This is a genomic window from Pseudomonas sp. HS6, assembly GCF_023375815.1.
GTDB lineage: Bacteria > Pseudomonadota > Gammaproteobacteria > Pseudomonadales > Pseudomonadaceae > Aquipseudomonas.
In genome coordinates this window covers 167,094-224,646 of sequence record NZ_CP067412.1, presented here as the reverse complement: position 1 = coordinate 224,646, position 57,553 = coordinate 167,094, and the positions used below count along the sequence as shown (strand labels likewise).

At 61.0% G+C, this 57,553-nt stretch carries 51 protein-coding genes; 26 read left to right on the top strand and 25 right to left on the bottom strand.

Annotated features, from left to right (window positions below):
- Positions 1–96: 96 nt before the first annotated feature.
- The 5 genes from JJN09_RS01085 to JJN09_RS01065 all read right to left on the bottom strand — a co-directional run bounded on the left by JJN09_RS01085 (position 97) and on the right by JJN09_RS01065 (position 5,098).
- Positions 97–798, bottom strand: coding sequence for an ABC transporter ATP-binding protein (locus JJN09_RS01085; protein WP_096819507.1), 702 nt, complete (start codon positions 796–798; stop codon positions 97–99).
- A complete protein-coding gene (livG, locus tag JJN09_RS01080) occupies positions 799–1,566 on the bottom strand; it encodes a high-affinity branched-chain amino acid ABC transporter ATP-binding protein LivG (RefSeq protein WP_249485095.1) in 768 nt (255 codons plus the stop codon).
- Positions 1,563–2,819 (bottom strand): high-affinity branched-chain amino acid ABC transporter permease LivM, encoded by a 1,257-nt coding sequence (locus tag JJN09_RS01075; protein WP_249485094.1) that lies wholly within the window; start codon positions 2,817–2,819, stop codon positions 1,563–1,565. Before JJN09_RS01075 ends, livG begins: the two co-directional genes overlap by 4 nt.
- Positions 2,816–3,739, bottom strand: a complete 924-nt coding sequence (gene livH / locus JJN09_RS01070; RefSeq protein WP_249485093.1) for a high-affinity branched-chain amino acid ABC transporter permease LivH — start codon at positions 3,737–3,739, stop codon at positions 2,816–2,818. The genes JJN09_RS01075 and livH overlap by 4 nt, the downstream gene beginning before the upstream one ends.
- 231 nt (positions 3,740–3,970) lie before the next feature.
- Positions 3,971–5,098, bottom strand: a complete 1,128-nt coding sequence (locus tag JJN09_RS01065) for a branched-chain amino acid ABC transporter substrate-binding protein (protein ID WP_249485092.1) — start codon at positions 5,096–5,098, stop codon at positions 3,971–3,973.
- Positions 5,099–5,450: 352 nt separating this feature from the next.
- Between JJN09_RS01065 and JJN09_RS01060 the strand changes: the two genes are divergently transcribed.
- Positions 5,451–5,756 (top strand): DUF2288 domain-containing protein, encoded by a 306-nt coding sequence (locus JJN09_RS01060; protein WP_249485091.1) that lies wholly within the window; start codon positions 5,451–5,453, stop codon positions 5,754–5,756.
- A 319-nt stretch (positions 5,757–6,075) separates the two neighbouring features.
- Here JJN09_RS01060 and JJN09_RS01055 read toward each other — a convergent pair whose 3' ends face one another.
- Positions 6,076–8,277: a hypothetical protein gene (locus tag JJN09_RS01055; RefSeq protein ID WP_249485090.1), complete on the bottom strand. Its 2,202-nt coding sequence runs from the start codon at positions 8,275–8,277 to the stop codon at positions 6,076–6,078.
- Between the two features lie 197 nt (positions 8,278–8,474).
- On the opposite strand from JJN09_RS01055, the gene JJN09_RS01050 reads away from it, so the two are divergent.
- Entirely contained in the window at positions 8,475–9,371 is an 897-nt protein-coding gene (locus tag JJN09_RS01050) for an NAD(P)-dependent oxidoreductase (RefSeq protein ID WP_249485089.1), read from the top strand.
- Here JJN09_RS01050 and JJN09_RS01045 read toward each other — a convergent pair.
- The gene (locus JJN09_RS01045; RefSeq protein WP_249485088.1) at positions 9,262–11,544 is read right to left on the bottom strand and encodes a bifunctional diguanylate cyclase/phosphodiesterase; all 2,283 of its coding nucleotides are present in this window, start codon (positions 11,542–11,544) and stop codon (positions 9,262–9,264) included. The two genes, JJN09_RS01050 and JJN09_RS01045, sit on opposite strands and share 110 nt — an antisense overlap.
- A 164-nt stretch (positions 11,545–11,708) precedes the next feature.
- Complete coding sequence (locus tag JJN09_RS01040) at positions 11,709–12,062, bottom strand: YkgJ family cysteine cluster protein (RefSeq protein ID WP_007959180.1); 354 nt, start codon at positions 12,060–12,062, stop codon at positions 11,709–11,711.
- Between the two features lie 302 nt (positions 12,063–12,364).
- On the opposite strand from JJN09_RS01040, the gene JJN09_RS01035 reads away from it, so the two are divergent.
- A complete protein-coding gene (locus JJN09_RS01035) occupies positions 12,365–13,714 on the top strand; it encodes an MFS transporter (protein ID WP_249485087.1) in 1,350 nt (449 codons plus the stop codon).
- A 186-nt stretch (positions 13,715–13,900) separates the two neighbouring features.
- Here the strand turns inward: JJN09_RS01035 and rapA are convergent, their stop codons facing one another.
- Positions 13,901–16,747 (bottom strand): RNA polymerase-associated protein RapA, encoded by a 2,847-nt coding sequence (gene rapA, locus JJN09_RS01030; protein ID WP_249485086.1) that lies wholly within the window; start codon positions 16,745–16,747, stop codon positions 13,901–13,903.
- Positions 16,748–16,988: 241 nt separating this feature from the next.
- On the opposite strand from rapA, the gene JJN09_RS01025 reads away from it, so the two are divergent.
- Positions 16,989–17,330 carry a hypothetical protein gene (locus tag JJN09_RS01025; protein WP_007959194.1) on the top strand — a complete coding sequence of 114 codons (342 nt, stop codon included), beginning with the start codon at positions 16,989–16,991 and terminating at the stop codon, positions 17,328–17,330.
- Here the strand turns inward: JJN09_RS01025 and JJN09_RS01020 are convergent.
- The 3 genes from JJN09_RS01020 to JJN09_RS01010 all read right to left on the bottom strand — a co-directional run bounded on the left by JJN09_RS01020 (position 17,300) and on the right by JJN09_RS01010 (position 19,934).
- Entirely contained in the window at positions 17,300–18,511 is a 1,212-nt protein-coding gene (locus JJN09_RS01020) for an aminotransferase class V-fold PLP-dependent enzyme (protein ID WP_249485085.1), read from the bottom strand. The two genes, JJN09_RS01025 and JJN09_RS01020, sit on opposite strands and share 31 nt — an antisense overlap.
- A complete protein-coding gene (locus JJN09_RS01015) occupies positions 18,508–18,978 on the bottom strand; it encodes a RidA family protein (RefSeq protein ID WP_249485084.1) in 471 nt (156 codons plus the stop codon). The genes JJN09_RS01020 and JJN09_RS01015 overlap by 4 nt, the downstream gene beginning before the upstream one ends.
- A gap of 89 nt (positions 18,979–19,067) precedes the next feature.
- Complete coding sequence (locus JJN09_RS01010; RefSeq protein WP_249485083.1) at positions 19,068–19,934, bottom strand: LysR substrate-binding domain-containing protein; 867 nt, start codon at positions 19,932–19,934, stop codon at positions 19,068–19,070.
- 185 nt (positions 19,935–20,119) lie between these two features.
- Here JJN09_RS01010 and JJN09_RS01005 point away from each other — a divergent pair, with 185 nt between their 5' ends.
- A complete protein-coding gene (locus JJN09_RS01005; protein ID WP_096819493.1) occupies positions 20,120–20,281 on the top strand; it encodes a hypothetical protein in 162 nt (53 codons plus the stop codon).
- Between the two features lie 145 nt (positions 20,282–20,426).
- Entirely contained in the window at positions 20,427–20,543 is a 117-nt protein-coding gene (gene ccoM, locus JJN09_RS29650; protein ID WP_007959205.1) for a cytochrome c oxidase subunit CcoM, read from the top strand.
- Positions 20,544–21,206: 663 nt separating this feature from the next.
- Here ccoM and JJN09_RS01000 read toward each other — a convergent pair.
- Together JJN09_RS01000 and JJN09_RS00995 are read right to left on the bottom strand one after the other, a co-directional pair.
- Positions 21,207–22,682, bottom strand: coding sequence for an inorganic phosphate transporter (locus JJN09_RS01000; RefSeq protein ID WP_249485082.1), 1,476 nt, complete (start codon positions 22,680–22,682; stop codon positions 21,207–21,209).
- A gap of 375 nt (positions 22,683–23,057) precedes the next feature.
- Positions 23,058–23,258, bottom strand: a complete 201-nt coding sequence (locus tag JJN09_RS00995) for a hypothetical protein (protein WP_249485081.1) — start codon at positions 23,256–23,258, stop codon at positions 23,058–23,060.
- A gap of 644 nt (positions 23,259–23,902) precedes the next feature.
- On the opposite strand from JJN09_RS00995, the gene pcaR reads away from it, so the two are divergent.
- The 11 genes from pcaR to pcaC all read left to right on the top strand — a co-directional run bounded on the left by pcaR (position 23,903) and on the right by pcaC (position 34,809).
- Entirely contained in the window at positions 23,903–24,745 is an 843-nt protein-coding gene (gene pcaR / locus JJN09_RS00990; protein WP_249485080.1) for a pca regulon transcriptional regulator PcaR, read from the top strand.
- Between the two features lie 292 nt (positions 24,746–25,037).
- Complete coding sequence (locus tag JJN09_RS00985; protein WP_249485079.1) at positions 25,038–26,384, top strand: MFS transporter; 1,347 nt, start codon at positions 25,038–25,040, stop codon at positions 26,382–26,384.
- A 170-nt stretch (positions 26,385–26,554) separates the two neighbouring features.
- Entirely contained in the window at positions 26,555–27,412 is an 858-nt protein-coding gene (locus JJN09_RS00980) for a CoA transferase subunit A (RefSeq protein ID WP_003222404.1), read from the top strand.
- On the top strand, positions 27,412–28,191 hold the full coding sequence (locus JJN09_RS00975) for a CoA-transferase subunit beta (protein ID WP_096819489.1): 780 nt from the start codon (positions 27,412–27,414) through the stop codon (positions 28,189–28,191). Before JJN09_RS00980 ends, JJN09_RS00975 begins: the two co-directional genes overlap by 1 nt.
- On the top strand, positions 28,188–29,393 hold the full coding sequence (gene pcaF / locus JJN09_RS00970; RefSeq protein ID WP_249485078.1) for a 3-oxoadipyl-CoA thiolase: 1,206 nt from the start codon (positions 28,188–28,190) through the stop codon (positions 29,391–29,393). Before JJN09_RS00975 ends, pcaF begins: the two co-directional genes overlap by 4 nt.
- 36 nt (positions 29,394–29,429) lie before the next feature.
- The gene (gene pcaH / locus JJN09_RS00965; RefSeq protein WP_249485077.1) at positions 29,430–30,134 is read left to right on the top strand and encodes a protocatechuate 3,4-dioxygenase subunit beta; all 705 of its coding nucleotides are present in this window, start codon (positions 29,430–29,432) and stop codon (positions 30,132–30,134) included.
- A 1-nt stretch (position 30,135) separates the two neighbouring features.
- On the top strand, positions 30,136–30,702 hold the full coding sequence (gene pcaG, locus JJN09_RS00960; protein WP_064593979.1) for a protocatechuate 3,4-dioxygenase subunit alpha: 567 nt from the start codon (positions 30,136–30,138) through the stop codon (positions 30,700–30,702).
- 193 nt (positions 30,703–30,895) lie between these two features.
- A complete protein-coding gene (locus JJN09_RS00955; protein ID WP_249485076.1) occupies positions 30,896–32,191 on the top strand; it encodes an MFS family transporter in 1,296 nt (431 codons plus the stop codon).
- 46 nt (positions 32,192–32,237) lie between these two features.
- Complete coding sequence (locus tag JJN09_RS00950) at positions 32,238–33,602, top strand: 3-carboxy-cis,cis-muconate cycloisomerase (protein WP_249485075.1); 1,365 nt, start codon at positions 32,238–32,240, stop codon at positions 33,600–33,602.
- Between the two features lie 12 nt (positions 33,603–33,614).
- On the top strand, positions 33,615–34,406 hold the full coding sequence (gene pcaD / locus JJN09_RS00945) for a 3-oxoadipate enol-lactonase (protein ID WP_249485073.1): 792 nt from the start codon (positions 33,615–33,617) through the stop codon (positions 34,404–34,406).
- A 10-nt stretch (positions 34,407–34,416) separates the two neighbouring features.
- The gene (gene pcaC / locus JJN09_RS00940; protein WP_011332825.1) at positions 34,417–34,809 is read left to right on the top strand and encodes a 4-carboxymuconolactone decarboxylase; all 393 of its coding nucleotides are present in this window, start codon (positions 34,417–34,419) and stop codon (positions 34,807–34,809) included.
- A 51-nt stretch (positions 34,810–34,860) separates the two neighbouring features.
- Here pcaC and JJN09_RS00935 read toward each other — a convergent pair whose 3' ends face one another.
- The 5 genes from JJN09_RS00935 to emhA all read right to left on the bottom strand — a co-directional run bounded on the left by JJN09_RS00935 (position 34,861) and on the right by emhA (position 43,150).
- The gene (locus JJN09_RS00935; protein WP_249485071.1) at positions 34,861–35,661 is read right to left on the bottom strand and encodes a methyltransferase domain-containing protein; all 801 of its coding nucleotides are present in this window, start codon (positions 35,659–35,661) and stop codon (positions 34,861–34,863) included.
- A gap of 175 nt (positions 35,662–35,836) precedes the next feature.
- Positions 35,837–37,096 carry an OprD family porin gene (locus tag JJN09_RS00930; RefSeq protein WP_249485070.1) on the bottom strand — a complete coding sequence of 420 codons (1,260 nt, stop codon included), beginning with the start codon at positions 37,094–37,096 and terminating at the stop codon, positions 35,837–35,839.
- A gap of 289 nt (positions 37,097–37,385) precedes the next feature.
- Entirely contained in the window at positions 37,386–38,846 is a 1,461-nt protein-coding gene (emhC, locus tag JJN09_RS00925; RefSeq protein ID WP_249485069.1) for an efflux RND transporter outer membrane subunit EmhC, read from the bottom strand.
- A complete protein-coding gene (emhB, locus tag JJN09_RS00920; protein ID WP_249485068.1) occupies positions 38,843–41,992 on the bottom strand; it encodes an efflux RND transporter permease subunit EmhB in 3,150 nt (1,049 codons plus the stop codon). The genes emhC and emhB overlap by 4 nt, the downstream gene beginning before the upstream one ends.
- A gap of 3 nt (positions 41,993–41,995) precedes the next feature.
- Complete coding sequence (gene emhA, locus JJN09_RS00915) at positions 41,996–43,150, bottom strand: efflux RND transporter periplasmic adaptor subunit EmhA (RefSeq protein WP_249485066.1); 1,155 nt, start codon at positions 43,148–43,150, stop codon at positions 41,996–41,998.
- A 267-nt stretch (positions 43,151–43,417) separates the two neighbouring features.
- Between emhA and emhR the strand changes: the two genes are divergently transcribed.
- Positions 43,418–44,050, top strand: coding sequence for an efflux system transcriptional repressor EmhR (gene emhR, locus JJN09_RS00910; protein WP_249485064.1), 633 nt, complete (start codon positions 43,418–43,420; stop codon positions 44,048–44,050).
- A gap of 200 nt (positions 44,051–44,250) precedes the next feature.
- Here emhR and JJN09_RS00905 read toward each other — a convergent pair whose 3' ends face one another.
- The 4 genes from JJN09_RS00905 to JJN09_RS00890 form a co-directional block, all read right to left on the bottom strand.
- Positions 44,251–44,874: a hypothetical protein gene (locus JJN09_RS00905; protein WP_249485062.1), complete on the bottom strand. Its 624-nt coding sequence runs from the start codon at positions 44,872–44,874 to the stop codon at positions 44,251–44,253.
- A 175-nt stretch (positions 44,875–45,049) separates the two neighbouring features.
- Positions 45,050–46,099 (bottom strand): alkene reductase, encoded by a 1,050-nt coding sequence (locus JJN09_RS00900; RefSeq protein ID WP_249485060.1) that lies wholly within the window; start codon positions 46,097–46,099, stop codon positions 45,050–45,052.
- 32 nt (positions 46,100–46,131) lie between these two features.
- On the bottom strand, positions 46,132–47,295 hold the full coding sequence (locus JJN09_RS00895; protein ID WP_249485059.1) for an MFS transporter: 1,164 nt from the start codon (positions 47,293–47,295) through the stop codon (positions 46,132–46,134).
- 34 nt (positions 47,296–47,329) lie between these two features.
- Positions 47,330–47,632, bottom strand: coding sequence for a helix-turn-helix transcriptional regulator (locus JJN09_RS00890; protein ID WP_007957866.1), 303 nt, complete (start codon positions 47,630–47,632; stop codon positions 47,330–47,332).
- Positions 47,633–47,803: 171 nt separating this feature from the next.
- Between JJN09_RS00890 and JJN09_RS00885 the strand changes: the two genes are divergently transcribed.
- The gene (locus tag JJN09_RS00885; RefSeq protein ID WP_249485058.1) at positions 47,804–48,376 is read left to right on the top strand and encodes an ACP phosphodiesterase; all 573 of its coding nucleotides are present in this window, start codon (positions 47,804–47,806) and stop codon (positions 48,374–48,376) included.
- Positions 48,377–48,390: 14 nt separating this feature from the next.
- On the opposite strand, the gene JJN09_RS00880 is transcribed toward JJN09_RS00885, so the two are convergent.
- Complete coding sequence (locus JJN09_RS00880; protein WP_249485057.1) at positions 48,391–49,185, bottom strand: 1-acyl-sn-glycerol-3-phosphate acyltransferase; 795 nt, start codon at positions 49,183–49,185, stop codon at positions 48,391–48,393.
- Positions 49,185–49,940, bottom strand: coding sequence for an L-ornithine N(alpha)-acyltransferase (gene olsB / locus JJN09_RS00875; protein WP_096819470.1), 756 nt, complete (start codon positions 49,938–49,940; stop codon positions 49,185–49,187). Before olsB ends, JJN09_RS00880 begins: the two co-directional genes overlap by 1 nt.
- A gap of 153 nt (positions 49,941–50,093) precedes the next feature.
- Between olsB and JJN09_RS00870 the strand changes: the two genes are divergently transcribed.
- The 7 genes from JJN09_RS00870 to JJN09_RS00840 all read left to right on the top strand — a co-directional run bounded on the left by JJN09_RS00870 (position 50,094) and on the right by JJN09_RS00840 (position 57,524).
- Positions 50,094–50,972 (top strand): acyl-CoA dehydrogenase family protein, encoded by an 879-nt coding sequence (locus JJN09_RS00870; protein WP_249485056.1) that lies wholly within the window; start codon positions 50,094–50,096, stop codon positions 50,970–50,972.
- A gap of 180 nt (positions 50,973–51,152) precedes the next feature.
- Positions 51,153–52,232 (top strand): serine hydrolase, encoded by a 1,080-nt coding sequence (locus JJN09_RS00865; protein WP_249485055.1) that lies wholly within the window; start codon positions 51,153–51,155, stop codon positions 52,230–52,232.
- On the top strand, positions 52,229–52,531 hold the full coding sequence (locus JJN09_RS00860; RefSeq protein WP_249485054.1) for an amidase: 303 nt from the start codon (positions 52,229–52,231) through the stop codon (positions 52,529–52,531). The genes JJN09_RS00865 and JJN09_RS00860 overlap by 4 nt, the downstream gene beginning before the upstream one ends.
- A 143-nt stretch (positions 52,532–52,674) precedes the next feature.
- Positions 52,675–53,850, top strand: coding sequence for a M20 aminoacylase family protein (locus tag JJN09_RS00855; RefSeq protein ID WP_249485053.1), 1,176 nt, complete (start codon positions 52,675–52,677; stop codon positions 53,848–53,850).
- A gap of 79 nt (positions 53,851–53,929) precedes the next feature.
- Complete coding sequence (locus JJN09_RS00850) at positions 53,930–55,240, top strand: citrate-proton symporter (protein WP_249485052.1); 1,311 nt, start codon at positions 53,930–53,932, stop codon at positions 55,238–55,240.
- Positions 55,237–56,694: an amidase gene (locus JJN09_RS00845; RefSeq protein ID WP_249485051.1), complete on the top strand. Its 1,458-nt coding sequence runs from the start codon at positions 55,237–55,239 to the stop codon at positions 56,692–56,694. The genes JJN09_RS00850 and JJN09_RS00845 overlap by 4 nt, the downstream gene beginning before the upstream one ends.
- 59 nt (positions 56,695–56,753) lie before the next feature.
- Positions 56,754–57,524, top strand: coding sequence for an IclR family transcriptional regulator (locus tag JJN09_RS00840; RefSeq protein WP_249485050.1), 771 nt, complete (start codon positions 56,754–56,756; stop codon positions 57,522–57,524).
- Positions 57,525–57,553 lie beyond the last annotated feature (29 nt).

Genomic DNA, 57,553 nt, shown 5'->3' with positions numbered 1-57,553 from the left:
GAGAAACGACCTGGCGATGCGTTACAGCAATCGATGAAATAATTTCCAAACGTAAAAAAACGGCCCGAAGGCCGTTTTTTTGTTTGAAGCGATCAATCAACCGCCGAGGTACGCCTCGCGCACTTTCGGGTCGGTCAGCAGCGCTTCACCGGTGCCTTGCATCACCACCCGGCCGTTCTCCAGCACGTAGGCACGGTCAGCGATTTTCAGCGCCTGGTTGGCGTTCTGCTCGACCAGGAACACCGTCACCCCGTCCTTGCGCAGCTGTTCGATGATGTCGAAGATCTGCTGGATGATGATCGGTGCCAGGCCCAGCGACGGTTCGTCGAGCAGCAGCAATTTCGGCTTGCTCATCAGCGCCCGGCCGATGGCGAGCATTTGCTGTTCGCCGCCGGACATGGTGCCGCCGCGCTGGTTGAAGCGTTCTTTCAGGCGTGGGAAAAGTCCGAGAACCTTGTCCATCTGTTCCTGATAGTCGCCCTTGTCAGTGAAGAATCCGCCCATGGACAGGTTCTCTTCGACGGTCAGGCGGGCAAACACCCGACGGCCTTCCGGCACCACGGCGATGCTCTTGCGCATGATCTGCGACGATTCCTGGCCGACCAGTTCCTCACCCATGTAGCGGATGCTGCCGCTGTGCGCCTGCGGCGAACCGCACAGCGTCATCAGCAGGGTGGACTTGCCGGCACCGTTGGCGCCGATCAGGGTCACGATCTCGCCCTGGCGGACTTCGACGTTGACGCTGTGCAGGGCCTGGATCTTGCCGTAGAAGGTGGAAACGTTTTCGAACTGCAGCATTTACGCTTCCCCCAGGTAGGCTTTGATCACTTCAGGATTGTCGCGGATCTGTTCCGGCGTGCCGTTGGCCAGAGGCGTGCCCTGGTTGATCACGACGATGTGGTCGGAAATGCTCATGACCAGTTTCATGTCGTGCTCGATCAGCAGCACCGTCACGTTGTGCTCTTCACGCAGCACGCTGATCAGCGCCTTGAGGTCTTCGGTTTCCTTCGGGTTCAGACCGGCGGCCGGTTCGTCGAGCATGAGGATCCGCGGACGGGTCATCATGCAGCGCGCAATTTCCAGACGACGTTGCTGACCGTAGGCCAGAGTGCCGGCCGGACGGTTGGCGAACTCCTTGAGGTTGACCTTTTCCAGCCAGTATTCGGCGTATTCCATGGCCTCGCGCTCGCTTTTGCGAAACGCCGGGGTCTTGAACAGACCGGCCAGGAAATTGGTGTTCAGGTGACGGTGCTGGGCGATCAACAGGTTCTCGACCGCCGTCATGTCCTTGAACAACCGCACGTTCTGGAAGGTACGCACAACGCCTTTGAGGGCGATCTTGTGGCCCGGCAGGCCTTCGATCGACTCGCCGTCGAGGACGATGCTGCCGCCGCTCGGCTTGTAGAAACCAGTCAGGCAGTTGAACACGGTGGTCTTGCCCGCGCCGTTCGGCCCGATCAGTGCAACCACCTGTTTTTCCTTCACGGTCAGGGCCACGCCGTTGACCGCCAGCAGGCCGCCGAAGCGCATGCTCAGATTTTCGACTTTCAGGATCTCGCGGCTCATTTGCGCAGCTCCATGTGAGGACGTTGCATGGGCAGCAGACCTTGAGGTCGCCAGATCATCATCAGCACCATCAGGGCGCCGAACATCAGCATGCGGTACTCACTGAACTCACGCATCATTTCCGGCAGCAGGATCATCACGACCGCGGCCAGTACCACGCCCAGCTGCGAGCCCATGCCGCCCAGCACCACGATGGCGAGAATGGTCGCCGACTCGATGAAGGTGAAGGACTCCGGCGTCACCAGACCCTGACGGGCGGCGAAGAAACTGCCGGCGAAACCGGCGAAGCAGGCACCCAGGGTAAACGCCGAGAGCTTGATGATCGTCGGATTCAGACCCAGCGCGCGGCAAGCGATCTCGTCTTCGCGCAACGCTTCCCAGGCACGGCCCAGGGGCATGCGCAGCAAGCGGTTGATGACGAACAGCGCGAACAGCGACAGCAACACCGCGATCAGGTAAAGGAAGATCACCTTGTTCACCGGGTTGTAGGTCAGCCCGAAGTACTCGTGAAAGGTCTGCATCCCCTCTGCAGCCGTCTTGTCGAAGGTCAATCCGAAAAGCGATGGCTTGGGAATGTTACTAATGCCGTTCGGGCCGCCGGTGATGTCGGTGAGGTTACGCAGGAACAGACGGATGATTTCACCGAAGCCCAGCGTCACGATCGCCAGATAGTCACCGCGCAGACGCAGTACCGGGAAACCGAGCAGGAAGCCGAAGGTGGCCGCCATCAGTCCGGCGATCGGCAGGCAGATCCAGAAGCTCAGGCCGTAGTAATGCGACAGCAGCGCATAACTGTAGGCGCCGACGGCATAGAAGCCGACGTAACCCAGGTCGAGCAGGCCTGCCAGGCCGACCACGATGTTCAGGCCCAGGCCCAGCATCACGTAGATCAGCACCAGCGTGGCGATATCCACCGCGCCGCGAGAGCCGAAGAACGGCCAGACCAGCGCACCGATAATCAACGCAATGATGATCCAGCGCTGGGTGGTCGGCAGGGTCAGGAAGCTGCTGGCCTTGGCCGGCATCTTGGGCAGGTTCGGCGAGGATTTCCAAGCCGCGCCGATCTGCCGGTCGAACAACACGCGCAGGAACATCAGTACCGAGCAGACGGCAATGGTGATCAAGGTCGAGGTACTGGTGCCATGCACTTCGAGGTTGATGCCGACGATGGTCAGCTTCAGACCGAGTACCGGGTAGGCCACAGCCCACACCAGCAGGGCGCTGAACAGCGCCTGTTTAAGATTCCTAGTCATACTTTCTCAACCTCCGGACGACCCAACAGGCCGGTTGGCCGGAACAACAGCACCAGAACCAGCAGGCCGAACGCCACGACGTCCTTGTACTGGTCGCCGAAGATATCGGCACCAAAGGCTTCCGCCACACCGAGCACCAGCCCGCCGAGCATGGCGCCGGGGATGCTGCCGATCCCGCCCAGTACCGCGGCGGTGAAGGCCTTGAGGCCGACGAGGAAACCGGCGTTCGGGTTGATCACGCCGTATTGCATGCTCAGCAGCACGGCCGCGATGGCCGCCAGCGCAGCACCGATGACGAAGGTCAGGGCGATGATGTTGTTGGTGTTGATGCCCAGCAGGTTGGCCATCTTGATGTCTTCGGCACAGGCACGGCAGGCGCGACCCAGGCGAGAGCGGGAGATGAACAGCGTCAGGCCGAGCATGGCGACCAGGGTCACCACGAACACCACGATTTGCATGTAGGAAATCAGCACTTCATGTGCGCCACCTGGCCCGATGGAAATGTTGCCGGGGATCAGGTTGGGGATGGATTTGTCCTTGGAGTCTTGCGCCAGCAGAACCGTGTTCTGCAGGAAGATCGACATACCGATGGCGGAAATCAGCGGGATCAGACGGTTGCTGCCGCGCAAGGGGCGGTAGGCGACGCGTTCGATGCTGTAACCGTAGGCACTGGTCACGACGATGGTTGCGAGAAAAGCGGCGGTCATCAACAGCGGAACGCTGTCGAGTCCCATCATGGACAGCCCGGCGATGGCGATGAACGCCACGTAGGAGCCGATCATGTAGACCTCGCCGTGGGCGAAGTTGATCATTCCAATGATGCCGTAGACCATCGTATAGCCGATGGCGATCAGGGCATACGTGCTGCCAATGGTCATGCCATTAACCAGCTGTTGGAAGAAGTGATAGAGGTCAGGCATTACTGCGCTCCTAAAAACCTGATACGCATTTCACTGGTGGAGTCATTTTCCCGCCCGGCCCCGTGGATCTTTATCCACTTCGAATCCGGGTTTTGCCAGCGAACCGCTGATGACGGTTTTGAGATTTTCAGGTGGGGAGACTGGCGGATCACGCCAGCGCGGCCCAATACATTCGTAAAACAAAGCCCACGGCACGCCGTGGGCTTTATTGGCAGTCAGTCAGGCAGCGCCTTACTGAGGCGAAACTTCGGTTTTAGGTTTGCCGAAGTGCCACTCGTAGACCACGAATTTGAAGTCCTTCAGGTCGCCCTTGGCGTCGAAGCTCAGGTCGCCGGTAGGGGTCTTGAAGGTGCCGGCGTGAATGGCAGCCGCCACTTTGGCAGGGTCTTCGGATTTGGCAGCGGCGATACCGCCGGCAATCACTTCAACCGCCGAGTAGGAAGGGAACACGAACGGACCGCTCGGGTCTTCTTTCTTCGCCTTGAATGCATCAGCCAGAGCAACGTTGGCCGGATCCTGGTCGAAGGACTTCGGCAGGGTCACCAGCAGGCCTTCGGACGCGTCCTTGGCGATCTGCGAAATGGAGTCGTTACCCACGCCTTCCGGACCCATGAACTTGGCTTTCAGGCCTTTTTCCTGGGACTGACGCAGGATCAGGCCCAGCTCTGGGTGGTAGCCGCCGTAGTAGACGAAGTCGACGTTGGCTTGCTTGAGCTTGGCAATCATCGAAGAGAAGTCTTTGTCGCCGGCGTTGACGCCTTCGAACACGGCAACCTTGACGCCTTTGCCTTCCAGGGTTTTCTTCACGGCGGTGGCAATGCCTTCACCGTATTGCTGTTTGTCGTGCAGGACAGCAACGATTTTCGGTTTTACGTGATCGGCAATGTAGTTACCGGCGGCAGGACCCTGGGCGCTGTCCAGACCGATGGTGCGGAACACCATTTTGTAACCACGGCTAGTGATGTCCGGGCTGGTGGCAGCCGGGGTGATCATGATCACGCCTTCGTCTTCGTAAACGTCCGAAGCAGGCTGAGTGGAGCTGGAGCACAGGTGACCGACCACGAACTTGACGCCGTCGTTGACGACCTTGTTCGCAACGGCTACCGCTTGTTTCGGGTCGCAAGCGTCATCGTATTCAACGGCTTCGAGTTTCTTGCCGTCGACGCCGCCCTTGGCGTTGATCTGTTCGATGGCCATTTTGGCGCCACTGAACTGCATGTCGCCGTACTGGGCTACCGGGCCGGTTTTAGGGCCGGCGATACCGATCTTGATGGTGTCAGCTGCGAACGAATGGCTGGCAACCCCGGCCAGTACCATAGCGGCAAACAGTTTGGAAATCTGCTTAGTAGCCTTAGTCATAGTGCTCCACTCTTACTGTTGTATTTTTTTAGAGTCCTGACGCCGTAGCAGCAGAACCGGGCCAGATATCATCGCGATATCCTCCGGAAATGCCCCCGGCAACTGTACCGGTACAGTGTAGAGCGCCGGTTGTTGGCCTGGGAAGCTGGCGCCAAGGGGCAAATTCTGGAGATGTCGCTTTAATGAAAGAAAAAGACAGAATTGCGGCGGAACGTTCAGAGGGCTTATACCCCAATCATCAGCATTCCCTGGCCTTCCTGCTCTTTTCGTTCGGTATAGCCTTTTGCAACCGGGTTTTTCTGCCGGACCACCGACGTTATCATTCGCGCCGATTTCTTTTCCGGACAGTCCCATGAATCAAGAACCTAGCACCCTCTATGCCAAGCTGCTTGGTGAAACCGCATCTATTAACTGGAAAGAGCTGGAGCGCTTCTACGCCCAGGGTGCCCTATTGTGGGTCGATGCCGACCTTGATTTGATCGCGGTGGCTGAGGCCGTGGCATCGGATCAAGGCGAGAAAGTCGCTGCCTGGCTGGCCGAAGACAAGGTCGCCAAGCTCTCTGAAACGCGGGCGCTGGATATTTTTGAACGCGATCCGCAGATGTGGGCAGTGGTGGTCCGGCCATGGATTCTGGTCCAGGAAAGGGCGTCAACCTGAAGGGTTGCACCTTGATGGTGCGCATGATCGCCGAGTAAAAGTGTGTAGCCGAGTAGCGTGATGGCACGTTGCCGTAGAGAAACGCCACAAGCGGGGGTGGCATAACGGTGACGTAAACGTAACGGGCACAGTTTAGTAAGCAGCCTAACGGCTGCTTAATTGTTTCTGGATGTTGGAAAGGCTGAAATCTTCAGTGAATTTCAGGGCCTCATCGCTGGCAAGCCAGCTCCCACAGTCTTTGTGTCGAACAAAGCATTAATGATCGACGCAGAAACTGTGGGAGCTGGCTTGCCAGCGATTGGGGCGCCTCGGTCTGCTGTCAGACCGAGTAAGTCTTGCCGGTATGGTTATTCAGCGAAATGACCTTGGTCTTGCCGATCCGGTGACGGTAGATCTCACGCAGATACTTGATCGACTTCTTCACGCAATCGCGCGACAGGCGGATGTCGTTGATCGAGACAAACTTCTCTTTGTCGTTGATCAGCTCGCGGTACTTCTTCTCGTACATCGGTTTGATCGCGTACCAGTTGGTATCGAGGATCTTCGCCGGGTTCTCGAACTCGTTGAGCAGGTCATCGATGCGATCTTCGTCGAATTCTTCGTTGATGATGAAGTCGAGGATCGAGTTGTCGAGGGTCTCGTCGAAACGGTACGGGGTCTTCGCGAAGCATCGCTTGATGAATGCCACGATCAGGGTCAGGAAGTCGTCCGACAGGCACGGGCTCTTGGCGATCAGGGTGGTCAGCGACAGGTTGGCCGAGGCGCCGATCACCAGTGCGTAACGCTTGAGCGTGGTGTTGGGGAACAGGCTGTTGAGGTGGGTCTTCAACCGGTTCAGGTCCATGTACGACAGCTTGTAGTCTTTCGGCAGCGAAACGATCGAGACCACCGACGAGCAATTCTTGAAGAAGTGCAGGTCATGCAGTGCGGCGGCGTCGTAGCCGGAGTTCTTGTACTGCTCAAGCGAGGCGCGATAGCGCTTGGATTCGATCGGCAGCAGGCTGATGCCTTCGATGGCCTGAGTGACCTTGTTGAAGTGCGGCAGGTCGATCGAGCGGAAGAACAGGTCGTCGATGTTCAGGCGCTGTGGCTCTTTGTCGAACACCTTGAACTTGTCGCTGCTCGGCGGCGGGGTTTCCGGCACCACGGATTCTGCGTAGGCAATCGCCACCGGGCCGGCCAGACTCATGAACAGGTCGTTGGCGTCCAGGCGAATGGTCTCGCCGATGTCGATGCCGGCACGACGGAAATAGTTCTGGTCGTAGTCGGTCGTGACTGCCTGCGCCGTCAGAATGTTGAAGATCTGCTGCGAGATGTACTGGTTGGCGTGCTTTTCCATCGCATTGACATCAATGTTCTGGATGTTGCCGTCATCGCTTTCTTCGGCGTAACGCATGATGTCGTTGGAGATCAGCATCATCGCGTTCCATGGGCGGATACGGCCCATGACGCTGGCTTCGCTGCTGTCTTCGTTGGCGAAGTTGTACGAGAAATCCCATTCTTCCGACAAGTATTTGCACAGCAGGCGACCGGCGTTGATGTGCAGCGCCTCGGACATTTCGCTGCGGTGGTCGGAAATGTTCGGCAGCACGCAGATACCGCTGGTGAAGATCGGCTCGAACACGAACGAATGACCGCTTTTGCCGTCATGTTCGTCCATCGGCTTGGTGTCGAACGTCTTGTTCATGTACGAGTGCTGCTGGGCCAGGCCGAATTCCGAGGCCATGCCCGAACCGGTACCGCCGCCGGCACTGAAGATCGAGAAATACAGGCGCGACTGGTTGGCCTTGATGCCGCAGCTGTCGATCAGGTACGAGTGGATCATTTTCCAGTCAGGACTGGAGAAGCGCTGGGTATCCTTGTTCAGGATGATCTTCGCCAGATACTGGCCGAGGATCGGCGCGTTACCGGCGCCACCAGCATGGACTTCGGACAAGTCCATGATTTTCATTTTGCTGTAGTCGCGCAGGAAGCCGCTTTTCTCGCCCTTGCGCGAGAAACGGATGCGCCCGGCAATGTCCTTGTCCAGGTCGCCGAGCATCACCAGCGGTTCCACCAGGAACACCGGTTTGGTGGACTTGTTCGGGCCGATCCGCAGGTTCTGCTTGATCCACTGGGCCGGGCTGTAGCCTTTGTCGGACGCCAGACGTCGGTCAGCCGCGCGATCTTCGTTGTTGAATTCGTTGAGGTAGAACTTGCGCGCGTTGTACACCAGTTCCGCCACGTCGAGGGCGATGTTGGAACCGCAGCGACCGAGTCCGATCAGGCACACCGACGGGAATTCCTGATCGTTGTGCTGCTCGTTGTCGCCTTCCAGGTGCGGCGGGCGCGGGAACACCAGGTCACGCAGGCCGTCGAGGTTGTCGAGGATGCGGTCAGTGTTGGTTTCGGTGAAGTACAGGTATTGCTGGGTGCCCGACGGGCGCGAAGGAGGCAATGGCTTCATCGGGGCAGGGCTGTTCGCTGCAGGGCTCAGGGTCAGATCGGATACCGCAGTGGCCGGATTGTTTTTAGAAGTCATTGTGCGCCATATACCTGGACTGGTTGGTTCGGCGACCGCTGTCGTCGAGCCTCACGGAATGGGAATCTCGCGTCTTTTTGCTGCGCGTATTTGGCCCGTGCGTCAGGGCTCTGGCCTGAGTGTCGCGCGGGGGAATCCTTTCCTGATTGATGATGGATCGGCCATTATTCGGCGATCTTTAATCAAAAGGAGGCTAAATGATGTCAACGCTACCTTCGTTGGGGTTTGCCGGAATCGGTCTGATGGGCCTGCCGATGTGCCGGCGTCTGCTGGCAGCGGGGTATCCGCTGACCGTGTGGAACCGCAACCCGGACAAATGCGCGCCGCTGGTCGAGGCCGGCGCCCGGCAGGTGGCGACGCCTGCCGAGCTGTGTCGGCACGCCGATGTGATGATGCTGTGCCTTGCCGACACGGCCGTGGTACGCGAGGTGGTGTTTGGCCCGAACGGTGTCGCAGAAGGGGCGAAACGCGATCAGTTGTTGGTGGATTTTTCCAGCCTGGAACCGACGGCGACCCGTGAGATGGCGGCGCAACTGGCGGACACGACTGGCATGGCCTGGCTCGATTCGCCGGTGTCCGGCGGCGTGGTCGGGGCCGAAGCCGGTAGCCTGGCGATCATGGTAGGCGGTGATGCAGTAGATCTTGATCGCGTACGCCCGGTGTTGCTCGCCCTCGGCCAGCGCGTTACGCACATGGGCGGCGTTGGCGCCGGTCAGGTGACCAAGGCCTGCAACCAGATGATCGTCGCGTGCAATGCGCTGGTGATTGCCGAAGTGGTCGCACTGGCCGAGCAGTCCGGGGTCGACGCCAGCCAGATTGCCGAAGCACTGGCCGGTGGTTTTGCTGATTCGAAACCTTTGCAGATACTCGCCCCGCAAATGGCCGAAAGCCGTTTCGAGCCGGTGAGATGGCACGTGCGCACGCTGCTCAAGGATCTCGATACGGCGGTGAAGTTTTCCCGCGAAGTCGGCTCGGCCACGCCGATCAGCGGATTGGCCGCACAACTGATGCGCCTGCATGGGGCGCAGGGCTTTTTGGCGAAAGATCCTTCGACACTGGTGAAAATGTACCGCGAGCCAGACTCAGCGGATTGACCGTGTGGGCGTGTTTGCGCTGGTTGATCTCTTCAAGAACCGGGCGCAGTTCGTGCAGCGGCACCGGACGGCTGAGCAGGTAACCCTGAATGAAGTCGCAGCCCGAGCGCTCGAGGAACTCGTATTGTTCCAGGCTTTCCACGCCTTCGGTGACCACCTGCAGGTGCAGAGTGTGGGCCATGACGATGATCGCCTGGACGATCTCCATATCGGCGGTGGCTTTGGGGATGTCGAGGATGAATGAGCGATCGACCTTCAGGGTGTTGAGCGGCAAGCGCTTGAGGTAGGCCAGCGATGAATAGCCGGTGCCGAAATCGTCGATCGACAGCGATACCCCGAGGGCACGGATCTGCCGCAACAGCACCAGCGTATTGGCGATGTTGCCCATCAGGGCGTTTTCGGTTACCTCCAGTTCCAGCCGTTCGGGGGCGACGCCGGCGCTGCGCAAGGCGTATTCGATTTCATTGGCCAATTCTTCCCGGGCCAGATTCAGCGGTGAGCAGTTCCAGGCGATCTTCAGATCATCGCAGCCATGGCGCGACAGCTCGCCGAGGTCTTCACAGGCCTTGCGCAGCACCCAGTTGTCGAGTTCGGCGATCAGACCGTTGTTTTCGGCGATGGCGATAAAACGATCAGGGGTCAGCAGGCCGTGTACCGGGTGCTGCCAGCGAATCAGCGCTTCGAGCTTGGTGACCTTGCCGGTCTTCAGTTCGAAGATCGGCTGGTAATACAGCATCAGCCCGTTCTCTTCACGCAGGGCATGACGCAGTTCTTCCTCCAGTTGCAGTTCCAGGCTGGCGCGGTTTTTCAGGTTGGAATCGAAAAAGTGTACGCCGTTGCGCCCGGCACCCTTGGACTGATACAGCGCCAGGTCCGCGTGCTTGAGCAGTTCATCACAGGTGGTGCCGTCTTCGGGAAACAGGCTGATGCCGATGCTGGTGGTCATCACCATGCGCCGTCCGGCCAGTTCGATCGGCTCCTTCATCTTGAGCATGATGCGCTGGGCCAGGTTGCGGGCTTCTTCGCGGTCGCGCAGGCCGATCAGGATGCAGAATTCGTCGCCGCCAAAGCGTGCGACCACGTCTTCATGACCGCGCACCGAGCCTTTGATGTGCTGGGCGATGACCTTGAGCAGTTCGTCGCCGGCATCATGGCCGAGGCTGTCGTTGATGCGTTTGAAGTGGTCGATGTCGAGAAACATCACCGCGAGCATGCCGCCCTCGGTGGATTTCTGGCTGAGCTTTTCAGCAAAGATCTGGTTGAAACCGCGACGGTTGATCAGGTTGGTCAACGCGTCGTAATTGGCCGCCTGTTGCAGCGACATGCGCGCCTGGTCGAGCTGGCTGAGCAACGTGTTGACCCGGCGCAGGTCCTGTTCCTTGTTCTGCAGCTTCTTGTCGGCCAATGCCGCGCTGATGGCGCTGCCGAGGATCAACAGGGTGATAAAGGCGACGGTGAGCCCCAGTTGCAAGTGGCTGGAATCGGCCTTCAGTGTGGGAATGCTTCCCTCCGGCAGGACCAGTTGCAACGCCGCCATGCCGGTGAAATGCATGCTGATGATGCCGGCCCCGAGAATCAGGGTGGCCACGTATTTGAGCATCTGGTTGTGCAGGCCGCTGCCTTCACGCAAGTACCCGGCTACCCACAGCGCGGCGAAACTGGCGCCGATGGCAATCAGGATCGACAGCCCGAACAAGGTCGGTTCGTAGTAGGCGGTGGCGGCGGATTGCATGGCGGCCATGCCGACGTAATGCATCCCGGCAATGCCCAGTCCGATGACGATGGCGGTCTTGAGGTATTGCAGCAGGCTGGGCTGCGGTTCACTCAGGGTGTGCATCGCCAGCCAGGACGCCAGCACGGCGATCAGCAGGGAAAACAGGGTGATGGACAGGTCGTACTGGATGTCGATCGGCGTCTGGAACGCCAGCATGCTGATGAAATGCATGGCCCAGATGCCGCCAGCCAGGCAAGTGGCCCCGATCCAGCGCCAAAGCCTGCGTGACCCGGGGTCTTCGGCATGACCGACGCGTTCCGCCATGTCGAGGGTGGCGAAACTCGCGGCACACGCCACCAGATAGGCGACCAACACCAGCAAGGGGTTGTGTGTGCAATTGAGGATGACCTGCCCGCTCTCCGGCAGCTCGGCAACAAATTGCAAACCAAGCCACTCCATAGCATGCCCCGTCTCTGAGTGCTTCCTGACTGCGTCATCAACGCAGGCGAATGAATGCAGTATAGAGGCCGATTTCGGGGTGCAAGCGGTGGTGGCACATTGGCTCTAATGATTTTGGCATGAGCGTCATAGCGATTGGCGCTAAGCCTCGCACGCTCGGTATCTCAGGCGACTTCGTTCCAGTGCGGTTGCAGGGGCGGCAAGCCGAAACGGGCACGCGCCTTATCGCAATCGGTGTTCTGCTCGCCGTTTTCCCACGACGCCTCGAATTCGCGGCAGGGACTGGAACGCTTGTCGTAGATCGTGCAGGCCACTGATTTTCCGACTTCGCCTTCCAGCGCGGTGCAGCGTGGCGCCTTGCGGTCGGTGCCGATCATCGCGACCCGGCTGGGCGTGATCTGAGTGACCAGTTCATCGGGCACGGTCCCGCCGGAGGATGCACATTCACCCCAGAAAAATGAAACACGAAAATGGGAACAGCAGGCACCGCAATTCAGACACGGACTGACTTCGGACATGGGCGGGAGCATCAAAGGGATTGATCGGCAGGATCCGGACGGATCCGGCGGCCATTCTAGGCTTTGCCACGGCGATGGGAAGGGGGGCGTGAAAGTATTTTTTCATTGCCGGATTTTTCCGCAAACCCCCGGTTTTCGGGGGATTCGAAGCATTTCAAGGGCTTACGTTTCGTTACAGTGCCATGGTCCGGTATCAGGCTGACGAATGATCACAGACAGTCCCGACGAGCGTGACTAGATTGCAGGTTCCGGGCTCGGATGCGTCGGCAGTGAAGCCCTAATAACAATAAAGAGACGGACCCATGCAGAACTCGACCCAAGCGGCGAATGCCTGGCGCATTCTGTTCCTGCTGTTCCTCGCCAACCTGTTCAATTTCTTCGATCGCACCATCCCCGCGATCATCATCGAGCCGATCCGCATGGAATGGCACCTCAGCGACTTTCAGCTGGGGATCGTCGGCACTGCATTCACCATCGTCTATGCCATCGCCGGCCTGCCCTTGGGGCGCATGGCCGACACCGGTTCGCGCAGCAAACTGATGGGCTGGGGGCTGGCGACCTGGAGCGCGTTGACCGCAGTCAATGGCCTGGTCGGCAGTTTCTGGAGTTTTCTGCTGGTGCGCATGGGCATCGGCATCGGTGAGGCCAGTTACGCGCCGGCCGCCAACTCGTTGATCGGCGACCTGTTCCCGGCCCACCGTCGGGCTCGGGCCATGGGTATCTTCATGCTGGGCTTGCCGTTGGGTTTGCTGCTGGCGTTTTTCACCATTGGCTGGATGGTCAAGGCGTTCGACAGCTGGCGCGCGCCATTCTTTATCGCTGCCGTGCCGGGGTTGCTGCTGGCGGTGTTCATGTTCTTCATCAAGGAACCCAAACGCGGCGCGGCGGAGACCGTGCAAGTGTCGCAGGAGAAAGTCGACAAACCGATCCGGCGGATTCTCGCGGTGCCGACTTTTCTGTGGCTGGTGATGGCCGGGCTGTGTTTCAACTTCGCCACCTATGCCTGTAACTCGTTCCTGGTGCCGATGCTCCAGCGCTATTTCCTGATGCCGTTGCAGGAGGCGGCGGTGGCCACCGGGTTGATCGTTGGGGTGACTGGGTTGGTTGGCCTGACCCTCGGCGGCTGGATCGCCGACAAGATCCATCAGCGTGTGGCTAACGGGCGGCTGCTGTTTGCGGCGTTCAGCCTGATTATTTCGACCGTGTGCACCGCTTGGGCACTGCACGCCGGGCGGATCGAGATCGGTGTGTTTGTCGCGGTGTTCAGTGTCGGTTGGTTGTTTGCCTATAACTTCTACACCTGCGTATACACGGCGATTCAGGACGTGGTCGAACCGCGCCTGCGGGCCACGGCGATGGCGCTGTTCTTTGCCGGTTTGTATTTGCTGGGCGGTGGTCTGGGACCTGTGGTGGTCGGTGGATTGTCCGATCACTTCGCCAAGTCGGCCATGGTTTCGGTGGGCGCCGAGCAGATGACCGAGGCGTTCAAGGCTGTCGGCCTGCATGACGCGATGTACCTGATCCCCGTGGCGCTGTTCCTGACCATGGTGTTTCTGTTTCTGGCGGCGCGGTGTTTTGTGCGGGATGCGAAGCGGATGAAGGAGGGGTTGGTGGCGGTGGTTGAGTCAGAGGGCGCTGCGGTGACTGCATAAACGCGATCGCTGGCAAGCCAGCTCCCACAGGTTTCGGGTTGGATTCAGATTATGTACACGACTCGGTCACTGTGGGAGCTAGCTTGCTAGCGATGAGGCCATCAGCATCACCCGATAAATTGCAGACAAATGAGAAGGCCCGCATCGCTGCGGGCCTTTTCATGTGTGGCGGTGGAGCAGGGCGGATCAGCCCGCCACCAGCACCCGGATCGCTTCCAGTCGCAGCGCAGCCTTGTCGAGCATGGCCAGGCCTTGCTCGCGCTGTTTGCGCAGGGCAACCAATTCGCTGTCGCGCACGGTCGGGTTGACCGCTTGCAACGCAGTCAGGCGCGCCAGTTCTTCGTCGGTGTCGGCTGCCAGACGACGGCGCGCCTCGGCCACGCGCTCGGCGTGACGCGGGGTGATCTTTTCTTCACCGGCGTTGATCCGTGGCGTCAGCTGATCGCGCTGGGCCTGGATGAACTTGTTGGCACTGGCGCGAGGCACGCTTTCCAGTTGATCGTTCAGGGTTTCGAACGCCACTCGGGCCGACAGGTCGTTGCCGTTGGCATCGAGCAGGCAGCGCAGGGCGGCCGGCGGCAGGTAGCGGCCCAGTTGCAGCGCACGCGGAGCAACCACTTCGCTGACGTACAGCAGTTCCAGCAGTACCGTGCCCGGCTTGAGCGCCTTGTTCTTGATCAGCGCGACGGCGGTGTTGCCCATCGAACCGGACAGCACCAGATCCATGCCGCCCTGCACCATCGGGTGTTCCCAGGTGATGAACTGCATGTCTTCGCGCGACAGCGCCTGGTTGCGGTCGTAGGTGATGGTCACGCCTTCGTCGTCGCCCAGCGGGAAGCTGGCGTCGAGCATCTTCTCGCTCGGCTTGAGGATCAGGGCGTTTTCCGAATGGTCTTCGCTGTCGATGCCGAAGGCGTCGAACAGGGTTTCCATGTAGATCGGCAGGGCGAACTGATCGTCTTGCTCGAGGATGTCCTCGACCAGTGCTTCACCTTCACCAGCGCCGCCGGAGTTGAGCTCCAGCAGACGGTCACGACCGGTGTGCAGCTCGGCTTCCAGACGCTCGCGCTCGGTGCGCGCTTCGTCGATCAGCGACTGCCACTCGCCATCGTCAGCCTCTTCGAGCAGCGGCAGCAGGCGCGGGCCGAACTGATGCTGCAAGGCGTTGCCGGTCGGGCAGGTGTTGAGGAACGCATTCAGTGCTTCGTGATACCACTGGAACAGGCGCTCTTGCGGGCTGGTTTCCAGGTACGGCACGTGCAGTTCGATGATGTGCTTCTGGCCGATCCGGTCCAGACGACCGATCCGCTGCTCCAGCAGGTCCGGGTGCGACGGCAGATCGAACAGTACCAGGTGGTGGGCGAACTGGAAGTTGCGACCTTCACTGCCGATTTCCGAGCAGATCAGCACCTGGGCGCCAAATTCTTCGTCGGCGAAGTAGGCGGCGGCGCGGTCACGTTCAAGGATGTTCATGCCTTCATGGAACACCGTGGCCGGGATGCCGGAACGTACGCGCAGGGCGTCTTCCAGATCCATCGCGGTTTCGGCGTGGGCGCAGATCACCAGCACTTTGGTGCGCTTGAGCATTTTCAGCTGATCGATCAGCCACTCGACGCGCGGGTCGAATTTCCACCAGCGTTCTTCTTCGCTGGCGTCCGGCTGGGCCTGGAAGCTGACTTCCGGGTACAGCTCGGCGTGATCGCCCAGTGGCAGTTCGAGGTATTCGTCCGGGCACGGCAGCGGATACGGGTGCAGTTTGCGCTCCGGGAAACCCTGCACGGCGGCGCGGGTGTTACGGAACAGCACGCGGCCGGTGCCGTGACGGTCGAGCAGTTCACGCACGAGGCGGGCGCTGGCTTCGGTGTCGCCATCGTTGACGGCGGTGAGCAGGGCTTCACCTTCGTTGCCGAGGAAACCGTGGATGGTCTTGTGCGCGGCAGGCGACAGGCGACCCTTGTCCAGCAGCTCCTGAACGGCTTCGGCCACCGGGCGATAGTTCTCGCTTTCGGCGCGGAAGGCGGCCAGGTCATGGAAACGGTTCGGGTCGAGCAGGCGCAGACGGGCGAAGTGGCTGTCCTGGCCCAGTTGTTCCGGAGTAGCGGTGAGCAGCAGCACGCCGGGAATGACTTCAGCCAGCTGTTCGACCAGCGAGTATTCCGGGCTGACTTTTTCTTCGTGCCAGACCAGGTGGTGTGCTTCGTCGACGACCAGCAGATCCCAGCCGGCAGCGAACAGGGCGTCCTGGGCCTTTTCGTCGTCGACCAGCCACTCCAGTGCCACGAGGGCAAGCTGGGTGTCTTCGAACGGGTTGGTGGCATCGCTTTCGATGAAGCGCTCTTCGTCGAACAGCGCGACCTCAAGGTTGAAGCGGCGGCGCATTTCCACCAGCCACTGGTGCTGGAGGTTTTCCGGCACCAGGATCAGCACGCGGCTGGCGCGGCCCGACAGCAGTTGGCGATGGATCACCAGGCCGGCTTCGATGGTCTTGCCCAGGCCTACTTCGTCGGCCAGCAATACCCGTGGCGCGATGCGGTCGGCGACTTCACGGGCAATGTGCAACTGGTGAGCGATCGGCTGTGCACGCACGCCACCCAGGCCCCAGAGCGCAGACTGCAACTGGCGGCTGGTGTGTTCCAGGGTGTGATAGCGCAGGGAGAACCACGACAGCGGGTCGATCTGGCCGGCGAACAGACGGTCGCTGGCCAGGCGGAACTGAATGAAGTTCGATAGCTGGGTTTCCGGCAGGGTGACGGCTTCGTTCTCGGCGTTCAGACCGTGATAGACGAGCAGGCCATCGACGTCCTCGACTTCGCGGACAGTCAACTTCCAGCCTTCGAAGTGGGTAATGGAGTCGCCCGGCGAGAATCGCACGCGGGTCAGGGGCGCATTCCTTAGCGCGTACTGGCGGGTTTCGCCAGTGGCCGGGTAAAGCACGGTCAACAAGCGGCCGTCCTGTGCCAGAACGGTGCCTAAACCAAGCTCTGCTTCGCTGTCACTGATCCAGCGTTGCCCCGGTTGATACTGCTGCGCCATGCTGCCTGACTCCCACCTTGAAAAAGCGGGCTATCTTAACGGAATGAGGCCCTGAGGCCAAAGGATTAGGCGTCGCGTGCGGCTATTAAATGCCGACGGCCAACTGAAGGAAGATTAGGTCATGCGTCGGTTTTACGAGCGCTTGCGGCACAACCGAGTGCCAATCCGGTCACAAGTTTGCGACCGATGGCTCAAGGCACCGATGCCGCAGCCGATAGCCTGCTGACAGGAGACCCTTCATATGCTGCCACCGATGCTCCCCTTGAGCGCCGTGCCGATCACTTCCCAGCAGGACCCGATCCGCCAGCGGCCGGACATTCCTCCAGTGGTGCCGGTGCAGGAAAGCTCCAACGAAAGCACGATCGACCTGCAAAAGCGCGATCCGGAAGAAGACGGTTATCTGCTGCGCGAAGAGCAGCGCCGCCAGCAGGAACGCGACCGCCGTCGCCGCGAAGCCGATGACGACCCCGAAGCGCACCTCGCCGTGCCCGGCACCGAACTGAATGCCGACAACACCGTGCCGGTGGCGCCGCTGATGGAAGACCAGCCACGTCAGGGGCTTTGGGTCGACATCGAGATCTGAGGCTGCGCGGCCAGTTCAGCCAGATTTGTCAGCAATATTTCGATTTCTTCTTCGGTGTTCAGATAACTCACCGATACCCTCGCAATCGAGTTCAGCCCGCGCGCTTGCATGTCCAGCGGCGTGTAGGCCACGCCATTGGCGCCGATGTTGATTCGCCGCTCGGCCAGCGCCTGCTTCAGCGCCAGGCAATCCCAGCCTTCGAGTGTGAAGGCGATCAGTCCGGATTGTTCGTTGGCTGATCCGAGATCTCGCAGTGTCAGCTCTGGGATTCTTTTCATGCACAGGCGCAGCTTTTGGCTCAGTTCCACGATCCGCTGGCGGATTGCCGTTGCCCCGATGCGCTGATGTTCCTCCAGCGCATTGGCCAGCCCGGCGAGTAGCGCCAATGACACTTCACTGGTTTCAAAGCGGCGGGCGTCGTCGCGCAATGTAAAGCGCTGGCCATCCCACGGTGCCGACAGCACGTCGCGCTGCACGGGCAACAGTCGTTGCAGGAATTGCGGCCGGATGTACATCAATGCCGTACCGCGCGGCCCGCGCAGGAACTTGCGCCCCGCACCCTTGAGCACGTCGCATTGCAAGGCCTGGACGTCACAGGGCAGTTGACCCAGTGCCTGTCCGGCGTCGATGAAATACGGAATGCCATGATGTCGGGCTATCGCCCCGATCTGCGCTGCCGGGTTGATCAGGCCACCGTTGGCCGGCAGCCAGGTCAGGGCGATCAGGCGTACATGGCGGTCAATCATCTGCGCCAGCGCCTGGGGATCGACGGCGCCAGAGGCGTCGCACGGAATCACTTCCAGTCGCGCACCGGCCTTCACCGCTTCGGCCATGCAGGCCAGGTTGCCGGCCCATTCATGGCGCCCGACCAGAATCCGTTCGCCGGGATGCCACGGCCCCAATGCGTTGAATGCCTGACTCCAGGCCGCTGAGCCGCTGCTGGCAAAGGCGATGTCTTCGGGTTGGGCGTTGAGCAGAGCGGCTGCGGCAGTGCGCGCGCGTTGCTGCACTTGAATGTCCGCCGTCTCCATAGGCCCGCCGAGGGCTTCACGCTGCAACTGCCCGATCACCGCGTCGAGGGTGGCCTGACTCGGCAACGAGGCCCCGGCGTGGTTGAAGTGAATCACCTGCGCGCAGCCGGGTGTGGCGTCGCGCAGGCGCAGGACCTCGTCGACGTTCACGGCTTGAGCTCGAAGATCGCATCGACTTCCACCGCCACGCCGGCCGGCAGGCTCGACACGCCGACGGCGGTGCGCACATGGCGGCCCTTGTCGCCAAGGACGTTGACCAGCAGGTTCGAGGCGCCGTTGGCGATCACGCCCTGGCGTGGGAAGTCCGGCGTGCTGGCGATAAACGCGCCCAGGCGGATAACCCGCACCAGTTTCGACAGGTCATCGCCCAAGGCATCACTGAGTTGGGCCAGCAGGCCTAACGCTGCCAGTTCGGCGGCGCTGACGCCTTCTTCGTCGGAGATCGCTTCGCCGAGGCGCCCGAGGAATGCAGGTCTTCCATCGAGCATGGGAATCTGCCCGGCGATGTACAACTGATTCTGACTGATCACGTGGCTGACGTAGTTGGCCACCGGCTGGCTGGGTTCAGGCAGTTGCAAGCCGAGTTGCTTGACGCGTTGTTTGATCGAGTCGGTCATGTGGAATCCTCCTGAATGAGGACTCCAGCATGTTGGCGCAGGAGGGTGGGCGACAAACGGATAGATTGGATTCGACGTATCAAAAAAACTCATGCGTCGATGATGTGCTCCAGCCATTGGCTGAATGCCTGTGCTGCTGGGTTCATCGGACGCTCCGCAGTGACAAGCCAATAGCCGATGTCGCCGGACATAGGCGGGGTATCGAAGACTGGCACCAGTGCACCTTCCTTGAGTCGACGATCAATCAGGCATTGGCGGCCCATGGCGATGCCCTGGCCGGCCACAGCGGCTTCGACCACGATGTTGTAGTCGTGGAGCATCACGGTGGGCACCTGCGCCAGATCGATACCGCTGTGTTGCTGCCAGTCGATCCATTCGAACGGCTGGTGCGACTTGGCCATCAACAGCGGACCGTTCTTCACACCACGGGCCTTGAAGGCCGGGCTGCAAACCGGAGTCAGGACTTCCGTCATGAATCGGCGTGCCTGGACTTTCGGCCAGCCACCCTTGCCGTAGCGGATTGCCAGGTCCACCTCGCCGCCGTCGACATCGGCCAGTTGCACGGCGGGCAGCAGTTCGACGTTGATGTTCGGGTATTTGGTGTTGAAGTCCGCCAGACGCGGCGCCAGCCAGAGCGTGGCGAACGAAGCGAGCAGACCGATGCGCAGGGTGGTGGGGCGCTCGCCGCGCAAACCGTGGGTGGCGGAGGCAATCGCGGCGAGGGCGGGCTCGATCTGTCGGTAGTATTGTTCGCCGGCCGGCGTCAGGTCGATCGCCCGGGTGCGGCGCACGAACAGCGGCTGTTCGAGGAACTCCTCGAGTTTGTGCACCTGATGGCTGATCGCACTTTGCGTCACCGACAGTTCGTCGGCAGCCTTGATGAAACTCAAGTGACGGGCCACGGCCTCGAAGGCGCGCAGGGCCATCAGCGGCGGCAGATCCTGATGCAAGGGCACGGCAGACATCCTCAAGGTTCGGCGCAAAACGCAGAGTGTGCGGGCAAAAGTGCTGGCCGGTACACGATTTGTTGTATAGCGCCTGCGTCGACGGCTGGTCAGCGCTGGCGCCAGGCCGCATTATTGGCGCAGTCCTGTCGGTGATCCGGCAGTTGTGATTCAGTCCAAGCGATGCACCGAACGCCATGAGCCAAGACGACAAACTGATCGACCTCAGCACCGAACGCGCCAAGCGGGTTCATGACCTCAACGAGAAGCGCCTGAATGAAGTGCGACAGGCGTTCGAGCAGGCCATGCCGTTGGGCAAACCGAAGAAAAAGTCGAAAAACAAACCGAAAAAGCGTTGATCTCCCCTGCATCCCTTGATGCAGGTCAGTTATTTCCCCTCCTTTCTCCCGCGTGTTGACCGGCATTGATCCCGGTCAATTCCTGCGCCTGCCTGATTGGTTAACTTAGCTCCATCGCAGCAAAGCAGGGGCCAGGAGGCCAGTCATGTTTTTCGATAACGTGGTGTTTGCCGGGGTTCTGACGGTGGGGCTCATGGTTCTGTTTTTTGCAGGGTTTGGATTTTTTATCTGGAAGGATGCGAATAAGCGCAAGAAGCCTTAGTCCTTCTGGGTTTGATGAGCACGCAAGGCATTTTGGGCAACTTCGGTTGCCCTTTTTTTTGCCTTCTTGGCGGCCTTTGGGCCGACCATGCTCTTGGGGTTTTGGGTGAATATCCGTTGCTTCGGATGCTGCCGCTGGCGGTTTCGCCCTTACGGCGAGTCCCTTTTTCAGACGCCAAAAAGGAACCAAAAGGCTGGGCCCCTGCGTTCGGCACCTCGCTGTGGCTCGGCGTTCCTTCGTTCCGGGATTCATCCGGGGGCATCGCCTACGGTTTGCTTCGCTGCACCTCCTCTCGATGTGTTTGGCTTCGCCAAACGGCGCTACGCGCCCACCCCCGGATAAATCCCTCCACTCAGCCTTCCGATGGGGCCGGCACGTCAAAAGCGGTACTTGAGCTAACGCTCATCGTGTTGAGTGGGGGGAAGCAAAGGCAAAGGCAAAGGCAAGGGTGAGGGCAAGGGCTGGCGCGGGATGTTTGCTTTTTAAGAACCTGAGTACGCCTCGGTATCTCACGTCGGCGTACCTCTCCCAAACAACTCGGTCGGCTCCCTCTCCCTCCGGGAGAGGGCTGGGGTGAGGGCGCTCCTGATCTTCCGCGTCACTTTAGGCCAACAAAAAAGGCGTGATCCTCTCGAATCACGCCTTTTTCATTACAACGATCTATCAGCTACCCAACGCCTTCGACGCCAGCCAGAACAACCCGGCCGACAGGGCCACGGTGGCCGGCAGGGTCAGAACCCAGGCCAGCAGGATGGTTTTCACCGTGCCGCCTTGCAGGCCGCTTTTGTTGGCGACCATGGTGCCGGCCACGCCCGAGGAGAGCACGTGGGTGGTGGATACCGGCAGGCTGAAGATGTTGGCCAAACCGATCAGGCTGGCGGTGGTGATCTGGGCCGACATGCCTTGCGAGTAGGTCATGCCTTGCTTGCCGATCTTCTCGCCGATGGTCAGTACCACGCGTTTCCAGCCAACCATGGTGCCGAGGCCCAGGGCCAGGGCGACTGCCAGAATCACCCAGAACGGGGCGTATTCGGTGGTGGTGGTCAGGTCTTTGCGCAGTTTGTCCAGGTCGGCTTTTTCACGAGCGGCGAGGCCTGGCAGTTTGCTGACTTTCTTCGCGGTGTCGTCCAGGCAGAGCAGGTAGCGACGCACTTCGATGCGGCTTTCCGACGACAGCGAGTGGTAGTCCGCTACACCTTTGAGGGTGTCGAGCAGAGCGCTGATGGTCGGTTCAGTCTGTTGCGGGTTGCAACGGAATTTCTCCGGCAGGTCGCCTTCCACGCTTTTGCCCAGCGCCAGGAATTCGCCCAGGGTATCGGCGTTGCGCTTGTAGAACTGGCTCAGGTGCAGGGTCGCATCGCGAGTACGTTCGATCTGGTAAGTGGTGCTGTTCAGGTCGAGTACGAACTGCGCAGGCACGATACCGATCAGTACCAGCATGATCAGGCCGATGCCTTTCTGGCCGTCGTTGGAGCCGTGCACGAAGCTCACGGCCATGGCCGAGATCACCAGGACCAGGCGGTTCCAGAACGGTGGGTGCTTCTTGTCGTCGATCTTGCGGCGCTGTTCAGGCGTCTTGTGCATTTTCGACAGCGGGCGCCACCATTTCAGGCCGATCAGGATCAGCGCGGCGATCAGGAAACCGGCCATCGGCGAGAATACCAGCGAGGCGCCGATATCGATCGCTTTCTGCCAGTTGACGCCGTCGGCCAGTGGAATCTCGTTGATCAGGGCGTTGGCCAGGCCGACACCGAGGATCGAACCGATCAGCGTGTGGGAACTGGAGGCCGGGATACCGAAGTACCAGGTGCCCAGGTTCCAGGCGATGGCGGCGGCGAGCAGCGAGAACACCATTGCCAGACCATGGCCGGTGTTCACGTTGATCAGCAGTTCTACCGGCAGCAAGTGGACGATGGCATATGCCACGCCAACGCCGCCCAGCAATACGCCGAGGAAGTTGAACACGCCCGAGAAGAACACCGCCAGGTGAGGCGGCATCGCTTTGGTGTAGATAACAGTGGCTACCGCGTTAGCGGTGTCATGAAATCCATTGATGAACTCGAAGGCGAGGACAAATGTCAGGGCGAGCAGGAGGCTCACAAGCACCCAGGCATCCAGTCCGCTGAATAAATCGATCATGAAGGTTTTCTGACCCGGTCATAAGGGGGCGCGATTATGCCAGAAAAGACTGGAAATCGATCCCCTACCTGCTCATCGGTAACCTTCTTCGCCAAATTAATTTGTATCAAGGTGCATTACCCAAGCTTTTTACAGGGTTTTGCAAGGCCTTGATTACATTGAAAAAAATGCAAGAAGACGGCTTGGTGGCCGGTGTGCTGGAGGGCGCAGAGGCTTGTATGAAATATCTGAGAAACGTGTCTGACATGCTCCAAACCTGTGCAATACAGGGGAGTTGGCCGCTGCCCGCGGGTAGCGGGCGCGCAAGGCATCGTCAGTCCACCGTGCTTGTAACCCGGTGAGTACGCTTACCCTCGAAAGTCTCAAAGGAAGGCATCAAGGCTCTTCGGCTTTGAGTTCCTCTTCCATTTTTTTCAGTTCTTGCTGGAAGACCTGATCCTGAACGGTAGGGCGTTTACGCCAGGCTTTGCGTTCCGGTTCGGGCTGGGCGGCGTAGGTGGTGACTTCCCCGCCGTAAACTTCCTTGTAACGTTGTTCCTGGCGCTCAAGTTCCACGCGCAGTTCGTCTTTCGTCACAGTGCTACCTGTATGAGTTGAGATAAATGTCTGGTGAAACGCACTGCAACGAATCGATTGAACCCGTCCGCCAACAAGACGCGGCCTGAAAAGGCAGCGGTGTTATCGGCAGGGCGGTCAAGACTTCCATGTTACAGGCGGCTACGGCACCAGATTAAAACTGACGCAGCATCAGTTTCCTGTTTCAGCGAGCGCACTGGCGGTGCATGGGTGATGATCATCAGGCGCTAGCCGGGGCTGAAGGCAATGGACATCGCTTCAGCGAATGGCGTCGACGGCAAATAAAAGTGCGGCGCCACTGAGGTGCATTATAGCGGCCGATTCGGGATTGACTATCTTTGCCAAGTTAAAAACGGTTCCGGATGTGTGATTGTTTTGTGACTCGCAACTTTTACCCATAGTTGCATCGTTGTTGTCGGGTGTTGTGTTTCTGGCGCCATTTAGCCAAACAACTAAGGCGCCGGGGACATGAGGGGATGCCGAGTTTAAAACGGTCGTGAGCGAATCCCGCAGGGGCCCAGGGATCGTTGCGATTATCGGTCGACGGTTCGATAATCGCCCGGTGTTGGCGATCTGGCGCTTGTGCATCTGTCTGCGAGCCGCTTGTATAGCCGTCGATCCGAACAAGAAAAAAAGGACCTGACATGAACGATCAAATGCGCAATTCCTTCACCTCGGTAGCGCCGCCGATCGTCGCCTCGCCGGCCAAGCGCATCCAGGCCCTGACCGGTGATCCGGATTTCATGACCTCCCTGGCCCGTGGCCTGGCGGTGGTCCAGGCGTTTCAGGAGCGCAAGCGCCACTTGACCATCGCCCAGATCAGCCACCGTACGGAAATCCCCCGGGCCGCCGTGCGCCGTTGCCTGCATACACTGATCAAGCTCGGCTACGCCACCACCGACGGCCGTACTTATTCGTTGCTGCCCAAAGTGCTGACCCTCGGTCACGCCTATCTGTCCTCGACGCCGCTGGCGGTGTCCGCCCAGCCTTACCTCGACCGCATGAGCGAGCAACTCCACGAAGCCTGCAACATGGCCACGCTGGAAGGTGATGACATTCTCTATATCGCCCGTTCGGCCACGACTCAACGCCTGATCTCGGTGGATCTGTCGGTGGGCGGGCGCTTGCCGGCGTATTGCACGTCCATGGGGCGTATTCTGTTGGCGGCGCTGGACGACACCTCGCTGCGCGAATACCTCGACCACGCCGAACTGGTGGCCAAGACGAGCCGCACGCTGCACACCCCGGAAACCTTGCTCGAGTGTTTGCAGGAAGTGCGGCAGCAGGGCTGGTGCATCGTCGATCAGGAACTGGAACAAGGTCTGCGCTCGATTGCGGTGCCGGTGTATGACGCCTCCGGCCAGGTGGTGGCCGCGCTTAACGTCAGCACCCACGCCGGTCGCGTCAGCCGCACCGAGCTTGAGCAGCGCTTTTTGCCGGGCCTGTTGAGTGCAAGCCGGGACCTGAGCGCGCAGTTGTTTGCCTGATGAAGCTGTTCGATAAACGCACAGAGTTGCGTTTATCGAATTGACGCTAAAACCCCCGGATCATTAATGTCGCGGCAGCGTCATCCGGCGCTGTTGTGAATGAGCCCGCCGGATCGTCGACTCCCATAATAATGACAAGAGGCAACTTCCCATGCGCACGTTCCCCGACTGTCGCCGCTTCCGTTCCTGTTGCCGGTTTTAGCGCAACGCCTGATTCCCTCCCTATGCTTGTGTCCGTGCCAGTCTTTGGCCGGTCGCCGTTCGACTGCGTTTTTTGCGTGGAATAAAAATAATGAACCAGCCTCAGTCCGCTGTGGGTAACTGCCTTGACGTGCAGTCCTTCATCAACGCCCAACCGATCTCGCGCTATCAGTGGCGCGTGGTGATTCTGTGTTTTCTGATTGTGTTTCTCGATGGCCTCGATACCGCTGCCATGGGTTTCATCGCACCGGCCCTGTCCCAGGACTGGGGCATCGACCGCGCCAGCCTCGGCCCGGTGATGAGCGCCGCGTTGATCGGCATGGTCTTTGGGGCACTGGGCTCCGGGCCATTGGCTGACCGCTTCGGGCGAAAAGTCGTACTGGTCGGGGCGGTATTTCTGTTCGGTGCGTTCAGCCTGGCGTCGGCCTACGCCACCAACGTCGAGCAATTGCTGGTGCTGCGTTTCCTCACCGGTCTTGGACTGGGTGCCGGCATGCCGAACGCCACCACGCTGCTGTCGGAATACACCCCGGAGCGCAAAAAGTCGCTGCTGGTGACCAGCATGTTTTGCGGTTTCAACCTGGGCATGGCCGGTGGCGGATTTATCTCGGCCAAGTTGATTCCGGCGTTTGGCTGGCACAGCCTGTTGCTGATCGGCGGGATTCTGCCGCTGATCCTCGCCGTGGTGTTGCTGCTCTGGCTGCCGGAATCGGCACGTTATCTGGTGGTGCGCAATCGTGGCACCGACAAAGTCCGCAAGACCCTCGCGCCGATCGATCCGGCCGTCGTTGCCCAAGCGGCGAGTTTCAGCGTCCCGGAACAGAAAACCGTCAAAGCGCGCAACGTGTTCGCAGTGATTTTCTCCGGCACTTACAGCACCGGCACGTTGTTGCTATGGCTGACCTACTTCATGGGCCTGGTGATCGTTTACCTGCTGACCAGTTGGCTGCCGACCCTGATGCGCGACAGCGGCGCGAGCATGGAGCAGGCGGCGTTCATCGGCGCGTTGTTCCAGTTCGGCGGGGTGTTGAGCGCGGTCGGCGTAGGCTGGGCGATGGACCGCTTCAATCCGCACAAGGTCATCGGCATTTTCTACCTGCTGGCCGGGGTGTTTGCCTACGCGGTCGGGCAGAGCCTGGGCAACATCACGCTGCTGGCGACGCTGGTGCTGGTAGCGGGCATGTGCGTCAACGGCGCGCAATCAGCGATGCCGTCGCTGGCGGCGCGGTTTTACCCGACTCAGGGTCGGGCGACCGGTGTGTCGTGGATGCTCGGGATCGGCCGTTTCGGCGCGATTCTCGGGGCGTGGATGGGCGCGACCCTGCTGGGCCTGGGCTGGAATTTCGAACAGGTGCTGACGGCGCTGGTGATTCCGGCCGGGCTGGCTACGGCAGCGGTGGTGATCAAGGGCTTGGTCAGTCACGCGGACGCGACCTGACGTTCACCGCAGGATCGATAGGTTGATAACAATCTGTTCGATAAACGAACACTCAGTCGATTATCGGATTGTTTGGCGAAAATCAGCGGCTTAATCTTCAGTGACTCCGGCGCACAACCTCGCGCCTTTTTATCACTGGCGATCCACTACAAAAAACAGGAGCCCGCTCCATGGCTGAGATCCTTTCGCTGCACGACGCGGTGAAGCAATTCGTCAACGACGGCGACACCGTCGCGCTCGAAGGCTTCACTCACTTGATCCCTACGGCGGCGGGTCATGAAATCATTCGTCAGGGCAAGAAAGATCTGACCCTGGTGCGGATGACGCCTGACCTGATCTATGACCAACTGATTGGCGCCGGCTGTGCACGCAAGTTGATTTTCTCCTGGGGCGGCAATCCTGGCGTGGGTTCGCTGCACCGTCTGCGCGACGCGGTCGAGAAACAATGGCCACACGCGCTGGAAATCGAAGAACACAGCCACGCCGACCTGGCCAATGCCTACGTCGCCGGCGCCTCCGGCCTACCGTTTGCGGTACTGCGGGCCTACGCCGGTTCCGACTTGCCGAAGGTCAACCCGCTGATCAAATCCGTGACGTGCCCGTTCACCGGTGAAGTGCTGGCAGCGGTGCCATCGGTGCGCCCGGACGTGACCGTGATCCACGCCCAGAAAGCCGACCGTCAGGGCAACGTGCTGTTGTGGGGCATCCTCGGCGTGCAGAAAGAAGCCGCACTGGCCGCCAAGCGTTGCATCGTCACCGTCGAAGAAATCGTCGACAACCTCAATGCGCCGATGAACGCCTGCGTGCTGCCGACCTGGGCCTTGAGCGCGGTCTGCCACGTACCCGGTGGCGCGCATCCGTCCTATGCCCACGGTTATACCGAACGTGACAACCGTTTCTATCAGGCGTGGGATCCGATCGCCCGCGACCGTGAGACGTTTACCGCGTGGATCAACGAATACATCCATGGCTGCGCTGACTTCAGCGAGTTTCAGGCCAAGTTGGCCGCTGCTTCGGAGGCCAAGTAATGACTTACACCACCAATGAAATGATGACCGTCGCTGCGGCCCGTCGCCTGAAGAACGGCTCGGTGTGCTTCGTCGGCATCGGCCTGCCGTCGAAAGCCGCCAACCTGGCTCGCCTGACCTCGTCGCCGGACGTGGTGCTGATCTACGAGTCCGGCCCGATCGGCGCCAAACCCAGCGTATTGCCACTGTCCATCGGTGACGGCGAACTGGCAGAAACCGCAGACACTGTCGTCCCGACCGGTGAGATTTTTCGCTACTGGCTGCAGGGCGGACGCATCGATGTCGGTTTTCTCGGTGCGGCGCAGGTCGACCGTTTCGGCAACATCAACACCACGGTGGTCGGTGATTACCACCAGCCGAAAGTGCGCTTGCCGGGTGCCGGTGGTGCGCCGGAGATCGCCGGTTCCGCGAAAAGCGTGCTGATCATCCTTAAACAGTCGGCGCGTTCGTTTGTCGACAAGCTCGATTTCATTACTTCGGTCGGCCATGGCGAGGGCGGCGATTCGCGCAAACGGCTGGGCCTGCCGGGCGCCGGCCCGGTCGGGATTATCACCGACCTGTGCATCATGGAGCCGGAAGAGGGCACCCACGAATTCGTGGTCACCGCACTGCACCCGGGCGTGACCCGCGAGCAAGTGGTCGCCGCCACCGGTTGGGCGATCCGTTTTGCCGACAGCGTTGCCACCAGCGCCGAACCCACCGAAGTCGAGCTGACCGCCCTGCGTGATCTCGAAGCGCGTACTGCAGCAGCCCATGGCCAGGCACCGGGAGAAGCATGATGCGTGATGTTTATATCTGCGATGCGATCCGTACGCCCATCGGTCGATTCGGTGGTGGTCTGGCGGCGGTTCGCGCTGATGATCTGGCCGCTGTGCCGATCAAGGCCCTGATGGAACGCAATCCGTCGGTGGACTGGAGCGCCATCGATGAGGTGTTCCTCGGCTGCGCCAACCAGGCCGGCGAAGACAACCGCAACGTCGCGCGCATGGCGCTGCTGCTGGCCGGTCTGCCGGACAGCGTTCCGGGCGTCACCCTCAATCGCCTTTGCGCGTCGGGCATGGACGCCATCGGCACGGCGTTCCGCGCCATCGCCAGCGGTGAAATGGAGCTGGCGATTGCCGGCGGCGTCGAGTCGATGTCCCGCGCGCCGTTCGTGATGGGCAAGGCTGACGCCGCGTTCTCGCGCAACATGAAACTGGAAGACACCACCATCGGCTGGCGTTTCATCAACCCTTTGATGAAGGCCCAGTACGGCGTCGATGCGATGCCGCAGACCGCCGATAACGTCGCCGACGATTACGAAATTTCCCGCGAGGATCAGGACGCTTTCGCCCTGCGCAGTCAGCAACGTACTGCCGCCGCTCAGGCTGCCGGCTACTTCGCCGAGGAAATCGTCGAAGTGCGGATCGCCCACAAGAAGGGCGAAACCGTAGTCAGCCAGGACGAACATCCTCGCGCCGACACCACGCTTGAAGCCCTGACCAAATTGAAACCGGTCAACGGCCCGGACAAGACCGTCACCGCTGGCAACGCTTCGGGCGTGAATGACGGGGCCGCCGCGCTGATTCTGGCCTCGGCCGAAGCGGTGAAAAAACACGGTTTGACCGCCCGCGCCAAAGTGCTGGGGATGGCCAGCGCCGGGGTTGCACCACGGGTGATGGGCATTGGCCCGGTGCCAGCGGTGCGCAAACTCACCGAGCGCCTCGGCGTGGCGGTCAGCGATTTCGATGTGATCGAACTCAACGAAGCGTTTGCCAGCCAAGGCTTGGCGGTGCTGCGCGAACTGGGGCTGGCGGACGACGCGGCCCAGGTCAACCCGAACGGCGGCGCGATTGCCCTCGGCCATCCGTTGGGTATGAGCGGCGCGCGCCTGGTGCTGACCGCCCTGCATCAGCTGGAAAAGACCGGTGGCAAGAAAGGTCTGGCAACCATGTGCGTCGGTGTCGGTCAGGGTCTGGCCCTGGCCATCGAACGCGTCTGACGCAAGCCGTGACGAACAAGAACAGAGGAAAGCGAAATGACTGACAAGCCTGGTTACCGCCGCCCGCAGGAAGGCACCCAGCCGCCGTACCTGCACCCGAATTATCAATCCACCAATCTGCGCTCGCCGTCCAAGCCGTTGGTGTTTCTGCCTCACTCGTTGTCGGAAATCACTGGCCCGACCATCGGTGCCGAGCGAGTGGGCGACACTGATAACGATCTGACCGCCCAGCATCAGGGTGAGCCGCTGGGTGAGCGGATCATCATTCACGGGCGTGTGCTCGATGAAGACGGCCTGCCGGTGCCGGGGATTCTGGTGGAGATCTGGCAGGCCAACGCTGCCGGCCGCTACAACCACGCCCGCGACCTGCACGACGCACCGCTGGACCCGAACTTCACTGGCACTGGCCGCACCGTGACCGACGCCGATGGCTGGTATCAGTTCCAGACCATCAAGCCCGGCGCCTATCCGTGGGGCAACCACCACAACGCCTGGCGCCCGGCCCACGTGCATTTTTCGCTGTTCGGGCCGAGCATCCTGACGCGTCTGGTCACGCAAATGTACTTCCCGGGCGATCCGCTGCTTCCGTATGACCCGATCTACAACTGCGTGCCGGACACCTCGGCCAAGGAACGCCTGATCGCTGCTTTCGATCTGGAAAAAACCATTCCGTCCTACGCCCTCGCTTATCGCTGGGACATCGTGCTGCGCGGCCGCGAAGCCACGCCGATGGAGAAATGAGATGACCCTGACTGCGACCACGTCCCACACCGTCGGGCCGTATTACCACATCGGCCTGACCTGGCTGAATCGCGAGAACCTCGCCAACGAACTGACCCTTGGCCAGCGCGTGGCGATCACCGGGCAAGTGGTGGACGGTAACGGCGATGTCGTCAACGACGCCATGCTCGAAGTCTGGCAGGCCAACGCCGCCGGCAAATATGACCACCCGGAAGACGAGCAGGCCAAGCCGCTCGACCCTAATTTCGAAGGTTTCGGCCGGGTGCCGGTAGACGCCGAAGGGCGCTTCCGTTTCACCACGATCAAACCGGGCACGGTCGAAGGCCTGAAAGGCTCGACCCAGGCGCCGCACTTGGTGGTGCTGGTGTTCGCGCGCGGGTTGGTGAAGCACTTGCTGACGCGGATTTATTTCGAGGGCGATCCGGCGAACGTGAATGATCCGCTGCTCGAATGCGTACCGGCCGAGCGCCGCACCACGTTGCTGGCCAAGCCGGATGCGGCGGGCGTTTATCAGTGGAATGTGATCCTGCAGGGCACTGACGCGGAAACCGTGTTCTTCGATTACTGAAAGAACACCACGAATCCCTGTGGGAGCGAGCTTGCTCGCGAAAGCGGTGTGTCAGTCTCCATCGTTGTAGCCTGACAAGACGCCATCGCGAGCAAGCTCGCTCCCACAGGGATCTGCATCACCTTGGTATCTGTGGAACGGGACTGTTGCGAAGTGTGTCTAGACTCTCACTGTCCCTATCGAGTGAAAAACAATGACAACCACCACCTCTCATTACACCGGCGAGGAGCGCAGCAAGCGCATCTTTGCCATTGTCGGCGCCTCGTCCGGCAATCTGGTCGAATGGTTCGACTTCTACGTCTACGCATTCTGCGCGATCTATTTCGCCCCGGCGTTTTTCCCCTCGGACAACCCCACGGTGCAGTTGGTCAACACCGCAGGCGTGTTCGCCGCCGGGTTCCTGATGCGACCGATCGGCGGCTGGATCTTCGGCCGGGTGGCGGACAAGCACGGGCGCAAGAATTCGATGCTGATCTCGATTCTGATGATGTGCTTCGGCTCGTTGCTCATCGCCTGTCTGCCGACCTACAACAGCATCGGCGTCTGGGCGCCGGTGCTGTTGCTGTTCGCGCGTCTGTTGCAGGGCTTGTCGGTGGGCGGTGAGTACGGCACCACAGCGACTTACATGAGCGAAGTCGCGCTCAAGGGCCAGCGCGGTTTCTTCGCCTCGTTCCAGTACGTAACCCTGATTGGTGGTCAACTGCTGGCGGTGCTGGTGGTGGTGATCCTGCAACAGTTTCTCTCTGAAGATGAACTGCGCGCCTACGGCTGGCGGATTCCGTTTGTGGTCGGGGCGGTGGCGGCGCTTATTTCGTTGTTCCTGCGTCGTACGCTGAAAGAAACCACCAACAAGGAAACGCGCGCGCACAAAGACGCCGGCAGTATCAGTGCGCTGTTCCGCGATCACAAAGCCGCGTTTATCACCGTGCTGGGTTACACCGCCGGTGGATCGCTGATTTTCTATACCTTCACCACGTACATGCAGAAGTACCTGGTGAATACCGCCGGCATGCACGCCAAGACCGCGAGCTTCATCATGACCGGCGCGCTCTTCTTATATATGTGCATGCAGCCGCTGTTCGGCATGCTCGCCGACAAGATCGGCCGGCGTAATTCGATGCTCTGGTTCGGCGCCCTCGGTACGCTGTTCACCGTGCCGATCCTGTTGAGCCTGAAAAGCGTCAGCAGCCCGTTCCTGGCCTTTGTGTTGATCACTGTGGCGCTGGCGATCGTCAGTTTCTACACCTCGATCAGCGGCCTGGTGAAAGCCGAAATGTTCCCGCCGGAAGTCCGCGCTCTTGGCGTCGGCCTGGCCTATGCGGTGGCCAATGCGATCTTCGGCGGTTCGGCGGAATATGTGGCTCTGAGCCTCAAGGCCGGAGGCATGGAAAACGCTTTCTATTGGTACGTCACGGTGATGATGGCCGTAGCGTTCCTGTTCAGCCTGCGCCTGCCGAAACAGGCCGCGTATTTGCACCACGACCTTTGAACCAATGCGCGCGGGCCATCAAGGCCCGCGCCGGCAAGGACTGTTTATGACTCAGCGACCGGGCAATCAATTGTTCGATGCCTATTTCACTGCCCGCGATATGCGCGACGTGTTCTGCGATCAGGGCCGGGTGCAGGCGATGCTCGACTTCGAAGCGGCGCTGGCCCGGGCCGAAGCGCGGGTCGGGGTGATTCCGGCGAGTGCTGTGGCATCCATCGAAAACGCCTGCCGCGCCGGACTGTTCGATTTCGCCGCGTTGGGTGAAGCCATCGCCACGGCGGGCAATTCGGCGATTCCGCTGGTCAAGGCCTTGGGCAAACAGATTGCCGCCACCGATGTCGAGGCCGAGCGCTATGTGCATCTGGGCGCCACTAGCCAGGACGTGATGGATTCCGGGCTGGTGCTGCAATTGCGTCAGGCGCTGGAATTGATTGAAGGTGAGTTGGCGCAACTGGCTGAATCCCTCGCCATTCAGGCGCAACACCACGCCGCGACGCCGCTGGCCGGGCGCACCTGGCTGCAGCACGCGACACCAGTGACCCTCGGCATGAAGATCGCCGGCTGGCTTGGTGCCGTGACCCGCAGCCGTCAGCGTCTGCGCGAACTCAAGCCGCGCCTGCTGGTGCTGCAATTCGGTGGCGCGTCCGGCACCCTTGCGGCGCTTGGCGAACAAGCGATGCCGATTGCTCGTGCACTGGCTGAAGAACTGCAACTGACCCTGCCGGAACAACCGTGGCACACCCAGCGTGATCGCATCGTCGAGTTCGGTGCAGTGCTCGGTCTGATCGCCGGCAGCCTCGGCAAACTCGGTCGCGACATCAGCCTGTTGATGCAGACCGAAGCGGCGGAAGTGTTCGAACCTTCGGCGCCGGGCAAGGGCGGTTCCTCGACCATGCCGCACAAACGCAACCCGGTGGGTGCGGCGGTGTTGATCGGTGCGGCGACCCGCGTGCCGGGGCTGGTCTCGACGCTGTTCAGCGCCATGCCCCAGGAACACGAGCGCAGCCTCGGCTTGTGGCATGCCGAATGGGAAACCCTGCCGGACATCTGCTGCCTGGTGTCGGGCGCTCTGCAACAGGCGCGATTGCTGACCGACGGTCTGGAGGTCGATGCGGCGCGCATGGCCCGCAACCTGGAATTGACCCAAGGTCTGGTGCTGGCCGAGGCGGTGAGCATCGTCCTCGCGCAACGGGTCGGCCGCGACGCTGCGCATCATCTGCTCGAACAATGCTGCAAGCGGGCGGTGGCCGAGCAACGCCACCTGCGTGCGGTACTCGGTGAAGAACCGCAAGTGACCGTCGAACTCAGCGCAACCGAACTGGATCATCTGCTCGATCCCGCCCATTACCTCGGTCAGGCGCAGACCTGGGTCGAGCGTGCGGTGGCCGAACACAACGCATTGTCTGACTGAAAGGAGAGGGCTGTGGCTTTCGTTCAACTCGCCGATGGCGACCTGCATTACTCATTGGAAGGCCCGGCCGATGCGCCGCTGCTGGTGCTGTCCAACTCGTTGGGCACCGACCTGCACATGTGGGACGCCCAGATGCCGGCGTTCACCGAGCACTTTCGCGTGCTGCGTTTCGACACTCGCGGTCACGGCCAGTCGCTGGTGACGCCGGGCCCTTACAGCATCGAGCAACTGGGCCACGACGTGCTGGCACTGCTGGATGCGCTGCACATTGAACGTGCGCATTTCTGCGGTCTGTCGATGGGCGGCTTGATCGGCCAGTGGCTGGGTATCAACGCCGGCCAGCGGCTGAACAAACTGATCGTCTGCAATACGGCGGCGAAAATCGGCGACCCGTCGGTGTGGAATCCGCGCATTGAAACCGTGCTGCGCGACGGCCCGGCGGCGATGGTCGCCTTGCGTGATGCGTCGATTGCCCGTTGGTTTACCCCGGACTTTTCCGCCGCCCATCCGGCAGCGGCCAAGCAGATCACCGACATGCTGGCCGCGACCAATCCTGAAGGTTACGCCGCTAATTGTGCGGCGGTGCGCGATGCGGATTTCCGTGATCAACTGGCGTCGATCAAGGCGCCGCTGCTGGTGATCGCCGGTACGGAAGATGCGGTGACGCCGCCGTCCGGCGGGCATTTCATTCAGGAGCATGTGCACGGCGCCGAGTACGCCGAGTTCTATGCCGCACACCTTTCCAACGTTCAGGCCGGCGACGCGTTCAGCGACCGCGTGCTGACATTTCTGCTGGCCGCTTGAGGGGATTTCCGTGGACGAGAAACAACGTTATGACGACGGCATGCAAGTGCGCCGCGCGGTGCTCGGCGACGCTCATGTCGATCGCAGCCTGACCACGCTGACCGAGTTCAACTCGGAGTTCCAGGAGATGATTACCCGTCACGCCTGGGGCGACATCTGGACCCGTCCGGGCCTGCCGCGCCACACCCGCAGCCTGATCACCATCGCCATGCTGATCGGCATGAACCGCGAAGGCGAACTCAAGTTGCATCTGCGCGCAGCGGCCAACAATGGCGTGAGCCGGGGCGAGATCAAGGAAGTGATCATGCAGAGCGCGATCTACTGCGGGATTCCGGCGGCGAATGCGACGTTTCATCTGGCCGAGTCGGTGTGGGATGAGTTGGGTACCGAGTCACGCGAGTAACTGCCGAATTTGAAGAGTCGCAGCCTGTTGAAGGCTGCGATCCTTTGAGCTTCACACCTTGGCAACAATGAAAATCCGCTTGAACGGAAACAACGTATGCCCGTCGTCCTCCTGCGGATAATGCGCCTGCACCCGCATCAGGTAGTGATAAATGAAGCGCGCCTGTTCCTCTGAGGTCAGTCCCTGCATCACCGGCCGCAGCGCCGACACCTTCACCCAGTCATAAATCGGCGACTTGCCGTCAACCACCTGCAATTGCTCGGTCTCCCAGATATCCAGCGAAGTGGTCAGCGGTGCCAGCAAACGGTAGTAACCCTCCAGTGACAACAACGGTCGCGCCGCCATGCGCTGGCGCAGTTGAGTGCTGCCCAAGGGTTTGCCTCCGGCATCGTCGAGGGTCTCGAGCGTCAGTTGATACCACAGCGCATCGCGCCAGTCGGGCATGTGCGCGGCCAGGCAGCCGCCGGGATTGAGCTGGCCAAGCAGGTGCGGCAGCAAGTGCGCATGATCGTCGATGAAATGCAGCACGGCGGCCGCCAGCAATAGATCCGCCCGTTGCTCCGGCTGCCAGTCGAGCAGATCGCATTGTTGCCACGATGCCTTGATTGGCAGACTGCGGGCTTCATCGAGCATTTTCTCTGAGCTGTCGATACCCGCGAGCTGTGCACGAGGCCAGCGTTCGGCCAACAGTTGCGTGGCGATGCCAGTGCCGCAGCCGAGGTCATAAATACGCTGGGGATTGTGCAGTTCGACGCGGTCGAGCAATTCATGGACCGGGCGCTGCCTGAGACGGGAAAACTGCTGGTAGGCCTTGGCATCCCAGTCGGGAGCCGATTTGAGTCGGGTGATCATGAGGTCGTCCTCCAGTGATCAGCAGGGTCTTCCGATGACAACCTGGCCAAGTCTTGAGGACCGACATCAACAGATAACGGAAGCAGGAAGGGTGGAGCACCTGAGTCCTTCAGGTGGATCCACTCTACTCGACGGCTGGCGACGTGCCATTAATCCTGACGGATGGCACAGCGACCTAGAGCAGGCTGATCGGGTAACTGATGATCAACCGGTTCTCGTCGAACTCGTTGTTGCTGAAGTCGCGGCGCATGGTCGAGTTGCGCCATCTGACGTTCAGGTTCTTGAGCGTGCCGCTCTGCACGGTGTAGCCCAGTTCCGATTCGCGGCCCCATTCCTTGCCATCGGTGATCGTACCGGTGTGGACGTTGTCGCCGCTGATGTAGCGGTTCATCAGGGTCAGGCCGGGAACGCCGAGGGCGGCGAAGTTGTAGTCGTGGCGCAGTTGCCAGGAACGTTCCTGGGCGTTGTCGTAGCTTGAGTTGTAGCTGTCGTTGGCGAGGGTGCCGCCGCTGGTGCCGTTGACGCGCATCCAGGCGCTGTCGCCCGTGAGTTTTTGCAGGCCGACGTAGAAAGTGTTGCCGCCGTATCGCGCAGAGAACATCCCCGACCAGGTCTTGTTGTCGAGCTCGCCGGCCCGGGCGCTGCCGTCGTCCTTGCCGTAGAAGAAACCGAGGTTGGCGCCCAGGGTCCAGTCGCCCAGCGGCTGGCTGTGGGTCAGATTGACGTACTGCTGGCTGTAGATGTCCTTGAGTTCGGCGTTCCACAGGCCGATCTGCGTGCGCTTGTCATTGAACGCGTATTCGCCGCCCTGAAAGTTGAAGCGGTCGGAGGTGAACGCCGCTTTGCCGAACATCGACATGTCGCTCATGCTGCTGTCATCACGGGGACTGTTGGCGCGGAACTGGCCGCCGTACAGGGTCAGGCCGGCGATTTCCTTCGAGGTGATCTGCCCGCCGCGAAAGGTCTGCGGCAGCGAGCGGCCGTCGTCCGAACGCAGGATCGGCAGCACCGGCATCCATTCGCCGACCTTGATTTCGGTCTGCGACAGTTTGGCCTTGAACGCCACGTTGGTGCGGCCGAAGTTGTCCGCCGGGTGACCGTCATGATCCAGCGGCAACGCCTGGGTACCGCCGGTGCCTTTGCCGCCATCGAGTTTCACCGAGTACAACCCCAATACGTCCATGCCGAAACCGACGGTGCCCTGGGTGAAACCGGATTTGGCGTCGAGGATGAAGTTCTGCGTCCACTCCTGCGCCATGCCCTGGGCCTTGGTCGGATTGGTGAAATTGCGGTTGATGTAGAAGTTGCGCAGGTTCAGATCGGCCTTGGCCCCTTCGATGAAACCGGCCTCTTCGGCCGCGACGGGCAAAGCGGCGCCGACCAGTGCGAGGGCGATCAGGCCGGGAAATACATGCGGCGCAGTGGGTTGGGTCATCGCAGAATCTCTTGTTATTTTTTTTGGGTCGAACGAAGTCCGTTACTGCCGTTTTCGAGGCAGGCATGGAATGGCGAATTTGGGGGAGAGCGGTGTTGATCAGCCGGGCGGGGCAGGGTGCTGGAGCATGGTGTCGAACCTGTTGTTATTGGTTTTGTGGCTCGAATGGTGCGGGGCGGGAGTGGCGCGGTTCAATCGCTGAAAGCGGGTTCTGGGCGATTATCGAACGTAAGATATGCAGGCAACAAAAAGCCCGCCAATCGGCGGGCTCCTTGTGTTCACCGGATGATCAGAACAACTTCATCTTTGGCGCTTCTTCTTTCAGCGGCTCGTTCTGCGCGGTTTGCGCATTCCAGCCACCGCCCAGGGCCTTGTACAGGTTGACCGCACTGGTCAGCTGCGCGAGGCGGTCGGTGATCAGGGCCTGTTGGGCGCTGAACAGCTGACGCTGGGCATCGAGGAAGGTCAGGTTGCTGTCGACGCCAATGCGGTAGCGACGCTCGGCCAGACGGTAGTAGTCCTGGTTGGCCTGAACGAAGTCACGCTGCGCCTGCAACTGCTCGGTGTAGGTCTGGCGCGCGGCCAGGCCATCGGCGACTTCCTGGAAGGCCGTTTGAATGGACTTCTCGTAGTTCGCCACGCCGATGTCTTTCTGGATCTTGGCGTAGTCGAGGCTGGCGCGCAGGCTGCCGGCGTTGAAGATCGGCAGGTTGATCTGCGGCTGGAACAGCCACGTGCCCGAACCACCCTTGAACAGGCCGGACAGGTCCGGGCTCAGGCTGCCCGCGTTGGCGGTCAGGCTGATGCTCGGGAAGAACGCTGCACGGGCCGCGCCGATGTTGGCGTTGGCGGCCTTCAGGTTGTACTCGGCCTGAAGGATGTCCGGACGACGTTGCAGCAGATCCGACGGCAAACCGGCCGGCACATCGCTGAGCAGGTCGTCGGCCAGCGGTTTGGCCGCTTGCAGGTTGGCCGGCACGCCGGTGCCGAGCAGCAGGGTCAGGCTGTTTTCGTCCTGAGCGACCTGGCGGGTGTAGCGCGCCAGTTGTGCACGAGCGTTCTCGACCGAGGTGCGCGACTGCGCCAGGTCCAGCGCCGAGGCCACACCGACCTCGTTGCTGCGGCTGGTCAGCTTGTAGCTTTCCTCGAAGGCACCGAGGGTGTCCTGAGTCAGCTTCAGCAGTTCCTTGTCGGCCTGCCAGGTCAGGTAGGCATTGGCCACGCTGGCCACCAGGCTGATCTGGGTGCTGCGGCGCGCTTCTTCGGTGGCGAAGTATTGTTGCAGCGCTTGTTCGCTCAGGCTGCGAACCCGACCGAACAGGTCGAGCTCGTAGGCGCTGATGCCGACGGTGGCGGTGTAGGAACTGGTGATGCTCGCTTCACCGGTCTGCGACGCACGGGCCGGAACCCGCTGACGGCTGCCGCTGGCATTGGCCGAAACGGCCGGGAACAGGTCGGCACGCTGGATGCGGTACTGAGCCGCGTAGGCGTCGATGTTCAACGCCGCGACACGCAGGTCGCGGTTGTTTTCCAGGGCGACCTGGATCAGCTGTTGCAGGGCAGGGTCATGGAAAAACTGCTTCCAGCCTTGCTCGGCAGCGGCCTGCGCCGGTGCCTGGGCCGGCGAGTACGCCGGGCCCTGCGGGAATTGCGCGGCCACCGGTGCTTGCGGCTGCTGATAATCCGGTATCAGCGAGCAACCGCTCAGCACGAAGGCGGCGACTGCGATGGAGAGTAGCGACTTGCTCATTGGCCAGCCTCTTTAGGAGTTTCTATGGCGTCATCCTTGCCGGCGTTTTTGCGCTGGCCCAAGGACGACACAGTGACGAAGAACAGTGGGACCCAGAAGATCGCCAGGATCGTGGCCGTGAGCATACCGCCAATTACGCCTGTACCGATCGCGTGTTGACTGCCCGAGCCTGCGCCGGTCGAGATCGCCAACGGTACAACACCGAGGACGAAAGCCAGCGACGTCATGATGATCGGTCGCAGACGCATGCGGCAGGCTTCGATCGCCGCATCGCGCAGACTGCGCCCTTGCTCGTGCAGCTCCTTGGCAAATTCAACGATCAGAATGGCGTTTTTAGCTGCCAGACCGATGGTCGTCAACAGACCCACCTGGAAGTACACGTCGTTCGACAGACCCCGCAGGCTGGTAGCCATCAGCGCACCGATGATCCCCAGAGGCACCACGAGCATGACCGCGATCGGAATCGACCAGCTTTCATACAGCGCGGCGAGGCACAGGAACACCATCAGCAGCGACAGAGCGTACAGCGCTGGCGCTTGCGAGCCGGACAGACGTTCCTCGTAGGACAGACCGGTCCAGGAGATACCGACACCTGGCGGCAGCTTGGCGGCAATCGCTTCGACTTCGGCCATCGCTTCACCGGTCGAGTAGCCCGGCGCCGGAGAACCGAGGATCTCCATCGCTTCTACACCGTTGTAGCGCGCCAGTTTTGGCGAACCGTAGATCCACTCGCCCTTGGCGAACGCGGAGAACGGAACCATGGTGCCCGCGCTGTTGCGCACGTACCACTTCTTCAGGTCTTCCGGGCTCATGCGCGAGCCAGGCTGGCCTTGCACATAAACCTTCTTCACACGACCGCGGTCGATGAAGTCGTTGACGTAGCTACTACCGAAGGAGATCGACAGGGTGCTGTTGATGTCGGAAAGGCTCAAGCCAAGGGCCTGGGCTTTCTCGTCGTCGATTTCCAAATGGTATTGCGGCTCGTCGTTCAGACCGTTCGGACGCACCTGGTAGAGCACCTTGCTCTGCGCGGCCATGCCGAGGAACTGGTTACGGGCTTCCATCAGTTTGTCGTGACCGATACCGGCGCGGTCCTGCAGGAACACGTCGAAACCGGTGGCGTTACCCAGCTCCAGTACGGCCGGAGGGGCGAAAGCAAACACCATCGCATCGCGGAAAGTGAAGAAGTGCTGCTGGGCGCGTTGAGCCAGTGCGAACACGCTGTTGCTCGCGTCACGCTCGTGCCATGGCTTGAGCATGATGAACGCCAGACCGGAGCTCTGGCCGCGACCGGCGAAGTTGAAGCCGTTCACGGTGAACACCGAGGCTACCGAACTGGACTCTTTATCCAGCAGGTAGGTACGCATTTCATCGATCACCACCTGCGTGCGTTCGGCACTGGAACCGGCAGGCGTCTGTACCTGGGCGAACAGTACGCCCTGGTCTTCTTCCGGCAGGAACGCGGTCGGAATGCGGGTGAACAGCCAGATCATGCCGACCACGATCAACAGGTAGGCCAACAGATACGGCGCCTTGCGCTGCAGCATGTTGCCGACACCGCGCTCGTAACTGCGAACGCTACGATCGAAGTTGCGGTTGAACCAGCCGAAGAAACCGCGCTTCGGCATGCCGTGCTCGCCTTTCGGAATCGCCTTGAGCATGGTGGCGCAGAGTGCCGGGGTGAAGATCAGCGCGACCAGGACCGACAGGGCCATGGCCGAAACGATGGTGATCGAGAACTGTTTGTAGATCACACCAGTGGAGCCGCTGAAGAACGCCATCGGCAGCAGTACCGCCGACAGAACGAGCGCGATACCGACCAGTGCGCCCTGGATCTGGCCCATGGACTTCTTGGTCGCCTCCTTCGGTGACAGGCCTTCTTCGGCCATCACCCGCTCGACGTTCTCCACCACGACGATGGCGTCGTCCACCAGCAAGCCGATGGCCAATACCATACCGAACATGGTCAGGGTGTTGATGCTGAAACCGGCGGCCGCGAGGATGCCGAACGTACCGAGCAATACCACCGGCACGGTCATCGTGGTGATGACGGTGGCGCGGAAGTTCTGCAGGAACAGGAACATCACCAGGAACACCAGCACGATCGCTTCGACCAGGGTTTCAACTACACCCTTGATCGATTCGGTCACCACCGGAGTGGTGTCGTACGGGAACACCACTTCCATGCCTTGCGGGAAGAACGGCTTGAGGTCGTCAATCGTCTTGCGCAGAGCTTTGGCGGTGTCGAGGGCGTTGGCACCGTTGGCCAGTTTCACCGCCAGACCGGAAGCCGGTTTGCCGTTGAACTGCGCCGCGATGCTGGAGTTTTCACCGCCCAGACCGACGTCGGCGACATCACCGATACGCACTTGCGAGCCATCCTGGTTGACCTTCAGCAGAATCGCCTTGAACTGCTCGGCAGTCTGCAGACGGGTCTTGCCGATGATCGTGGCGTTCAGTTGCTGGCCTGGCAGCGCCGGCAGACCGCCGAGCTGACCGGAGGAAATCTGCACGTTCTGCGCCGAGATCGCGGCGCTGACATCGGCCGGGGTCAGGTTGTACTTGTTCAGCTTGGCCGGGTCGAGCCAGATGCGCATCGCGTACTGGGCACCGAAGACCTGGAAGTCACCGACACCGGCGGTCCGCGAGATCGGGTCCTGCATGTTCGACACGATGTAGTTGGACAGGTCGTCCTTGGACATGCTGCCGTCACGCGATACCACGCCGATCACCAGCAGGAAGTTTTTCACTGCCTTGGTCACGCGGATACCCTGTTGCTGCACTTCTTGCGGCAACAGCGGGGTGGCCAGGTTCAGCTTGTTCTGGACCTGGACCTGCGCGGTGTCGGAGTTGGTGCCTTGCTCGAAGGTCGCGGTGATGGTCATGCTGCCGTCGGAGTTACTTTCCGACGACACATAACGCAGGTTGTCGATACCGTTGAGCTGTTGCTCGATCACCTGCACCACGGTGTCCTGAACCGTCTGTGCCGAAGCACCCGGGTAGGTCACGGAAATCGCAATGGCCGGTGGCGCAATGCTCGGGTACTGGTTGATCGGCAACTTGAGGATCGATAGTGCCCCGACCAGCATGATCACCAGGGCAATTACCCAGGCGAAAATCGGACGGTCGATAAAAAATTTCGACATGAGTTACTCCCCTTTGCCGCCGTAGGCTTTGTCATCTGCCTTGGCGGGTGCCGGGTTCTTGGCTACGTTGGTCGCTTCGGTCGGGTTGACCTGAACACCAGGACGGACGAATTGCAGCCCTTCAGTGATCAGTCGATCGCCGGCTTTCAGGCCGTCTTCGATCAGCCACTGGCTGCCGACGGTACGGCTGGCCTTGAGCTGACGCAGTTCGACCTTGTTGTCCGCACCGACGACCAGCGCGGTCGGCGTGCCCTTGAGGTCACGGGTCACGCCTTGTTGCGGCGCCAGGATGGCGGCGGCGTTGACACCGGCCTGCAACTGGGCGCGAACGAACATGCCTGGCAACAGAGTGTGATCCGGGTTCGGGAACACGGCACGCAGGGTCACGGAACCCGTGGTCGGGTCGACCGACACTTCGGAGAATTCCAGCTTACCGTCGAGTTTGTACTGGCTGCCGTCTTCCAGGGTCAGCTTGACCGCAGCGGCGTTATCGCCGGCCTTCTGCAGGCGGCCGCTTTCCAGTTCGCGACGCAGCTCCAGCAATTCGACCGAAGACTGGGTGACGTCGACGTAGATCGGGTCCAGTTGCTGGATCACGGCCATCGCATCGGTCTGACCGCTGCTGACCAGTGCGCCTTCGGTCACCGAAGAACGACCGATACGCCCGGAGATCGGCGCGTAGACCTTGGTGTAACGCACGTTGATCTGCGCGCTCTGCAGCGAAGCTTCCGATTGCAGGCGGTTGGACACGGCGGTGTCGTATTCCTGACGGCTCACGGCCTGCTCGTCGACCAGTTGCTTGTAGCGGTCGGAGATCGACTTGGTCGAACGCAGGTTGGCTTCGGCGCTTTTCAGGGTCGCTTCATAGACCGACGGATCGATCTGATACAGCTGCTGGCCGGCTTTGACATCGCCGCCTTCCTTGAACAGGCGCTTGAGAATGATGCCGTTGACCTGCGGACGGACTTCAGCGATGCGGAACGCACTGGTGCGCCCCGGCAGTTCCGACGTGAGGGTAAAGGCTTGTGGTTGCAGGGTGACGACGCCGACCTGAGGAGGTGGTGCGGCGGGAGCCGCCTCTTCCTTTTTACATCCGCTGAGCAGCGATGCCAGGGCGACGGCAGTGACCAGAGCGGTAACAGCTGGCTTGAATTGCATGAAGATCCTCGGGTCAGGCGCGCGAAAAGCGCACAAGAAGTGTGGAAGGGTAAAAAAATGATACCGGGTGGATAAGTAGCTTGCTAAGGAATATACTTACGTTCATGGTTGTTTGTAAATACCTTTGCCGCGTACCCACCTGGTTACAAAAGTCGTCGCAAGGTCTGAAATTGTAGGCCGGGGGAGTCGATCCGCGAGAGATCCACCCCTTTTTATTCAGCGGATATTCAGCCATCCCTGAAACATCCTGTTTGAGGTTTTACTGCCATGGTCCGTCGTACCAAAGAGGAAGCTCAAGAGACACGAAGCCAGATACTCGAAGCGGCCGAGAAAGCTTTTTATGAGCGGGGCGTTGCGCGCACGACGCTGGCGGACATCGCGACGATGGCCGGCGTGACGCGCGGCGCCATTTACTGGCACTTCAGCAACAAGGCCGACCTGTTGCAGGCGATGCTCGATACGCTGCATGAGCCGCTGGACGAGTTGGCGAAGGCCAGCGAAAGCGAGGACGAAGTCGATCCATTGGGCTGCATGCGCAAGCTGCTGATTCATTTGTTTCATCAAGTTACGCTCGACCCGAAGACCCGGCGTATCAATGAGATTCTGTTTCATAAGTGCGAGTTCACCGATGAAATGTGCGATCTGCGCCAGCAGCGCCGGACGGCCAGCCTCGATTGCAATCTGCGAATCGGCCTGACCCTGCGTAATGCGGTGAATCGTGGCCAGTTGCCGGAAGATCTCGACACTGCCCGTGCGGCCATCAGTATTCATGCCTATATCGATGGCCTCCTTTATGGATGGCTCCTGGCGCCGGACAGCTTTGAGCTGCATGCCGAAGCCGAGCGCTGGGTCGATACTGGGTTGGACATGCTGCGCCTGAGCCCCAGCCTGCGCAAATGAAACAAAATCCGTTACTGGATCAAGCTGTGTCAACCGGACTGTAGTGATCAGGTCCAAGCGGCGAGTCTATACGTAGCGAACTAAGCATTTTGTAGGGATTTTGTATTTCAATCGTGAGGTGATGTGATCACTGCAATTTGAGCAAAGGCAGGCATCCTCGCGAGGGCGCCTGCCTGAGTAGAAGGGTCGTAACTGAGTTTCTAGCTGATCAGAATCGTAATTGCATAGCTGTAAGGGGACGTGCTCTGGTTTTGCTCCAGTGTGTACTCGCAATCCATTTCTTTCTGGCCGATTGAACGAATGCGATGACTTCGCGAAACGGACGTTGTATCGCCAAAGGCAAAAGGTTCGTACTTGAGGGAGAGGTACGCTGCTGTTGAGAAGTTAAATGCGTAGTCGCCGCTGCGGTAGGTAAACTGATGATTGATTTGTGAGCTTCTATAACCGGTCTTTGCACTGCTGATGCGTTTGAGCAAGTTACCGGGCAATGTGAAAATGATGCATCCAGCCGGTTGGATGTCATAACTTCCGGACTCGCTGGCCCAAGTCGAACTGCTCAGTGAAAATGTTTCGCGGGTACGATTGAGGATCTGGAACAGGACATAGGTGCCAGTGGTCTTTTTGCGAACCGCATCCCACTGGGCTGATTGCTGTTGCTTGGCTTGCTTGTAGTTTGATTCATACTCTCTTTCAAAGGTGGAATGTGCCTTGATTTCTTCGAATCTCTCTTTGCTTAAACCGGATAAGTAGACTCTTTCCCGTTCGATGTCTTCTAGGGACGCTTTGCCTGCAAAGTGGGAAAGGTGCTCTTCAATATCATCCATGATTAGATCTATCGCTGTGTGGTTGTAATGAGTTGATGTGGGTGAAGATAACAGCGCAAATGATCATTTGCCTGTTGGCTGTGTAATGGTTTATTTCTTTTATTCATTGTTTAAGGAGAATAAAAAAGCCCCGGCTCTTTCGAGTCGGGGCTTTTTAGTTGCCGCTGACTAACGATTACAACGTCGGGTAGTCGAGGTAACCGACCGCGCCTTTGCCGTAGAAGGTTTCCGGGTGCGGTTGGTTCAGCGGCGCATCGGCCTTCAAGCGTGCCGGCAGGTCCGGGTTGGCAATGAACGGGATACCGAATGCCACGGCGTCAGCCTTGCCCTCGGCCAGCCACGCGTTGGCGCTGTCCTTGGTGAAGCGTTCGTTGGCGATGTAAGCGCCGCCGAAGGCTTCTTTCAGTTGCGGGCCGAGGCTGTCGGCGCCTTCTTTCTCGCGGGAGCAGATGAAGGCAATGCCACGCTTGCCCAGTTCGCGGGCGACGTAGGTGAAGGTTTCGGCCAGGTTGTCGTCGCCCATGTCATGGGAGTCGGCGCGCGGTGCCAGGTGTACACCGACACGGCCGGCGCCCCAGACTTCGATCGCAGCGTCGGTCACTTCCAGCAGCAGACGGGCACGGTTTTCCAGGGAGCCGCCGTAGTTGTCGGTGCGCTGGTTGGTGCTGCTTTGCAGGAACTGGTCGAGCAGGTAACCGTTGGCGCCGTGGATTTCCACGCCGTCGAAGCCGGCAGCCTTGGCGTTTTCTGCGCCGACGCGGTAGGCGTCGACGATGTCGGCGATTTCAGCGGTTTCCAGCGCGCGTGGCGTCGGGAAGTCGGCCAGCGGGCGAACCAGGCTGACGTGGCCTTTAGGCTGGATGGCGCTCGGTGCAACTGGCGCTTCGCCGTTCAGGTACGACGGGTGGGAGACCCGGCCAACGTGCCACAGTTGCAGGACGATCTTGCCGCCGGCCGCGTGAACAGCCTTGGTCACGTTGGTCCAGCCGCGCACCTGATCGTTGGACCAGATGCCCGGGGTGTCCGGGTAACCGACGCCCATCGGGGTCACCGAAGTGGCTTCGCTGAGGATCAGGCCGGCCGAGGCGCGTTGTACGTAGTACTCGGCCATCAGTGCGTTTGGTACGCGGCCTTCGTCGGCGCGGCAGCGGGTCAGCGGCGCCATGATGATGCGGTTGGACAGCTCGAGGTCGCCCAGTTTGATCGGATCGAAAATTGTTGCCATGAGATACAACCCTCGTGAGGTAAGTGAGTGAATCAGTTAGCGGTGGCCAGTTCGGGATTGCCGTTCTGGCGGAATGTGATCAGGGTCACCAGCAGGGCCAGGACCGCGAGTGCTGCGGCAGCAAGAGGCACGCTGGTCAGGCCGTAGCCGTGGGCGATGACGCTGCCTCCGACCCAAGCGCCGAGGGCGTTGCCGACGTTGAAGGCGCCGATGTTCAGGGTCGACACCAGGTTCGGTGCGGCCTGGCCGTAGGTCACGACGTTCACCTGCAGGGCCGGCACGGCGGCGAAACACGCGGTGGCCCAGAGGAACAGGGTGATTTCGGTGGGGATCAGCGCGACGCTGGTCCAGGTCAGTACGGTGGAGGTCACGGCCATGGCGATGAACACGCCGATCAGCGTCGCGGCCAGGCCTTTGTCGGCCATCTTGCCGCCGATGATGTTGCCGACGGTCAGGCCCAGGCCGATCAACATCAGGGTCCAGGTCACGCCACGAGGCGAAACGCCAGTGACATCGCCCAGCAGCGGCGCGACATAAGTGAACAGAGTGAACACCGAGGCGGCGAACAACGCGGTCATGCTCAAGGACAGCCAGATGCCGGCGCCTTTGAGCGCGGCCAGTTCGGCGCGCATGTCGAGTTTTTCTTCGTCACGCTTGGCCGGCAGGAAGCGGATCAGGCCGATCAGCGCGATCACACCGATCACGGTCACTGCCCAGAAGGTCGAGCGCCAGCCGGCTTCCTGACCGAGCGCGGTGCCCAGCGGCACGCCCAGCACGTTGGCCAGGGTCAGGCCGGTGAACATCAGGGCCACGGCCGAGGCGCGTTTGTTCGGCGCCACCAGGTTGGCCGCGACCACCGAGCCGATGCCGAAGAACGCACCGTGGCACAGGGCAGTGACGACTCGGGCGAACATCAGCACCTCGTAGTCAGTGGCGATGGCGCAGAGCAGGTTGCCGATAATGAAGATGCCCATCAGCGTTACCAGTGCAGCCTTGCGCGGCAGTTTTGCAGTGGCCATTGCCATGAACGGTGCACCAATCGCCACGCCCAGGGCGTAGCCGGTCACCAGCCAGCCGGCGCCGGGAATCGACACACCGAGATCCGCCGCCACATCGGGCAGCAGGCCCATGATGACGAACTCGGTGGTGCCGATGGCGAAGGCGCTCAGGGCGAGTATGAGAAGCGAGAGGGGCATCATTTAGTCCTTTTCGGCTGGCTGACGTTAAGGGTCAGAGCTCTTTACTGAGAGTGCTGAGGAACGCCTGGATCACGTCCTCGTTGCGTTTGAAAAAGTGCCACTGCCCGGCTTTCTGGCTGCTGATCAGCCCGGCCCGTTGCAGGGTGGCCAGGTGGGCGGAAACGGTCGATTGCGACAGGCCGCAGCGTTGATCGATCTGCCCGGCGCAGATGCCGTACTCGTGGTTGTGGATCTGTTCCGGAAACTGGGCTTTCGGGTCTTTCAGCCAGTTGAGGATGTCTCGCCGTACTGGGTGTGCCAGGGCTTTTATTATTTCGTCGAGGTCGATGTTCATGGCTGGTTGCTCGTGATGTGTGTAGCGCTATATCGCGATGAGGCGAACTTTAAATCGGTATTTCGCGATATACCAATATGAATTCGATCTGACGACCGCATAAATCGGTATATCGGGTTATAACGATATGTGAGGTGTAAACAAACGCGGGCGCGGTGCTAAGCTGCGCCCATGAACTATCTCGCACATTTGCACCTCGGTGGCCAGCGTCCCGGTCAATGGCTCGGCAGTCTGTATGGCGATTTCGTCAAAGGACGGCTGCAAGGGCAGTTCGATCCGGAGATCGAAGCGGCGATTGCCTTGCATCGTCAGATCGATGTGTTCACCGATCGCCATCCGTTGGTGGACGCTTCACTGACGCGGTTTACCTCGACTCGCCGCCGTTACGCCGGCATCGTCCTCGACGTGTTTTTCGACCATTGCCTGGCCCGTGACTGGGCGCTGTACGCCGACCGGCCGCTGGGGCAATTCACCACCGACGTTTATCGCGTGCTGTCCAGCGAACGGCAATTGCCCGAGCGCCTGGCGAAGATCGCCCCGCACATGGTGGCCAACGACTGGTTGGGTTCGTATCAGGAATTCGAAGTGCTGGAGCAGGTGCTGCGCGGGATTTCCCGACGCCTCAGCAAGCCTGAAGAACTGGCGGGAGCGATGCAGGAATTGCGGCGTCTGTATGAACCGCTCAGTGACGACTTTCGTTTGTTCTACCCACAGCTGCAGGACTTTGCAGGCCGACAGCTGTAGGCAGAAGATGACGATCAGGCAGCGATCAGCTCGCCTGCACGACGCGGTTCGGCCGGTTTGGCCACCTCGCCGAACAACGCTTTTTGTACCGCTTGCTGGGCTTCGTACGCCAGCGCCGCGCGTTCCCGACCCTGGCAGGCAATCGGCTTGAGCAGATGAACTTCCACATCGCCGCAATCGTTGCTGAACAGACGCATCAGGTGCGACAGCAGATCATCGTCGCCAATGAACGGTGCCAGCGTATCGATCTCGCCATTGCGCAGATAACGGATCGCCACCGGTTGCAGCTTCACTTCCGAATCAATCGCCGCCGACAGCAGACGACCATGAAAGGTACGCAGCGAACGGCCGTCGGTGGTGGTGCCTTCCGGGAACATCAACAGCGGATGATCGGTTTGCAGGTGACGGGTCATCTGCTTGCGGATCAACTGGCTGTCGCCCGAACCGCGACGGATGAACAGGCTGCCGGCCTTCGCCGCCAGCCAGCCGGCCACCGGCCAGGTGCGCACTTCGGCCTTGGACAAAAACGACAGCGGCGTAAGCATCCCGAGCAGCGGAATGTCTGTCCACGACACATGGTTGCTGACCCACAGCATCGGCTGCTTCGGCAGTTCACCGTGGACGGTCACGCGAAAGGGCAGGGCATTGCTCAGGCGCGCCATGAAAAACCGCGACCAGCGCTGCCGGCGTTGCATCGAATGGGCCAGACCCAAGCGCTCGAAAACCCCGAAGACACTGGCCATGCTCAAGCCCAGCGTCACCACCAGCAGCACCCGCGCGATCCGCGCGTACACCCGCAGCCGGCTCATTACACAGCCGCCTTGAAGTGCTTGGCGTAGCGCGGGCAGAGTTCGTCGCGCTTGAGCAGGATGAACACGTCGGCGACCTGGAAGTCTTCGTCCCAGCACGGCTCGCCGCAGATCTTCGCACCCAGGCGCATGTAGGCCTTGAGCAGCGGTGGCATTTCGGCGATCACGTTCGATGGAATGTCCAGCGTCGGCAACGGATTCTTCGGCTCGGCGCGCAAATGTTCGGTGCACAGATAACGTTCGCGCAGGCGCTGCATGATCGCGTGGGCTTGCACGCCGCCGTCCTGCATCGGGATGCTCGCGCAACCCATCAGGTAGCTGTAGCCGCCCTGATTGAGGACTTCGGCCAGTTCGCCCCAGAGCACGGCGATGGTGCCGCCGTTGCGGTAAGCCGGGTCGACGCAGGTGCGGCCGATTTCCAGGATCGGGCCTTGCAGACCGGCGAGGCCGTGCAGGCTGAATTCTTCTTCGCTGTAGAACTTGCCCAGGCTGCTGGCGGCGGTGTGATCGAGCAAACGGGTGGTCGCCACCAGGCGGCCGGTGTTCAGGTCACGCACGCCGATGTGGCTGCAGTGAACATCATAGTCATCCATGTCCAGACCCAGTTCCGCGCCTTTCAGCTTGGCGTTGAACTCGCCGCTGAACACGTTGAAGCGCAAGGCCTGGGCTTGCTGCAAGGCCTCGGCGCCGATCAGGCGTTCGGCTTGCAGACGGCGTTCATTGCCGGTGTCGCTGATGCGGGCGATCTGAGTCATTTGAATCTCCGTACGGGCCTTTAACCCGTCGTGGGTTACAGCCGATCGACTTTCTTTATGCAGCTGTGTTGTGCAAAGTCAGGCTATGTAGCCCCGGTGTCATCGCCATGAATGTTTGGTGATGCTTATATGACAGCCCACAAGGAGCCTCTGATGACCTGGTCGACCCTGCTTGAATGTCGCGAACGCCTGCCCGCCGTTGCCGATCTGGCGGAGGGTTTCGCCACGCTGCTGCATCAACTGGGCAGCGTTACGCCGTTCGAACTGGCGGTGGCGGGAGGGCGGCGGATGACGACGCCGGGGCTGGCGTTTCTGGTGGGTTATCAGGCGGCGTTACGCATGCTTTGGCCGAGCGCGCCGCCGAGTCTTGGCGCGTTGTGTGCGACCGAACAGCGCAGCCTGCGACCGGCGGACATGCAGACCCGGCTCACGGAGCTGCGCCTTAGCGGGCAAAAGGATTTCGTCACTGCCGGCGATGCGGCGGACTGGCTGCTGATCGCTGCGCGCAGTGAACAACCCGGCGAATCACCGCGCCTGAGCCTGGCGGTGGTGTACCCCGGCGAATCCGGTGTGCGCGTGGAAAAACTCCCGGCACTGCCGTTGATGCCGGACATCAGCCATGGCCGCTTGTACCTCGACGACGCCCTGTGTGAACTGCTCGCCGGGGACGGTTGGGATGCCTACGTCAAACCGTTCCGCACCCTTGAGGACGTTTACGTGCTGAGTGCGATGACCGCGTGGCTGTACGGCATCGGTCAGGACAGCGGCTGGCCGCAGCCTCTGCAACTGCGTTTGCTGGCGCTGTTGGCCGGGTGCGCGGAAGTCAGTCGCCAGCCGCCGAACAATCCGGCGGGGCATGTGTTGCTCGGCGGATTGTTTGCGCAGTTCGACGGGCTCAAACCGGAAGTCGATCAGGCCCTGCGCGACGGCAACCCCGAGTGGGCAGCGATGTGGCAACGCGATCAGTCGGTCATGCAACTGGCGGCTGGCGCGCGGGCCAAACGTCTGGCCAAGGCGCTGGCGGTGGACTGACCGGCCTCATCGCTGGCAAGCCAGCTCCCACACAGTCGCTGGTGTACAGGCTATCAATGGCAATCCTCTACCCCTGTGGGAGCTGGCTTGCCAGCGATGGCGATCTCATGGGCAGCTAAAATCTCAAATTTGTCATCAACCCTGACTACCCTCAGCAGGTTCTCCCCAAGAGCCCTCACCATGTTCAAAGGCCTGTCCCTGTTTCTGCTGCTGATCAGCTTCACGGTTCAGGCCGAACAATGGCCGGGCGAGCAATGGCCGATCGGCGCGAAAATCACCGGTCCCGCCGTCGATACATTGGAGGCCTACGCCTTCCCGACCCGCGATGAAAGCACCCGCCAGGGCATACGCACCGATGCGTTGCTGGTGATCCGCGACGGCCAACTCATCTACGAACGCTACGCCGGCGCAACCACCGCCGACACCCCGCACCTGACCTGGTCGATCAGCAAAAGCCTGATGGCCACGGTGCTCGGTGTGGCGTACGGCGAAGGCTTGTTCAAACTCGATGATCCGGCAGCAACGTTTTACCCGGCGCTGGAAAAACACCCGGCCATCACGATCAAGGATCTGCTGCACTGGGCCTCGGGTATCGACTGGCAGGAAGACTATGAATACGCCCCGCTGAAATCCTCGGTGGTGGCGATGCTCTACACTCGTGGTCATCGCGACATGGCTGCGTTCACCGCCAATCACGACAGCTACGCACCAGCGGGTCAGGCGTTCCGCTATTCCAGCGGCGACAGCAATCTGTTGGCGGCGGCACTGAAAAACATCGTCGGCCCGCAGCGGTATCCCGACTATCCATGGACGGCACTTTTCGATCCTTTGGGCATCCGCCATGCCACATGGGAAACCGATGCCACGGGCACCTTCGTCGCGTCTTCATACGCTTACCTGACGGCCCGGGATCTGGCGCGAATCGGCCTGTTGATGGAACGTGACGGACGCTGGAACGACCGGCAGTTGTTGCCCAAAGATTGGGTCGCTTTCAACCGGCAACCCTTCGCCGGCTACAAGGCTAATCAGGACGAAGCCGTGCCCGGCGGTCAGTGGTGGCTGAATCGCCCGGCGGATGGAGCCGCCTCGCCATGGCCCGACGCACCGCCCGACACCTTCGCCGCCCTCGGTCACTGGGGGCAGGCGCTGTACGTGATCCCAAGCGAAAAACTGGTGATCGTGCGCTACGCCGATGACCGCGACGGCAGCTATCGCCACAACGAATTGCTCAAGCGTGTGCTTGGGGCGGTGTGGCCATGAAACTGTTCAGACGCATCCTGCTGATTCTGTTGATTGTGCTGCTGGGCTGGGGCTGGCACGAGCGCGAAAACCTGTGGGCCTTCCCCGACATCATCAGCGCCTACACCGCCAAGGAATATTGTTCGTGCCGCTACGTGATGAACAACGATGCCGAGTATTGCCGGGGTTACGTGAAGCAGTGGTTGCCCAGCGAACTGACCGATGACCGAACGCAAAAACTAGTCACCGCCAGCGGCATGGGGCGCAGCAATAGCGCCCAATGGCAAGGCGAACGCCAGGGCTGTCGCCTGCAACCCTGATCCGGTTCCACCCTGTGGAACCACATTCGATTGTCCTCTCGCGTGTCTCGCGGTTATCTGGCGGTGAGCACGACCTGCCGTTCACGTGTCGTGAAACAACACCGAACAACAAGACCGGGAACACCCGCGCGAGGAGAACCGTCATGCCCCGACATCAGCACATTCTGGCCTGGCTCAACGACGTGGCCAGCGACCTGCACGCCACCCGCCAAGACATTCACGCCCACCCTGAACTCGGTTTCGAGGAAAGCCGCACCTCGGCGCTGGTCGCTAAGTCACTCGAAGAATGGGGCTATGAAGTCCATACCGGCGTCGGCAAGACCGGCGTGGTCGGCGTGCTGCGCAACGGCAGCAGTTCACGCAGGCTCGGACTGCGGGCCGACATGGATGCGCTGCCGATCATCGAGAACACCGGCGTTGCCTACAGCAGTCGTCATCAAGGCTGCATGCACGCCTGCGGGCATGACGGGCACACTGCGATGCTGCTCGGTGCGGCGCGTTATCTGGCGGCGACCCGTCAGTTCGACGGCACCCTGACGCTGATTTTCCAGCCCGCCGAAGAGGGGCAGGGCGGGGCCGAAGCGATGCTCGCCGATGGTTTGCTCGAACGCTTCCCGTGCGACGCGTTGTTCGGCATGCACAACATGCCGGGCCTGCCGGCGGGGCATCTGGGCTTTCGCGAAGGGCCGATGATGGCTTCGCAGGATTTGCTCACGGTGACGATTGAAGGCGTCGGTGGCCACGGCTCGATGCCGCATCTGGCGGTGGATCCGCTGGTCGCGGCGGCCAGTGTGGTCATGGCTTTGCAAACCGTGGTCGCGCGCAACATCGATGCGCAACAGGCGGCGGTGGTGACGGTCGGTGCGTTGCAGGCCGGCGAGGCGGCGAACGTGATTCCGCAGCAAGCCATCCTGCGCCTGAGCCTGCGTGCGCTGAACGCCGAGGTCCGCGAGCAGACCCTTAACCGTGTGCGCTCGATCATCGAAGCCCAGGCCGAAAGCTTCGGCTGCACCTCGACCATCGAACACCGCCCGGCCTACCCGGTGCTGGTCAACCATGCCGCCGAAACCGAGTTCGCCCGTCAGGTCGGCGTCGAACTGGTCGGCGCCGACGCCGTGGATGGCAACACACCGAAACTGATGGGCAGCGAAGACTTTGCCTGGATGCTCCAGCGCTGCCCCGGCGCCTACCTGTTCATCGGCAATGGCGTGGCGCGTCCGATGGTGCATAACCCGGCCTACGACTTCAACGATGACATTCTGCTGACCGGCGCGGCGTATTGGGGTGCGCTCACCGAGAGCTGGCTCAAGCCGGCCTGATTTCTTCACTTTTTGCTGCCGCTGGAACGCAGGTGCGCACGTGCCTGCGTGGTCAACCAACAGCTTCTGGAGAATCCCCATGCAGACTTCGAACTCCGGTGTTTCGCGCACTCGGCAAGTGATCGCCGCCGTCATCGGCAACGCCCTGGAATGGTACGACTTCATCGTTTACGGCTTTCTGGCGAGCATTATCGCCCGGCAGTTTTTCCCGTCCGACGACGACTACGCTTCGCTGTTGATGGCGCTGGCGACTTTCGGCGTCGGCTTTTTCATGCGCCCGGTGGGCGGCATCCTGCTCGGCATCTACTCCGACCGCAAAGGTCGCAAGGCGGCGATGCAGATGATCATCCGCCTGATGACCGTCTCCATCGCCTTGATCGCGTTCGCACCGAACTACGCCGCCATCGGCATGGGCGCGCCGTTGCTGATCGTGGTGGCGCGGATGCTTCAGGGCTTTGCCACGGGCGGTGAATACGCCAGCGCCACGGCGTTTCTGGTGGAGAGTGCGCCGGCCCATCGCAAGGGCCTGTACGGTTCGTGGCAACTGGTCGGGCAATGCCTGGCGGTGTTCAGCGGCGCAGCGATGGTGGCGCTGGTCACACATCTGTTTTCCCCCGAGGCGCTGGACAGTTGGGGCTGGCGGATTCCGTTCGTGCTCGGTCTGTTGATCGGCCCGGTGGGCTTGTGGATCCGCAAGCACATGGAAGAGCCGGAGGAGTTTCTCGAGGCGCGCAAGAAGGTCAAAGGTGCAGCGCCGGGCCTGTGGCAGGTGTTGCGTGAACATCGCCGCAGCCTGCTGGTGTCGATGGGCCTGGCGTGCGGCGCGACGGTGTCGTTCTACGTGGTGCTGGTGAACATGCCGACCTTCGCCCACAAGAACCTCGGCCTGCCGCTGGATCAGGTGCTGCTGGTGCAGATGCTCGCGGTGGGGTTGATGACCGTGGTGATTCCGCTCTCCGGCGCACTGTCGGATCGCCTCGGTCGGCGGCCGGTGTTGATGGCGTTCACCCTCGCGTTTTTCGTCATGGTCTATCCGCTGTATGTGTGGGTCGCTGCGGCGCCTTCGATCGAGCGCTTGCTGGTGATGCAACTGTTGCTTTGCACGGCGATTGGCGGGTTCTTCGGCCCGGCCCCGACGGCGCTGGCCGAGCAGTTTCCGATTGAAGTGCGCTCCACTGGCGTGTCGGTGGCCTACAACGTGGCGGTGATGGTGTTCGGTGGTTTCGCGCCGCTGATCGTCACCTGGCTGACCAAAGTACTGAACACCCCGGTGGCGCCGTCGTTCTATGTCTTGTTCGCTTGCCTGCTGACCCTGCTCGGTACTTACTGTTTGCAGGAGGCCCCGCGTGCGAAGAAATCCGTTGCGCTCAACCTGGGAGTGAAACCGTGAGTCCGTTAGCCATTGATCCGATTGTCGCCCTCGACGCCGATGCGCTGTCCCGGGCGATTCATGCCCGCAAGGTGTCGTGCCGCGAGGTGATGCAGGCGTATCTGACGCACATTGATCGCTTCAATCCGGCGGTCAACGCGCTAGTCTCGCTGCGCCCGCAAGACGTGCTGCTACGCGAAGCCGATGAGTGCGACCGGCAACTGGATCGCGGCGAGTCCCGAGGCTGGATGCACGGCATGCCCCAGGCTATCAAGGATCTGGCGGCCACCGCCGGGTTACGCACGACCCTGGGTTCGCCGCTGTTCGCCGAGCAAGTACCGGAACACGATGCGATCAGCGTGGCGCGGGTTCGGGGTTGTGGGGCGATCATCATCGGTAAGAGCAACGTCCCGGAATTCGGCCTCGGCTCGCAGACCTACAACAGTGTGTTTGGCACCACCACTAACGCCTACGATCCGACTCTGATTGCCGGCGGCAGCAGCGGCGGGGCGGCGGTGGCGCTGGCCCTGCGCCTGCTGCCAGTGGCCGATGGCAGCGACATGATGGGCTCGCTGCGCAACCCGGCGGCGTTCAACAATGTGTTCGGCTTCCGCCCGTCCCAGGGCCGCGTGCCTCACGGCCCGATGCCGGAAGTGTTCGTCCAGCAACTGGCCACCGAAGGGCCGATGGGCCGTACGGTCATCGATGTTGCACGGCTACTCTCGACTCAGGCTGGTTACGATCCGCGCGTGCCGCTGTCGCTGGCTGATGAGCCACGGGATTTCGGGCTGGATCTGCAACAGGACTTCACCGACGTGCGCCTCGGCTGGCTCGGTGATTACAATGGCTATCTGCCGATGGACGACGGCGTGTTGAGCCTGTGCGAATCGGCGCTGGTGGATTTCAGTGCATTGGGTTGTCACGTCGAGGCCTGTCAGCCGGACTTTTCCATGGACCGCTTGTGGCAGACCTGGCTCACACATCGGCATTTCCTCGTGCAGGGCAGCCTCGGCGCGGCGTATGCCGATCCGCAAAAACGGGCGTTGCTCAAACCCGAAGCGCAATGGGAAATCGAGGGCGGTCTGCATCTGACCGCTGCCGAGGTCTATCAGGCGTCGGTCGCTCGCAGCGAGTGGTATCGCGCGTTGAACGAATTGTTCGAGCGTTACGATTTCCTGCTCCTGCCCACCGCCCAAGTGTTCCCTTTTGATGCACAACAACCATGGCCGCGAGTCGTCGGCGGGCAGACCATGGACACCTATCACCGCTGGATGGAAGTGGTGATCGGCCCGACCCTGGCGGGGCTGCCGAGCATCAGCGTGCCGGTGGGTTTCAACTCGGCCGGGCTGCCGATGGGCCTGCAAATCATCGGCCCGGCCCAGGCGGATCGGGCGGTGCTGCAACTGGCCTATGCTCATGAGCAACTGACGCGCTGGGTCGAGCGGCGACCGCCGACATGCCTGCAATCGGCCTGAGCGGCCCGCATCTTGCTGCACGAAGTGATCTTTCATCCGCATCCATGGAGGGCGAACACATGGGCAGCAAGGCAGACACCGGCAGCGTGCGCTCGGTCGAACGGGCGCTGGCCATCGTCGAGTTGCTCGGCGAGCATCAGGCGTTGGGGCTGGAGGAATTGCACTATCTGACCTCTTTGCCCAAGGCCACGGTGTCGCGGATGCTCGCGACCTTGCAGGAACAGGGCTGGATCTATCGCGGCCTCAGCGACCGCCGCTACCGGTTGTGTGCCAAGCGCCTGTTCGGTGATCGTCAGCAACGCTTCAAGCGTCATCTGGTCGAAAGCGCCGCACCGATGTTGTTGGAGTTGAGCGAACGCACCGGGCTGGTGGCGGATCTGTCGTGTTTCGACGGCGAACGGGTCGAAGTGATGGAAAGCGCGATCCCGCAAGTGCTGCGCAAACGCTATCCAACTAACTGCCAGATCGTCGGCCATCACGCGAGCCTGTTCCATTCGGCGATGGGCCGCGCCTGTCTTGGCGAACTCGACAGCCAGGACGTGAAACGTCTGGCCGAACGCGAACAGTTGGCGGATGACGGTGTGTTCCAGGCCACCGAGCAAGCCTTGCATCAGGGCTTCGGCCAGCGTACCGAAGGCTATTGGGAATACCCGGTGCGCCTGCCGTTCCTGATTCGCGCGGTGGCGTTGCCGATTCGTGCGCAAGGGCGATTGGTCGGCAGCATGGCGCTGCACTGGCCGATGGATCAGGCGCCGGTGGAGCGGGTGCTGAGCCTGCACCTCAACAGCCTCGCGGCGACTATTGGCGAGGTGCAACAGGTGCTGGCCTGAGTGTTTGCACTGACTGACAGTTTGCAATA

Bases quoted from the DNA above. Each gene is read 5' to 3' on its own strand.
- emhR (WP_249485064.1), top strand. From the start codon at position 43,418: ATGGTCCGTCGTACCAAAGAGGAAGCTCAAGAGACACGAAGCCAGATA.
- JJN09_RS00905 (WP_249485062.1), bottom strand. From the start codon at position 44,874: ATGGATGATATTGAAGAGCACCTTTCCCACTTTGCAGGCAAAGCGTCC.
- JJN09_RS00895 (WP_249485059.1), bottom strand. From the start codon at position 47,295: ATGCCCCTCTCGCTTCTCATACTCGCCCTGAGCGCCTTCGCCATCGGC.
- JJN09_RS01045 (WP_249485088.1), bottom strand. From the start codon at position 11,544: ATGGAGTGGCTTGGTTTGCAATTTGTTGCCGAGCTGCCGGAGAGCGGG.
- livG (WP_249485095.1), bottom strand. From the start codon at position 1,566: ATGAGCCGCGAGATCCTGAAAGTCGAAAATCTGAGCATGCGCTTCGGC.
- JJN09_RS00860 (WP_249485054.1), top strand. From the start codon at position 52,229: ATGAAACTGTTCAGACGCATCCTGCTGATTCTGTTGATTGTGCTGCTG.
- JJN09_RS00880 (WP_249485057.1), bottom strand. From the start codon at position 49,185: ATGAGCCGGCTGCGGGTGTACGCGCGGATCGCGCGGGTGCTGCTGGTG.
- JJN09_RS01015 (WP_249485084.1), bottom strand. From the start codon at position 18,978: ATGACCGACTCGATCAAACAACGCGTCAAGCAACTCGGCTTGCAACTG.
- JJN09_RS01025 (WP_007959194.1), top strand. From the start codon at position 16,989: ATGCTGCCACCGATGCTCCCCTTGAGCGCCGTGCCGATCACTTCCCAG.
- JJN09_RS00950 (WP_249485075.1), top strand. From the start codon at position 32,238: ATGACTCAGCGACCGGGCAATCAATTGTTCGATGCCTATTTCACTGCC.
- JJN09_RS00870 (WP_249485056.1), top strand. From the start codon at position 50,094: ATGACCTGGTCGACCCTGCTTGAATGTCGCGAACGCCTGCCCGCCGTT.
- JJN09_RS00930 (WP_249485070.1), bottom strand. From the start codon at position 37,096: ATGACCCAACCCACTGCGCCGCATGTATTTCCCGGCCTGATCGCCCTC.
- emhC (WP_249485069.1), bottom strand. From the start codon at position 38,846: ATGAGCAAGTCGCTACTCTCCATCGCAGTCGCCGCCTTCGTGCTGAGC.
- JJN09_RS01000 (WP_249485082.1), bottom strand. From the start codon at position 22,682: ATGATCGATTTATTCAGCGGACTGGATGCCTGGGTGCTTGTGAGCCTC.
- JJN09_RS00850 (WP_249485052.1), top strand. From the start codon at position 53,930: ATGCAGACTTCGAACTCCGGTGTTTCGCGCACTCGGCAAGTGATCGCC.
- JJN09_RS01040 (WP_007959180.1), bottom strand. From the start codon at position 12,062: ATGTCCGAAGTCAGTCCGTGTCTGAATTGCGGTGCCTGCTGTTCCCAT.
- pcaG (WP_064593979.1), top strand. From the start codon at position 30,136: ATGACCCTGACTGCGACCACGTCCCACACCGTCGGGCCGTATTACCAC.
- JJN09_RS01060 (WP_249485091.1), top strand. From the start codon at position 5,451: ATGAATCAAGAACCTAGCACCCTCTATGCCAAGCTGCTTGGTGAAACC.
- JJN09_RS01065 (WP_249485092.1), bottom strand. From the start codon at position 5,098: ATGACTAAGGCTACTAAGCAGATTTCCAAACTGTTTGCCGCTATGGTA.
- JJN09_RS01050 (WP_249485089.1), top strand. From the start codon at position 8,475: ATGATGTCAACGCTACCTTCGTTGGGGTTTGCCGGAATCGGTCTGATG.
- JJN09_RS00890 (WP_007957866.1), bottom strand. From the start codon at position 47,632: ATGAACATCGACCTCGACGAAATAATAAAAGCCCTGGCACACCCAGTA.
- JJN09_RS00985 (WP_249485079.1), top strand. From the start codon at position 25,038: ATGAACCAGCCTCAGTCCGCTGTGGGTAACTGCCTTGACGTGCAGTCC.
- JJN09_RS00865 (WP_249485055.1), top strand. From the start codon at position 51,153: ATGTTCAAAGGCCTGTCCCTGTTTCTGCTGCTGATCAGCTTCACGGTT.
- JJN09_RS01035 (WP_249485087.1), top strand. From the start codon at position 12,365: ATGCAGAACTCGACCCAAGCGGCGAATGCCTGGCGCATTCTGTTCCTG.
- rapA (WP_249485086.1), bottom strand. From the start codon at position 16,747: ATGGCGCAGCAGTATCAACCGGGGCAACGCTGGATCAGTGACAGCGAA.
- JJN09_RS00900 (WP_249485060.1), bottom strand. From the start codon at position 46,099: ATGGCAACAATTTTCGATCCGATCAAACTGGGCGACCTCGAGCTGTCC.
- JJN09_RS00935 (WP_249485071.1), bottom strand. From the start codon at position 35,661: ATGATCACCCGACTCAAATCGGCTCCCGACTGGGATGCCAAGGCCTAC.
- JJN09_RS00840 (WP_249485050.1), top strand. From the start codon at position 56,754: ATGGGCAGCAAGGCAGACACCGGCAGCGTGCGCTCGGTCGAACGGGCG.
- JJN09_RS00975 (WP_096819489.1), top strand. From the start codon at position 27,412: ATGACTTACACCACCAATGAAATGATGACCGTCGCTGCGGCCCGTCGC.
- emhA (WP_249485066.1), bottom strand. From the start codon at position 43,150: ATGCAATTCAAGCCAGCTGTTACCGCTCTGGTCACTGCCGTCGCCCTG.
- olsB (WP_096819470.1), bottom strand. From the start codon at position 49,940: ATGACTCAGATCGCCCGCATCAGCGACACCGGCAATGAACGCCGTCTG.
- JJN09_RS00885 (WP_249485058.1), top strand. From the start codon at position 47,804: ATGAACTATCTCGCACATTTGCACCTCGGTGGCCAGCGTCCCGGTCAA.
- pcaH (WP_249485077.1), top strand. From the start codon at position 29,430: ATGACTGACAAGCCTGGTTACCGCCGCCCGCAGGAAGGCACCCAGCCG.
- JJN09_RS01085 (WP_096819507.1), bottom strand. From the start codon at position 798: ATGCTGCAGTTCGAAAACGTTTCCACCTTCTACGGCAAGATCCAGGCC.
- pcaR (WP_249485080.1), top strand. From the start codon at position 23,903: ATGAACGATCAAATGCGCAATTCCTTCACCTCGGTAGCGCCGCCGATC.
- JJN09_RS00955 (WP_249485076.1), top strand. From the start codon at position 30,896: ATGACAACCACCACCTCTCATTACACCGGCGAGGAGCGCAGCAAGCGC.
- ccoM (WP_007959205.1), top strand. From the start codon at position 20,427: ATGTTTTTCGATAACGTGGTGTTTGCCGGGGTTCTGACGGTGGGGCTC.
- pcaF (WP_249485078.1), top strand. From the start codon at position 28,188: ATGATGCGTGATGTTTATATCTGCGATGCGATCCGTACGCCCATCGGT.
- JJN09_RS01005 (WP_096819493.1), top strand. From the start codon at position 20,120: ATGAGCCAAGACGACAAACTGATCGACCTCAGCACCGAACGCGCCAAG.
- emhB (WP_249485068.1), bottom strand. From the start codon at position 41,992: ATGTCGAAATTTTTTATCGACCGTCCGATTTTCGCCTGGGTAATTGCC.
- JJN09_RS01055 (WP_249485090.1), bottom strand. From the start codon at position 8,277: ATGACTTCTAAAAACAATCCGGCCACTGCGGTATCCGATCTGACCCTG.
- livH (WP_249485093.1), bottom strand. From the start codon at position 3,739: ATGCCTGACCTCTATCACTTCTTCCAACAGCTGGTTAATGGCATGACC.
- JJN09_RS00980 (WP_003222404.1), top strand. From the start codon at position 26,555: ATGGCTGAGATCCTTTCGCTGCACGACGCGGTGAAGCAATTCGTCAAC.
- JJN09_RS01075 (WP_249485094.1), bottom strand. From the start codon at position 2,819: ATGACTAGGAATCTTAAACAGGCGCTGTTCAGCGCCCTGCTGGTGTGG.
- JJN09_RS00855 (WP_249485053.1), top strand. From the start codon at position 52,675: ATGCCCCGACATCAGCACATTCTGGCCTGGCTCAACGACGTGGCCAGC.